Consider the following 57,671-nt stretch of genomic DNA (forward strand, 5'->3'; position numbering starts at 1 on the left):
AGGTGGAGATCCTTCCTGTTGGATGTGGATCCTTTTCATGGCGAATGTAGACGTTTTTTCTGTGGATAATTTCTTTATGGATCAAACCATTACCTATGTGGAGTAATTTTCTGTGGATATCTCATTTACAGGTCATTCAGTAATCGCCCTAAGCTTAGCATCTCTCTAACAGGCTGTCACAACAGGCATTTTTAATAAGTGGAAGAATTTCCTGATCCATCGATAACACCAATACGTGGAACAATTTCCTGTTACAGCGTCACGTTATGTCACATAGTCAGTTAACGGATCCCTGCCATCCACAGGTAGAGCAGTTTGACCTTCTTTGGGCCGCTGATAGAGGTATATGTGGAAACTTTTCCTGATCCTGAAACAGCCTATGTGGAAACATTATCTGATCCCTGAAAGTCATCTTTCCACAATCCTGCCTAAATAATAACTATAAATCAGTTGGTTGCAATTTATGTGACGCTGTCACAACTTTATATGTGGAATGTTTTCCTGTTCTAAAACGATGATATTCATGAAGCCTGCCGTTTGAATACACATATGGAGCGAATTAAGGTGGAGATATTTCCTGATCCTGTTGGTGCCGTTATGTGGAAAGATTTTCTGTGCATACGGCTGTACCGATTATGTGGAGTAATTTCCTGTCAATACGGCCAATGTGTTCTTAATGTGGAAACATTTTCTGATCCCATGTTTCACAATACGTGGAGAGTTTTCCTGTGGGTCGTCTCTGAGCGATAAACCACGGTCCGGAACGAAGTGAGAAGGGGATCACAAAGCTGATTCTGGTATTTTAGTTTGCGGTAGCGCCTCATATGTGGAGTGATTTTCTGATCGAGAAGAGATTCTGGTTATGAATGGCTGATAGTGTTTTGCGAAGATCCTCTTCTGCATATGTGGAATAATTTCCTGTAAAAGTTCAGACGATCCAAGGTGTTAAAAAAAGGATCCCTGGTGCTGCCGAAAATGATATGTGGAGGTTTTTCCTGATCCGACTTTTTCGATCCTTTTCTAACATGCTGATTATAAAACGATAAATAACCCTTGTTTTTGCTTTACGCCGGCATTTTTTATGTGGAATAATTTAGCTACTTTCCACTTATGGATCCTGCTACATGGAACTGAATAAACTCACCGTAGTTCAGGGGAATGATCTTCTTGAAGGCGCTTACAGCGTCACTCTGGATGAAATGCGCTTGCTAAACCTGGCACTGGCACAAATTGATAGCAGGAAACCTCAGCCAGATACGCTTTATCGACTTTTCCCTCAGGATTATCAGCGGATCTACGGGGTAAACCCGACAAGCAGCCACCGCCAGTTGCGCGAAGCAGCTGAAAGCCTGATGAAAAAGCCGGTCACCATTTACAAGCCGGATGTTAAAACCGGCAAGGTCCGTACTGTGCAACTCTCCTGGTTTTCACGTCTCGAATATGTGAGCAGCGATGATCACAGCGCGGTGGTTCTGCGTTTCGGGCAGGATGTCGCCCCGTATCTTTATGAACTTAAAGAATCTTTTACCAAATTGAATTTTGCCAACATTGCAAAACTTGATACGCCTTTTTCCGTACGACTCTATGGCTGGCTCATCAAAGCTAAGAACCTTTACGGGCGCCGCAGCGGCAAAGCCATAGAAGTAACGTTGGATCTCAACTGGATGCGTGAGAAGGCCGGTTTGGCGGGCAAATACGAGGATTATCGTGACTTCCGCCAGAAACTTCTTGAGCCGACGATCAACCGGATTAATGCCAATACCGATATTTCAGTGGTCTGGGAGCCGGTAAAGCAGGGGAGAACTGTCGTCTCCATCAAGTTTGCCTATGTGGATGAATCCGCGCCAGAAGCCAGCAAACCGCTGCGCCCGCGCTTACCGCGCCGTCCGCGTGCTGTCGCCGGATCGGCGCTGGAAGGCGAATGGGCACGCCGTTGCATCGCGATCTTCGAAGAGTATCTTGAAAAGCTAAGCGCTTACGATGCGGATGAAAAGGCCACATTGCCGGATCTGCGCAAGCTGTCAGGCTGGTATAAGCTGATCGGTGAGAAGAATAAACAAAAAGAGATCCTTGCGGAAGTCAGTTCCCGCAGCAAAAAAACCGCTGCCTGAGGGCTATGATCCGAAAATAAAAGTAAACGGCGTATCTTGTGAAAGATACGCCGTTTTTCTTAGGGTAAAGACCCAACTGTTAACGTCTTTACGCCTCTGAATAAGCGTTAATGGGTTAGTAAGTACTTACTGGGTTGTATCAGAAAATCTTTCCACATTAGCCGTTTTGGCGGCTTTTCCAGCGTACTGTTTAAAAGCTATAAGCCATATTTTTTCGTTGTTAGACAAGGCCTAATGGCATCCTTACTCTTTGTCATGTTTTGTAAATCGTTTGCACACTTTTGATGAGGATGTCTTTTGGCTACGTTATTACGCTCTGCATTCGCGCCAGTCGCACAACGCGCGCGACGTACTGCTTCTTTCAAAATTGCATTACTGGCCAGTGCCGTGATGCTGTCTTCTTTTGCATTCGCTGATGATGTTTTAAGAGAAGGCATTACACCGGCCACTGATGCCAGCCAGATCCCTGCTGCTGCGAAACTGCGCACTGATACTGTGATTGCCGGGATCTCCGAACCACAGGGGATCTTTAACCCATATTTCTTCGTCAACGGCTGGGATGAAAACGTCACTAACGTGATTTTCGCGCGCCTGATTGACTGGGACAGCCAGGGAAAACTGGTTCCCGGTCTGGCCCAAAGCTGGACAGTCAGCCCTGACGGCAAAACCTATACCATCACATTACGCCCTGACCTGAAGTTCAGCGACGGCTCACCCCTGACCGCCGAAGACGTCGCATTTACGCTGACAGTGCTCTATGACCCGAAATATGACGGGGATACCGATATTACGCTGGCGCATATTGCAGGTGGTGATGAATACAAGCAAGGCAAAGCAGAAAGCATCAGCGGTCTGAAGGTGATTGACCCGCTGACATTGCAGGTCACCACCACACAACCGGGAGCCACAACGCTGCAAAAAATCGGCGGACCTGTACTGTCGAAAGCTTATTACGGTAAAGGTTACCAACGCGGAAATCTCGATTATCTGCGCACGCTTCATGGTAAACCGCTGGGGAATGGCCCTTATGTATACGATAAGTACATCCCGGGGCAGGAGATCCGTTTTCACGCCAATGCAAACTACTACCGCGGTGTCCCTCCGACACCGCGCTTCATTTATCGGGTGACCAATCCGTCGACTAACTTCCAGTTATTCCAGACGGGCGATACAGATTACGATGCCTTCACTTCCCGCCCGGATGACATTGAGCAGTTGAAAATGCTCGGCTTTGCCAACATTAACCTGTACGGATCCAGTGATTACAGCAAAATTGAATTTAACGTTCATCGTCCGGCGTTGCAGGATGTGAAAGTGCGCCAGGCGCTGATCTACGGGCTGGATCGCCAGAAGCTGATTGACGTGGTGTACCAGGGGTACGGCACCGTGGCGATTGAGCCGATCGCGCCTATTTCCTGGGCGTACAACACTGACGGCGTGAATCCGTACAAATTTGATCCGGCGCAGGCCAATAAATTACTGGATGAAGCCGGGTGGAAAGTGGGCGGTGACGGTATTCGTGTGAAAGACGGTAAACGTCTCGAACTGACGCTGCTGGTCAGCAAAAAAGTGCTCAACGATGCACTGATCCCGATTGCAAAAGAAGATTATCAGAAAATCGGCGTACTGCTGAAACCACAGGTTGTGGACTTCAACGCCCTGATGTCACAACGTAAAGCGGGCAATTACGATCTGGCCTCCTTCAGCACCAGCACGCTTAACGATCCGCACGATGGCGTGTGGGATTATTACAGCACCGAAGCTACTGAATCCGGCTACAACAATCCTGAAGTCGATAAGCTGATCAACGAAGGGAACGCTACGCTGGACATCGAAAAGCGTAAGCCGATTTACCATGAGCTGTATAAAGTGCTGGCTAACGATCCGCCGGTGATCCTGCTCGGTAACCGCAAAATCCTTTCGGCCAGCAGTGCCCGAGTGACCGGTTTTAAACCGGATATCTATAACGGCCTGACCGGCAGCCTGCCGGACGTCAAAATTGTAAAATAATCAGAAATAACGCAGCTGCCGGACGCTTCCGGCAGCTTCAATGAGAAAGTCATGAGAAATTTCATTCTGCGTCGTTTGCTTCAAACCATTCCGATGTTGTTCCTCGCTTCGCTGCTCATCTTTATGCTGTTTGCCAAAACGCCGGGCGACTTTATCGATGGCAATATTACGCTGACCGCACAACGCGCTGCTGAACTGAAAGCTTTATACGGCCTGGATCAACCGCTGCTCAGCCGTTATCTGCACTGGCTGGGTAATCTGTTGCGGGGGGATCTGGGTTTCTCGCTGCAATATCAGATCCCGGTCAGCCAGTTGCTGAATCAGTACATCTGGAATTCCTTCCTGCTCGCGACTATTGCGATGGTGCTGTACTGGGGGATCGCGCTGGCGGTTGGCATTGTCTCCGCGATGAAGCCTTATTCCCTGTTTGATCACGCAGTCAGTGTGGTCATCTTCGCCGCAATGTCCTTCCCGACGTTTTTCCTTTGTTTGCTGTTGATTAAATGGTTTGCCGTTGATTTGCACTGGCTGCCCGTGGGGGGCATGACCAACACCGGCAGTGACGCCACAGGATGGGCATGGGTGATGCAGGTCGCCGCACATCTGGTATTGCCGGTGGTGGCGCTGGTGATGCTACAGGCAGGCAGCCTGACACGTTATTTCCGCGCCAGTATGCTCGACGTCGTGCGTATGGATTTCATTCGTACCGCGCGTGCCAAAGGGTTACGTGAACGTACAGTTATCCTGAAACATGCGTTGCGAAATGCACTGCTGCCCATTATCACGCTGCTGGGTTTTGAGTTGCCTGGGCTGTTTTCCGGGGCGCTGATCACCGAAAAGGTCTTCAACTGGCCAGGTGCCGGGCATATACATATTGATTCGCTGGCAGCGCGTGATTACCCGGTTCTGATGGGATTCACGTTGTTCCTGGCGGTATTGACCATTCTTGGCAATCTGATTGCCGACGTGCTGTATGCGTGGGCTGACCCGCGTATTCGTGTGAGGTCATAATGTTTGGCTCTTTATTTTCGACTAACCGCCGTCTGCGCGAAGCACAAATTCCGGCGCTTGCTCAGGTGACACCGTCACCCTGGCGGCAGGCGTGGCGGGCGCTACGTCAGAACAGACTGGCGATGTTTTGCTTAGTCTTGCTGCTGGTAATGGCCGTCTGGTGCATAGCAGGTCCTTACTTTTCTCCCTGGCGCGATGATGCCACCGATGCGCTGATGATCAACAAAGCGCCAAATGCGGAACATTGGCTGGGCACCGATTTTCTCGGGCGCGATGTGTATACGCGGCTGCTGCTGGCGGGACGTATCTCGCTAATTATCGGCATGCTGACCATGTTGTTATCTGTGACGTTCGGATATCTCATGGGCGCGGTGTCCGGCTATCTGGGCGGCGTAACCGATAAAATCATCATGCGTTTTGCCGATCTGGTGATGACTATTCCGAGCCTGCCGCTGCTGATCGTTATGGGTGCGATGCTTTCGGAACTGGATTTTTCGCCGGATTCCCGTGTGTATATGGTGATCGTAATGCTCAGCTTGCTGGAATGGCCGAAGCTGGCGCGTCTGGTCCGCGGGCAAATCCTCTCCCTGCGTGAGCGTGATTTTATGCTGGCGACGCAGGTGCTCGGCTTGTCTTCGCGTCGTCGGCTGTTTGGCCATTTACTGCCCAATACCGTGCCAATTCTGGTGGTGATGGCAACAATGGCTGTGGCGAATGCCATTCTCAGCGAATCCGCGCTCAGTTATCTCGGGCTCGGGGTTGTGCCACCGACACCGTCATGGGGAAATATGATGGATGCGGCGAACAGTCTCATCGATTTCCAGCGTCGCCCGTGGTTGTGGATGCCGCCCGGCGTGGCGATCTTTATTACGGTGATTGCAATTAACGTACTGGGCGATGGCCTGCGTGATGCGCTTGATCCCAAACTGAAACGGAGCAAAAAATGACGCAACCGTTGATCCGTTTTAATCAGCTTTCTCTGTCGTTCTCCAGTGATCAGGGCCGTGTGCGTGCCGTACAAGATGTCACCTTTGACGTTCAGGCCGGTCAAACCGTGGGTATTGTCGGTGAATCCGGCTGCGGGAAAAGTGTCACGGCGATGTCGCTGATGGGGTTGTTACCGCCACAGGCTGCGCGTATTGATAGCGGTGAAATCCTGTTTCAGGGAAGGGATTTACTCAGGCTGCGGTCCTCTCAGATGGCGGACTTGCGCGGCAACCAGCTGGCGATGATCTTTCAGGAGCCGATGACCGCGCTGAACCCGGTGCTGACTCTGGGGGAACAGCTGGTCGAGCCGCTGATCCGCCATCTCGGTGAATCACCGAAACTGGCGTGGTCACATGCGACGAATATGATCACCGAAGTCGGTCTGGCGCGGGCGGAAAGCCTGATGAGCAGTTATCCGCACCAACTTTCGGGCGGCATGTTGCAGCGCATCATGATTGCGATGGCGCTGAGTTGTAAGCCGCAGTTACTGATTGCTGACGAACCCACCACCGCGCTGGATGTCACCGTACAGGCGCAAATCCTGCGTTTGCTGCGTGAACAGGCTCAGCAGAATCACATGGCGCTGATGCTGATCACCCACGATTTAGGTGTGATCGCACAAATGGCCGATCACGTTGTGGTGATGTACGCCGGTAAAATTGTGGAGCAGGGCGCGACAGCTGAAGTGCTGCGCAATCCGCTGCACCCTTATACACAGGGGCTGATTGCCTCCAGACCCACGCCGGGCGAACGCCGCCGCCGCTTGTATTCTATTCCCGGCCAGGTGCCGGATCTGGCCGCACTGCCCCCTTACTGCGCATTCACCGAACGCTGCGCCCGCGCAACTGACAGATGTCGCCAGGGCATTCCTGCGCTGGAAGGCCGGCACCGGCAGGTGGCGTGTTTTTACGGCGGACTGAGCACCGTAAGTGACATCGAAAACAGGGAATTACAGCCATGAATGCTGAATATCTGATTGAAGTGGATGGCCTGAAAAAGTATTTCCCGATCCGTGACGGCGTATTCGGGCAGGAAACCGGCCAGTTGCGCGCCGTGGATGGCGTCAGTTTTAACATTCGTAAAGGCACGATTTTCGGGCTGGTGGGTGAATCCGGCAGCGGCAAAACCACCGTGGGCCGTACGCTGCTTGGGTTGTATGACAAAACCGCGGGCAGCGTGAAGTTCCGTGGTGAAGATCTGCACGGCCTGAAGCCGAAACAACTTAAAGCACTGCGCCCGAAAATCCAGCTGGTTTTTCAGGATCCGTACAGTTCGCTTAACCCGCGGATCCGCATTGGTGATGCCATCGGTGAAGCGATGCTGGAACATAAACGGTGTTCACGGGCGCAACTGCATGAAAAGGTGCTGGATGTGATGAAGATCTGCGGTCTGTCACCGCTGCATTACAACCGCTTCCCGCATGAGTTCTCCGGTGGACAGCGCCAGCGTATCGGCATTGCCCGCGCGCTTATCCTGCAACCGGACTTTATTATCGCCGATGAACCCATTTCCGCGCTGGACGTGTCGATTCAGGCGCAAATCATCAATCTGTTCGCTGACTTACGTGACGATCATGGCGTGACGTTTCTGTTTATCTCCCACGATCTGGGTGTGGTGGAGCACCTTTGTGATGACGTGGCGGTGATGTATCTCGGCCAGTTAGTGGAAACGGCCAGCCGCGATGCGTTGTTCCAGCAGCCCCTGCATCCCTATACACAGGCGCTGCTGGCAGCAGTGCCGACGCTTGACCCGGACAGTGAGCCGGTGGCGATGGTCAGTGGGGAAATTCCGGATCCGTCAAAACCGCCTGCCGGCTGTCGTTTCCATACCCGCTGCCCGCGTGCAACCGACCACTGTCGTAAAGAAATCCCGTTACTGCGTGAAATAGAAAGAGGCCATCGCGTGGCCTGCCATCTGGTGTAAAAAAGCTTGCCGGATTTCAGTCTTCTAAAATCCGGCGGGCTTCCGTCTGCATTTTTTGCCCGACACTTTTGGTGACGTCGATCACTTTCTGTGTGGCCGGAGAGAGAAATGCGCCTTCCAGCCAGGTGATCCCGACGCGGCGCTCCATCACTAACTGATCGTTATCAATACGGATCAGTCGCGAAAGAAATTCTTCTTCCACCAAAATATTCTCCGACAAAAAACTCAGTAATCCGCTTTTCGCAATCAGCCCCGGCACCGAGGCCAGCGAGCTGATTTCCACTTTCACATCCGGTGGCGGACAGTGGTTTTCATAGAACATTTTATCCAGCCACTGGCGCATCGACACGGTTTTCGCTGGCAAAATCCACCCGTAACGGCTGAGTTCGCGCAGGCTGGCGGGTTTACCGGCCAACGGATGATCACGGGACGCGGCGACGATCACCCGGTCGGCAGTCACGGGCAACTGCACCACCGGACTGTCGTAATTGACCAGCGGGCCGATGATGACATCGATCGCATGACGTTCCAGCAGGGTAAAAAGCACGTCATTCATGCCTATCTGGATTTCCAGTTTCATATTCGGTACCTGAGATTGCAGCATTTTGCAGATCTCAGGTAACAGGAATTGCGTGGCTGAACCGGACACGCCCACGCGAACGATCCCGCCCGCGCCGCTGCTCAGTTCATTCATGATTTCGCCAATCTCAAGATACGAACTTTGCAGCGCGATACCACGTTGATAAAGAATGCGTCCTGCTTCGGTCAGTTCAAGCCCGCGACCTGCCCGTTTGAACAGTTTGATGTTCAGTTCACGCTCAAGACGGGTGATCGATTTTGAAAGAGCAGGCTGAGTTATATTTAAATTTTGTGACGCAAGTCTCAAATTCATCATCTGCGCAGCAGTGACGAAATAATCTAAGTCTCTGTTATTTAACATTGATTCCTGAAATTCATCGATTAGGTAATAAAATATAGTAGAAGGCATGAAACGCAGGGTCAATAATCTCGCGATCTTCACAGTGGCGCGGACGTCATCACGAAGACAACACCAGCAAATCCACCTGTTTTAAGTAAAATAAGACTCTAAGTGCATCTATGAAAATTGTTAATTTCATCATCAGTAAAGACCACACCAAAAGCTTCGGCATCTTCCAGGCAGAGGGGATTGTCGATGTCGGTGCCCGCTCGGGATGCCGGGACATTAACGAATTCATGGCACATTATCAGCTGGAAGACTTGCAACGTTACGTGCAGTTGCCTGCGGATCTTGATCTAAACGCCATCAGTTTCCTGCCGGTTATCGACAGGCCAGGAAAAATTTTTGGCGTGGGCATGAACTACGCAGAAAAACGCAAAGAATTCAATGAAACCAGCGACGCGCCAACATTGTTTGTCCGCTTTGCGGATTCGCAGGTCGGTCATAATGGTGTGATCATCAAACCGGCTTCTTCCGAGCAGTTTGATTATGAAGGTGAGCTGGCGATTATTATCGGACGTACCGGTCGCAATATTTCCGCTGATGATGCGCTGGACTATATTGCCGGTTACAGTTGCTATATGGATGGTTCGGTGCGTGACTGGCAGCATAAGTGGTATACGGCAGGTAAAAACTGGCCGTCGACAGGCGCGTTTGGCCCGTGGATGGTGACGCCGGATGAAGTGGGTGACCCGCAAAATCTGAGCATCAAAACCTGGCTGAATGACCGGCTGGTGCAGGATGACACCACCGCCAATATGGTGCATACCATCCCACAAATTATCGCGTATATCAGTACCTTTACCCGGCTCTCTCCCGGCGATGTGATCATGACCGGTTCCCCGGGTGGCGTTGGAAAAACCCGCGTGCCGCCGTTGTTCCTGCATGAGAATGATAAGATTGAAGTTGAAATTGAAAATATCGGCCGGCTGACCAATCTTATCCAGAATGCACCGCTGTCTGAGATGACAAATTCAAAAACAGCGGCCTGATAAACCTCAGCGCGTTTGATTAACCAAAGGCACCGTTTGTCCGGTGCTTTTGTGTTTGACGACCATCAGATAAGTCAGCGTAAATGACAGCCCCAGCGAAAGCGCTACGCCCATCAGGATGTAAATAAAATACGGACCGATGTAAGCGGGCAGACTGAAAATGCTCGACAGAATATAGCCGTACAGCCGCACGCCGAAGAAAGCGATAAAGGCCGACGCCACGGAGCTGCTGATGGTGGTAGCGATAAACGCTTTTTTGTAGCGCGTCAGCACGCCAAACAATGCCGGTTCGGTGATCCCCAGTAAGCCGGAAATCGCGGCTGACAGCACGACGGATTTTTGTTCGCGGGTTTTGACGTGGAAATAAATGGCAAACGTCGATCCTGCAATTGCCATGTTGGCCATGAACATCATCGGCATCAGCATATCCCAGCCCTGATCGGTGAAGTTCTGCAAGGCAACCGGTGTCATCGCATGGTGCATGCCAGTGAGGATCGCCACAGGACGGATCGCGCCGACAATAAAGCCTGCAAACACCGCTGATACTCCGAACAACCCCTGAATGCCAAATGCCAGCAATTTACCGAGATAAATCCCCGCCGGGCCAATCAGTGTCAGCGACACCAGCGCAGCAATAAACAGTGTGAGCGTCGGGGTAAAGACGGTTTTCAACACGTCCGGCATGATTTTATCCACCCAGCGATGGATATAACTCAGCGCCAGCACGGAGAAAATCACCGGAATGACACTGGCCGAATAATTGAAAATGGACACCGGCAGTATATCCATAAAATACAGCGCAGTTGGTGCACCGGCTGTATGACTGGCGAGCGATTTCGCAGCATCTGTCAGCGTCGGGTACATCAGGCAGGCGGCCACGGCAGCAGCCAGATATTCATTGGTTTTAAAGATCTTCGCCGCAGAAACGGCGAGGAAAAACGGCAGGAAGTAAAACACGCCGCTGGCGATCAAATCGATAATCATCACCGTTTCGCTTTTGGCTGAAATCACTTTTAAAGCAATCAGTCCGGCCAGCAAACCCTTAATCATCCCTGCGCCCGCAATGGCCGGAACGATCGGGCCGAAGACGCCGGAGACGGTATCCATGAACATCGACACCAGGCTTTTCCGCCCTTTTGTGGAAACATTTCCTGTTGTTTTTTCGGCGTTGCCGGTCACAGCATCCAGTTGTGACACGATGGTGTCGTACCAGACATTCACTTTCGGCCCAATGATGATCTGCACCTGATCACTCTGGCTTTGTGCGCCGAGCACGCCGGGCAGATTTTTAATCTCATCCCAGGCCACTTTATTTTCGTCGTGTAAATCAAAGCGCAAACGGGTCATGCAATGCCAGACTTTATTGATATTTCCCGCTCCGCCTACCAGCTTAATAACCGAATGCATTATTTCTGTATTCACCCTGAACCCCGCGACGAAAAATTCATTATTCATTGTCAGATGGAAGGGGAGTGTAATGACGGCCTTTTTATAAAACAAACCAATAAAACAGGATCTTCATCACAAAACTTCACGCAGATGGGGCTTGTCCGTACATAATGAATGAATTGGTCCGTTTTCTATCGATATTCAGGTGTGCTTTTAAACCAAAATAAAAGCCTGAATTTAAGGTTTACAAGCAGGATAAAAATACGTTGAAATAACGGTAATACAAATATCACCGCCGATTTTTTAATTAAAAATAACGGCTTTTATGAAGGATTAATCATGCAGCCTGTGCTGATGACGAATATCGAATGTCAGATAACGCGCCCCGATCGTCATAATTTAGTGGTGGTCCGTATTGAAACGGATCGTGGCGTTTTCGGCCTTGGCTGCGCGACATTCCAGCAGCGCCCGCTGGCGGTCAAACTGATGGTGGATGAGTATCTCAAACCGTTGCTGATAGGGCGTGATGCGAATCATATCGAAGATTTATGGCAGATGATGATGGTGAACGCGTACTGGCGTAACGGGCCGGTGATCAATAACGCTATTGCGGGTATTGATATGGCACTGTGGGATATCAAAGGTAAGCTGGCAAATATGCCGCTTTACCACTTGTTTGGCGGCAAGTCTAAAGATGCCGTAACGGCGTACAGCCATGCGACCGGTGAAACGCTGGAAGAATTATACGGCGAAGTGGATCGTTTACTGGCTGAAGGCTATCGTCACATCCGCTGTCAGTTGGGTTTTTACGGTGGCAATGCGCGTGAACTCCACAGTACCCGCGAACCGACAGCAGGCGCTTATTACGATCAGGATCAGTACATTGATAACACACTGACGATGTTTAAAGCGTTGCGTGAAAAATACGGTAATCAGTTCCATATCTTGCATGACGTTCACGAAAGGCTGTTCCCGCAACAGGCAGTGCAGTTCGCCAAAGCGGTGGAACAATACCGGCCTTACTTTATCGAAGATATTCTGCCACCGGATCAGAACGAATGGCTGGCGCAGATCCGCAGCCAGACAGCTGTGCCGCTGGCGACCGGCGAGTTATTCAATAATCCGGCGGAATGGAAGGATCTGATCATTAACCGCCGGATCGACTTTATCCGCTGCCACGTTTCTCAAATCGGGGGGATCACACCGGCGCTGAAACTGGCGCATTTCTGCCAGAGCTTTGGCGTGCGGCTGGCGTGGCATTGTCCGCCGGATATGACACCGGTTGGCGCAGCGGTGAATACGCATCTCAATATTCATCTGCATAATGCGGCGATCCAGGAGTTTGTTGCCTATCCCGCCAACACACAACAGGTGTTTCCGGGCGCACAGGCACCGGTGAAGGGGTATTTCTATCCGGGAGAAGGGGCGGGGATCGGCGTGGGCTTTAACCCGCAGGCGGCGGCAGAGTTTCCGGTGGTATATCGTCCGCATGAATGGACGCAAAGCCGCCTGCCGGACGGCGTGATCCACACGCCCTGACACGCTTACTTCTGGCGGAAAGCCAAATTGTCCTGATTAAACGGGATAACGTAGGTGCAGGAATAATCGATGTCGATAATGTCGCTGAATGCGTAAACCTTGCCGCCCTGCAAAATGCCTCTGTTGGTAATGTGCATGGCGGCCATGCCTTTTTTACATCCCAGAATATATGCCTGTTCTTTACTCACCGTCACCGCCTGATAGCGGGTGAGGGAATGTGAAATCACATAGCCTTTGCTAAGAACATATTGCTGAATGGAATGCTCAATAGTCTTCTGATTCAGATCGCCAAATTCTCTGGCGGGCATGCGGGAATATTCAATCTGTACGTTGCGCTGACTGACGCGCCGCAAGCGGGTGAACGCCCAGATAAAATCATCGGTATTCAGATCGAATACCTGTTGTTCTTCTTTATCCGGACGCCGCTTATGCAGGTCCAGCATTTTAAAGCTGATTTCGGTGAATTTCTTTTCAGTGATCGAGTTGTATACCAGCGGATTACTGCTCACGCCGGGGTTAATGTAAATTCCTGAGCCCTGCACAATGTGTACCGCCCCGATACTTACCAGTTTTTCTAATGCCTTACGCACCGTAAAGCGCGACACCCCATATTCTTCCGCCAGCTGGCGCTCGGGCGGTAACTTGTCCGGTAACGAACCACTGTTCTGATAAATCTTGCTCAATAAATCCTGAGCGATAAATTCACTTTTTTTCATGGAGCTTTATCTGTGCGGAAAACAGGTATTTGAGCATGAGGTGGCCCCGGGGGGCAAATTACAGCTTATAAGGTGTATTTATTTTTAACAGTTTACAGGCTGTATTTTACTTTTACAGATACCTCATCTCTTGGGTAAGCGCTCCAGTTTATCCTCCCTGAAGGATATTTTAGATTCATCTGCTACAGCGGATAAAAATTGATTTATCCCTTATGGCGGATATAATGAAAAAATCCGCTTGGGAGGATAAAATGAACATTACCTCAACAAAAATGCTGGCAAATGCACTGCGTAATGAGCGTAAAAAGCGCAAACTCAGCCAGAGTAAAACGGCTGAGACAATCGGCCTGAAGCAGTCAACGGTTTCAGAGTTTGAAAATTATCCGGATGGTACCCGTCTGGAGACTCTGTTCAAGTTATTGGCGGCGCTGGATTTAGAGCTACAGATCACGCCAAGGGATATCAATCCCCAGGAAAAGAGTTCCTGGGATCAGGAGTGGTAATACATGGATAAGTTAACGCTCGCATTAAATGGCATTACTGTCGGTACGCTGGAAAAAGGCGGCAGTGGTGAAATGTCATTTATTTATCATCAAAGCTGGCTCACTCGCCCCGGAGCCCGTGCCATCTCGTTATCATTACCTCTTCAGGCAGATAAATTCCGTGGCGCGGTGGTATACAACTTTTTCGACAATCTTCTGCCCGATAACGAACAAATACGCAGCCGTATTCAGGCGCGTTTCCAGATCCCGACTAAACAACCTTTCGATTTGCTGTCGCGAATAGGCGGTGATTGCGTCGGTGCGATCCAGCTCTATCCTGAAGGTGCTCCGGTTACGCCTGTCACTGAAATTCATGCCCAACCGCTTGGCGAAAAGGATATCGAGCAGCTTTTGCAGGGATATAAGGATGCCCCCTTGGGCATGGAGGCTGACATTGAAGATTTTCGCATTTCTCTGGCCGGTGCGCAGGAGAAAACGGCACTGCTCTGGTATCGCGACCAGTGGCATCGCCCGCAGGGAAGTACGCCCACCAGCCATATTCTTAAACTCCCCATCGGTTACATTGCCAACAATGGCATCGATTTAAGTGAGAGTGTGGAGAATGAATGGCTGTGTCTGAAAATAGCGGAGCAATTCGGATTTCCGGTCGCACAGTGCGACATTGCCTGCTTCGGTACGCAAAAAGTCCTGGTTGTCGAACGTTTCGATCGTCGCTGGTCGAAGGATGGCTCCTGGCTGATGAGGCTGCCACAGGAGGATTTTTGTCAGGCGTTAGGCGTCGCCCCGGCATTGAAATATGAGGCTGACGGCGGCCCCGGGATTGCGCGCTCAATGAAGCTCTTGTTAGGTTCTCAACGCGCAGGAGGGGATCGGGACATGTTTTTTAAGAGCCAGATCCTCTTCTGGATGCTGGCTGCTATCGACGGTCATGCTAAGAATTTCAGTGTTTATATCGAGCCGGGTAGCGCATACCGTATGACACCGTTTTATGACGTGATGTCAGCATTTCCTCTGATGCATCCAACAGGTATTCCGGCGAAGAAAGCCAAAATGGCGATGGCGGTACTCGGCAATAACCGGCATTTTCACTGGGACAGGATCCTGCCCCGTCATTTTGTCTCAACGGCGCAACGGGTCAGTTACTCGCGAGAAAACGTGTCGAATATGATGATGGAAATGAAGGATAAAACTGAACAAGTGATTACAGAAGTGGAATCCATGTTGCCCGCTGATTTTCCAGCAAAAATCAGTCATGCAATTTTTGACGGTCTTCGGCGTCAGGCTGCGCGATTGCCTTAATCCCCTAACAAAAAAGCCCGCCGGTCTGTGCGGGCCCGGCGGTTTTATTTTGTAAATTCAATTAGTTCCTCCCTGAATATGTAAAATGAAACACTCACTTTTTATTTCATCGATAGCAGTTTTTTGTAATTAGGATAAATATACGGAATTTTTTCGGTACTCCCATCAGGATAAATCGCCGAAAAATCCCTATCCTCTGTTTGGTCAGGCGGAATGAGTGTAACAACTTTAGTTAAATGAACATTTGGTTCAATAAATATTTTCTGCGTATCATGGAGCTTATATCGCCTTCTCCATTTTTCATATCCTGTTTCACCGCCAAAAAACTCCAGGCTAATATCATTCTCATCCAGATGAGTTACCAGCGGAAAAAAATCCGTTTTTATATGAAGATCACCCCTGGATTCCTTCGCTTTACCGGTACCGTAGCCATCGCTAAATCCATAATCATCAAAATCAAAGATATAATTAGTAGCGAAAACCTCTTTTCCCTTTACCAGGGGATTGCCATCAGCGATCTTAAAACTGACTTTAATGGAATTAAGCTGCCACTGGCATTTTCCGCCGCCATCAATGGCGATATGGGTCCGCCAGATATTGCTGCTTCCTTGCTGACCGAATGGCTTCTCGAAATCGTTATAACCGGGAATATTATGAGGCTCATTGCTCGAGTTATAGCGCACTGTTTTGCATTTATCTGAACGGTACAGAACTTCCATTGGTAAAAGCACGGTATCTGCCGGAAGCGTGAAGACCACGTCTACCCACTTTGCATTCTGAGGTGGAGGCAGAATGCGGTCGGGAGTGTTATCACAGCCATAAAGCAGCACGATAAAGGGTAAAAACGCATAATTCTTATTTAGAAAATTCAAGTTCTTCCTCCCTGAAGATAACTTAGTAATGACTTCGTTATTTCATGGATAACAGTTTTTCGTAATCGGGTTTTATCTTGCGTACATGCTCAATGCTTCCATTGGGATAAGTGATCATCATCCCGATTCCACGCTCTTCATCACCCTGTAGTAATACTTCTTTCTGAGAGTGTAATATCGGTTCAATGACTATTTTCTGAGTATCTTGAAGTTTGTAACGTCGGCTCCATCTGTCATAATTCGTATCACCACCAAACATCTCAATAGATGTTTGATTGAACATTTGATTTATAATAACCATAGGAAAAAAATCTGTTTTCAATTCAAGATTGCCACTGGCCATGATTGCCCTACCGGTACCATACCCATCGCTAAATCCATAATCATCAAAATCGAAGATATAATTGGTCGCAAACCCCTTTTTCCCCTGCACCAGAGGATTATTATCAGCGATCTTAAAACTGACTTTAATGGAATTAAGCTGCCACAAGCATGGCCCGCCGCCATCAATGGCAATCCGCTGCTGCCTGATATCGCTGTTTGTAATCGGGCTAAATGCCTGCATGAAACCGTTATATCCGCGAATTTCATAGGCTTCATTACTCGAGTTATAGCTTTTAGTCTTGCACCGTTCTGAACGATAAAGCATTTGCAATGGCAACAGTGTAATGCCCTCAGGAACCCGGACGGCTATGGTCACGCGCCGTGCATTTTCCGGCGGTGACAGCGTCTGATCTGTTTTGCCATAGCATGCGGAAAGCAAAAATACTGTCGGCAGCAACAGGCCTTTTTTATTTAGAGAATTCAATTACTTCCTCCCTGAATATGTAAAATGAAACATTTACTTTCTATTTCATCGATAGCAGTTTTTCGTAATCGGGTTCCATAGGTTGTGTTTTTTCAACGCTTCCATCGGGATAGGTTAACGTAATCATTCCAGGTGGTGGATTTGGACTCTCAAGAATTATAATTTTATTCATATGTATAATAGGTTCGATAAGTATTTTCTCAGTATCCTGGAGTTTGTAACGCCGGCTCCATTTTTCGTAATCGGTATCTCCACCAAAGAATCTCAATGAGGTTTTCTCGAACATGTGATTTATAAAAATCCTCGGAAAGAAATCCGTTTTTATATGAAGATCACCCCTGGATTCCTTCGCTTTACCGGTACCATAACCATCGCTAAATCCATAATCATCAAAATCGAAGATATAATTAGTAGCGAAAACCTCTTTTCCCTTTACCAGGGGATTGCCATCAGCGATCTTAAAACTGACTTTAATGGAATTAAGCTGCCACTGGCATTTTCCGCCGCCATCAATGGCAATCCGCTGCTGCCTGATATCGCTGTTTGCAATCGGGCTAAATGCCTGCATGAAACCGTTATATCCGCGAATTTCATAGGCTTCATTACTCGAGTTATAGCTTTTAGTCTTGCACCGTTCTGAACGATAAAGCATTTGCAATGGCAACAGTGTAATGCCCTCAGGAACCCGGACGGCTATGGTCACGCGCCGTGCATTTTCCGGCGGTGACAGCGTCTGATCTGTTTTGCCATAGCATGCGGAAAGCAAAAATACTGTCGGCAGCAACAGGCCTTTTTTATTTAGAGAATTCAATTACTTCCTCCCTGAATATGTAAAATGAAACATTTACTTTCTATTTCATCGATAGCAGTTTTTCGTAATCGGGTTCCATAGGTTGTGTTTTTTCAACGCTTCCATCGGGATAGGTTAACGTAATCATTCCAGGTGGTGGATTTGGACTCTCAAGAATTATAATTTTATTCATATGTATAATAGGTTCGATAAGTATTTTCTCAGTATCCTGGAGTTTGTAACGCCGGCTCCATTTTTCGTAATCGGTATCTCCACCAAAGAATCTCAATGAGGTTTTCTCGAACATGTGATTTATAAAAATCCTCGGAAAGAAATCCGTTTTTATATGAAGATCACCCCTGGATTCCTTCGCTTTACCGGTACCATAACCATCGCTAAATCCATAATCATCAAAATCGAAGATATAATTAGTAGCGAAAACCTCTTTTCCCTTTACCAGGGGATTGCCATCAGCGATCTTAAAACTGACTTTAATGGAATTAAGCTGCCACAAGCATGGCCCGCCGCCATCAATGGCGATATGTGTCCGCCAGATATTGCTGGTTCCTTGCTGACCGAATGGCTTCTCGAAATCGTTATAACCGGGAATATCATGAGGCTCATTACTCGAGTTATAACGCACTGTTTTACACTTATCTGAACGGTAAAGAACTTCCATTGGTAAAAGCACGGTATCTGCCGGAAGCGTGAAGACCACGTCGACCCACTTTGCGTTCTGAGGTGGAGACAGAGTGCGGTCGGGAGTGTTATCACAGCCATAAAGCAGCACGATAAAGAGTAAAAGCGCATAATTCTTATTTAGAGAATTCAACTTCTTCCTCCGTAACTGCAGCAAAACGGATCAGGGCATTTTTGCCCACCTCTTCTGACCGGGTGCGGGTTAGCGCCACCGGCAACATATCCTGAAGCGCTATAAATTCCCGGTTTCGCTGGATTTCATCCTGGTTGGCACTGCCTTTGGCCGTTGCTTCAATCTCCTGCCTGAACTCAGCCCGCTTCTCCTTCCGGTTCATCTCAAGATCGGGATTTGCCAGCTCAAGCACCTGATTATGGATATAAGGCAGGTAACGGTGTGCCATAGAATGGCTGGAAGGGTTGCTGAAAAGCCCGTCCAGTTCGGGATTAGTATTTCTGGGGAAGGTTTTTCTTAGGTTAACAGTATCCAGACACCCGATAAACTTCGCCTGGTGCTCGCCCGTTGCATTAAGGCATTCTTCATTCAGTGATGGCACCAGAAAGAGTTTAACCGACTGCTTAATACAGGTGTTCACCACGCCGGGTACCGGATTATCGCTGCCTCCGCCGCCTATCCACGGCACATTCTGATGACGGGATTGCATCACGCACTGCTGAGCCTGGAAAAATATCACCGTATTGCCGTGATGCCAGTAAGGATCTTTTTTATCGGAAATTCCTGTGGACTGAAAAGCCAGGTCGCGAACAGCCACTCCCAACCCGGCTACCGTTGTTAACGACCAGTCAAAGCCGAGTTTGTCGCCCAGTGGTCCCCATTTCTCATAGAAGATATTGTCTACATCGGCATCGGGAGGAATTTGGGTGACTGAGTCATTATCATTGATGTGGCGGTAATGCGTCACTGAATTCAGGCTTAGAACCGCCGAACGGGTGAAGGTGCGCGGCATACCGTAAGTGTAAAGCATCGGATGGCTGTTCTTCATCTCGGCAGCATAGGTTAAGGCCAGCGCACCGCCCAGACTGTGACCACAGACAAATAGCATTTTCTTTCCGTTCGTCAGGGATTCACTCACAATATCCAATTTGTCTTTAAACTTCTGTTTTGCCAACATGTAAGCCTCCAGAAAACCGCCGTGAATATTACCCACGCCACCAAGCTCGGGAAGACATTTTTTGGGTGCAAAGGAGATATCTGTCAAAGCGTTAAGCAGGCTGTCAGTACCGCACCATGCAACGATAATGTGAGTATCACACTCAACTGTAAATAGCCTGGTGTCACCCTCTGGATTTACCCCCTCACCCGTATTCAGATACACAGGTGCAAGATAACGTTCCCGGAAGGGTACATCCACGGCCAGTGTGTGGTAATAAGACGGGAACTCGGCAAATTGCGGGATTGCAGACAGATCCTGACATTTATTCCGGAAGAAATAATCGATGGTATTGTTTTTCGCTTCAGCCGAATAGGCGAGGTCAGCCATAATGCCGAGATTAAGGCTGTTGGCAAGATCATATGCGGGGGTGTCATGCAGTGCCAGCACCCACGCCCGGAACGGGCAGATTTCAATGACGTGCCGCTGCTTCAGCGCCTGACACGCAATCTCTGTGCCTTTCAGCGAACGCCCTTGCTGAAAATGAAACTCCGGTGGCTCCGTCTCCTCCCAGCCTTCAATGTGAGGCAACTGATCGCAAAGTTCTCCGATGGTCACGTAATGATGGGTATATCCTGCGGCCTCGGCTTTTTCCTGTACGTCAGATCGCCAGCTTTTATCTCGCGTTTCCCGACGAAAGGCATTTTTGCTCACCGGCTGGCTGTTCGGATTACGCCGAAGCCCCAGCGGGCGCTGCTCCATTTCGTCGGCCAGTTGTTGCGCGTCTGCTTTTACGTCGACCGTTATCCAGTACAGATCGTCGAATCTGACCAGTCCCTGACTGTCGGTGACGCTGGCAGGGGGATTGGGTGGTGGCGTGGGATCGTAGTGGTAATTGCTATATTTTTTCCACATCGCGACGTCTTGCGCGGATGCCAGCGGATGGTATTCCAGTGTGACCTTCAGCCCGGCAACGGGGAGATTATTCTCATCGACAAATTGCAATTCCAGCCAGTATCTGGGGGTTTCACCACGGCAGTAAACAACCTTACCTTTGGGTGCAACACTGGTGATAACGCTGTTGTCTCCGATGATTTCCATGCCAATTCCTTTTGGTTAATAAGGGTAATGGTTGCATCATACTCGTCACTCTCCTTAACCCAAATTTTTTGTTTAGTATGTTTTAACATTGCTATCGTGGCGACAGAGGCATCAATAAGAATATCAGTGGGTTGCGTTGAATAAAAAAAGCCCGCCGGTCTGCACCAGCGGGCTTTGTCATGGACTGCGAAATCTTACTTCTCGTCAGGCAGTGCGTAGGCGATCACGTAGTCGCCGCGTTCTGCGGACTGACGTGCGCCACCGGCGCTGATGATGATGTACTGTTTACCGGTTTTCGGTGAAACGTAGGTCATCGGGCCGGACTGGCTGCCGACCGGCAGACGGGATTTCCAGATCTCTTTACCGTTTGCGGTATCAAACGCGCGCAGATAGAAATCCTGCGTACCGGCGAAGAACAGCAGGCCGGATTGCGTTGACAGGCTCGCGCCCAGTGTTGGCATACCGACTTCCATTGGCATACGCATTTTGATGCCCAGCGGGCCGGTGTCTTTTACGGTACCGACCGGCACCTGCCAGACGATTTTGCCGGTTTTCAGGTTCACCGCAGACATCGTACCGAACGGTGGTTTCTGGCAAGGAATGCCCAGCGGTGACAGGAAACGCTCGCGGACTGCGCCGTAAGGCGTACCGTCCATCGGCACCATCCCCATCTCGATGCCGCTCGCGCCGGTCGGAACCTGTGCACGCGGAACCATGTAGTTCGCCAGACCCAGACGCATATCATTCACAAACATGATGGCATTGTTCGGGTCAACCGAAACGCTGCCCCAGTTCATGCCGCCCAGAGAACCCGGGAATTGCAGGGAACGATCCAGACCCGGAGGTGTATAAACGCCTTCGTGACGCATACCTTTAAACTCGATACGGCACAGCAACTGATCCATCGGCGTTGCACCCCACATATCAGATTCTTTCAGTGTCTGATTGCCAATATTTGGCATACCAACAGAGAAAGGCTGCGTTTTGGCGTAGCGTTCGCCCGGGACGTTACCCTGCGGCACTTCACGGTTTTCCACTTTCGCAACCGGCTGACCGGTTTCGCGATTCAGCATGAAGATCATGCCTTGTTTGGAGGTCTGCACCAGCACCGGCGTGCTGCCACCTTTACCGTCCGGCAGGTCATACAGCAGCGGCTGCGACGGCAGATCGAAGTCCCACAGATCATGATGAGTGGTCTGGAAGGTCCAGCGGACTTTACCGGTGGCCACGTCTACCGCGACGACGGAGGAACTGTATTTGTCATCCTGCTCAGTACGCGTGCCGCCGAAGAAGTCTGGCGTCGCGTTGCCGGTTGGCATGTAAATCAGACCCAGTTTGGGATCGTATGACATCGCCGACCAGACGTTTGGCGTACCCCGGGTATAAGTCTGACCCGCCGGTGGCAGTTTGGTAATGTTCGGATTACCCGGATCCCAGGCCCATACCAGTGCGCCGGTATGTACGTCGAAAGCACGGACCACGCCCGGAGGTTCGCCGGTGGAGAAATTATCCGCGACGCGACCGCCGACAACCACCACATTACCCGCGACCAGCGGGGTAGAAGTTTGCTGGTAGTAGCCCGGTTTGACTTCACCCATGCCGACTTTCAGGTCAACCACACCGTTGTCACCGAAATCAGCACAGGGTTTGCCGTTATCGGCGTTAATGGCAATCAGACGCGCATCAATGGTTGGCAGGAACAGACGACGCTCGCAGGTTCCGCTGACAGTGCCACCGGTCGCCGCTGGCGCTTGCGGCGCATTCGTAGCAGGCGTAGCCGCTTCAGAAGCCGCAACCGGACTTGCCGGTTCAGCCGCAGGAACCGCAGCGGGTTGGGCTGCCGGGGCTTGTGGCGCCGCGCTGTTTTCAAAATAACCCAGGCCACGACAACGCTGCCAGTTAGGCGCGGTGGAGTTGGAATCGTAGGACCAGAGCTTTTTACCGTCATCAACAGACAAGGCGATCACTTTGCTGTAGGCCGTACAGACAAACAGTTTGTCGCCGATTTGCAACGGGGTGTTCTGGTCTTCAGCGCCGGAGCCATTGCTCTGTGGGATATCACCGGTATGAGCAATCCATGCAACCTGAAGTTTATCCACGTTGGTTTTGTTAATCTGATCCAGGGCTGCGAAACGGTCACCCGCAGTCGTGTTACCCCAGCTTTCCCAGTTCTTTTGCTCTGCACCTTTTTCTACCGGTTTCACCGGCACCTGATCGTCGGCGGTACTGATGATAGGTGTTGGCACAAAGGTATTAGCGAAAGCGGCAATCAGCGCGACAGCCAAAACCGCCGCCACTGAAAAGGCTGGCGCTTTACGCGTCACCAGACCCGTGCGTGCTTTAAGCAGCGGATAGATCAGCGCGACCAGAAATGCCAGAACGCCAAACGTGAACAGACGGGAGAACAATGGCCAGAATGTGAAACCTGCGTCCCGGACAGCCCAGATAACAGAAAGCACAAAGGCCAGGGCGTAAAGCCATGCGCCCGATGGCTTACCTTTGAAAATCAAAACGGCGGAAACGATGAGCGCCAGACCCATCAGCAGAAAGTAAATACTTCCTCCCAATGTGGCCAGATACGCGCCACCGATACCGAGTATCAGACCGATGACGAGCATCAGCGCACTCAGCAGCCAGAGGAGCCAGGTCCACTTGCTATTTGTTGTTGGCATGATTTATCTCACTGCATAGTTGTAGATAACTGTTGATAGAAAACAGGTAACACTTAATGACCACTCGTTATTAAATGAACCAAATAGAACAATTTCGCGCAAATAATAATACTTCTCATCGAGGTTGTGAATGTGTAACGAAGAGTTTGAAATTAGGTAAAATTTTATTGAAAGGATGATTATTTATGCGAATGGGTTTTGTAATTGATTTTAAAGAATAAAATAAAAACACTTATTCATTATTTTGATTGATAAGTGATTTTATATGCATTATTCATCTAGTTGGCCGCACACATTATCAGCGAATTGCTTATCGCTATGGGGGGATACCACTTTGGACTGACGGGTATGATTTTAGCGAACCTGTCGGGTCGTTTTACAAATAGCCCTCGATTAAGGTCTTCATTTCCTGAGTGATGTGTTCCACCAGGCGACTTTTTGGGATCTGCGGCGGGAAAACGGCGAGATAGGCAATACTGATATCGGGCGTAAACGGTTTGAGAACGATATCGCTTTTGTGGCTGCGTGCGGTGATGAAATCGACCACACCTATGCCCAGGTTATTCCCCGCCATCACACAACAATTGTTCAGCGACGTTTCAATCGGGTTATTCATATATAAATCGAGGCGGCTCATCACCTGATCCAGCTGTTCACGCAGCGGCGTTTTTCGCCCCGGGATAATAGGGCGGTAACGCGTCAGGTCCATCGCGGTGACCACGTCCTGTTGGGCCAGCGGATGACGCGGCGACATCACGGCGACCGCATTCGCCCGTGCCAGCATCTCTGCTTCCAGTCCTTTCACGTCAGGCTTACCAAAAATGAACCCGACGTCGTACTGATTACTGGTCACCACATCAGTGATGTGCGTAGTACTTTCGATATCCAGAAACAGCGAGATGTCGTCAATACTCTCAATCAGTGGCGGCAGAATGTGTTCGGCGCAAAGCGCAGAAAGCGCCGCAACCGTACCGATGCGTAAAACACTGCCTTTTGAATGACGGATTTCATCAGCAATACGTGAAATATGTTCAAGCCCGAGGTACAAACGCTCGACTTCACGATACAACTTGATGGCATCGTCCCGTGGGATCAAGCCGCGTCCGTCCCGGTCAAACAGCTTCAGATCAACCGCATATTCGAAGTCGCGGATCAGGCGGCTCACCGCTGGCTGGGTGATGTTCATCATATTTGCGGCAGCGGTAATGCCGCCGGTAAGGATCACCTTGTGAAAAGCTTCAACCTGTCTGGGATTAATTTTCATAATACATCCTCAAGATCCATAACATTTGTTTATGGATGTAACACAAAATACAATTTTCAATTCAGAAGTCCACCCCCTAGACTCGGATTTAGGATCTGACACACATTGCCTGAAAATCTAAAATAATTAAGGGTTAAATGCATGAGAACGTCCGTTTTGGCAGGAGTGCTTTTCCCGGCACTGGCCACGCTTTTTGTTTCACAGACCGTACACGCGGCTGATCTTACTCTCGGTCTGGCTGCTTCTACCACTTCCATGGATCCACAATTTTACGTCGGCGGTGCCAACAGCGCGATGGCGCGTAATATTTTTGATGGTTTGGTGAATCAGGACGAAAAACAACAGATTACCCCTGCGCTTGCGGTGTCATGGAAAGTGATTAATGACACCACCTGGGAATTTGCCCTGCGTCCCGGCGTGAAATTCCACGATGGCAGTGAGTTCACGGCTAAAGATGTGATTGCCAGCGTGAAACGCGTGGCGCTGGCGTCAAAGAACAGCCCGAGCGCCTATACGCCGTACGTTAACGATATCGCTGAGGTCACCGAGATCAATCCTTTAACGGTGAGAATTACCACTAAAGCGCCGACACCGTTATTACTGAACAACTTAAGCCGTGTCGCCATCTTACCGGCGCGTCTGGAAACGGTCGGGTCACAAACCCTCAACGAAGGGAAAGACGTCACCGGTACCGGTCCGTTCAAATTTGTCAGCTGGACGCCGGACGATAACGTGGTGCTGGTGCGCAATGACCAGTACTGGGGCGGAAAAGCTCAGTGGGATAAAGTGACGTTACGCGTATTCAAAAACCCGAGCGCCCGCGTGGCTGCGTTGCGTTCCGGTGATGTTGACATGATCGAAAGTGTACCGACGGCAGACGGACGAAATCTGGGCAAACAAGCCAGCCTGCAGCTGGAATCCGTGGCCGGTAACCGTATTTTGTATTTACACCCGGATCAGGATCGTGATGTGTCGCCGTTTGCTAAAGGGCCGGACGGCAGCAATCCGCTGAAAAAGCGGGAAGTGCGCGAGGCGATGTCGCTGGCGATAAACCGTCAGGCGATAGTTGACCGTATCATGGACGGGCAGGGCGTACCCGCATCGCAGCTGGTGCCCAAAGGCTACTTAGGTTACACCCCGGCGATTGCCGCACCGGTCTATGACCCGGCGAAAGCGAAGCAATTGCTGACGCAGGCCGGTTATCCGGATGGCTTCACCCTGACCTTCCATGCGTCGAACGACCGTTATCCGAACGATTCTAAAATCGCGCAGGCGCTCGGCCAGATGTTCAGCCGTATCGGTATTAAAACTGACGTTGTCACTATGCCGGGCAGCGTATATTTCTCCCGCGCATCCAAACGCGATTTCAGCCTGATCATGGGCGGTGCAGCGATTGAAACCGGTGAAGCCTCCGGTGTGCTGGGACCGTTGCTCGAAACCTTCGGGCCGAACGGCGGACAGGGTAACCGCGGACGTTACTCGAACCCTGAGTTTGATAAAACACTGGTGCAGGCGCGGGAAACCCTCGACGACGGCCAGCGTGAAAAGTTACTGCAACATGCCACAGAGATTGCGATGAAGGACGAAGGCGTCATTCCGCTGCTGTTCCTCTCCTACACCTGGGCGATGAAAACACCTTATACCTACGTCGGCCGCTCCGACGGCTATACGTTGCCGTACTTTGTGCATGAGAAACACTAAATAAGCGCAAAGTACATACCAGACCAAGGCGGGAATAGAGCACCAACACCAGGGTTGTTCTAAGAAAAGAGAGAGAAGCTATGACTTCTTTTAGCGGTGTGTATCCCTATCTGGTTTCGCCGGTCACTGACGGCGGCCAGATAGATAAACCGGTGCTGACTGCGCTGGTTGAACATCTGATTACCAGTGGCGTGCAGGGTCTGACGCCACTTGGCAGTACAGGTGAGTTTGCCTATCTCAATGCAGAACAGCGCACTGAGATAGTGAAAACCGTTGTGGAAGCCGCCCGGGGGCGCGTTCCGGTCATTGCCGGTGTCGCCGCTACCACCATTCAGGACGCCGTAGCGCAAACCGCTCGCTACGTCGCTCTGGGTGTGGACGGTATTCTGGCGATCCTTGAGGCGTATTTCCCGGTGCCCGAACAGGGCGTCGAAAATTACTTTCGTGCCATCGCGACCGCAGCCGGAAAGCTGCCGGTCGTGCTGTACACCAATCCGCAGTTCCAGCGTTCTGATCTCAGCCTGCCGTTGATTGAGCGGCTGAGTCATGTGGAAAATATCAACTATATTAAAGATGCCTCGGCCAACACTGGTCGTTTGCTGTCGATTATTGAACGCACACAGGGGCGGATGCAGGTTTTTGCCGCCTCGGCACATATCCCGGCCTGCGTGATGCTGATTGGCGGCGTGGGCTGGATGGCAGGCCCGGCCTGTATTGTACCGAAACAAAGTCTGGCACTGTATGAAGCTGCGAAGCAGGGTGACTGGACAAAAGCGATGGCATTGCAGCGTCCGCTGTGGCGCATCAATGAAATCTTCGCCAAATACTCCCTCGCGGGGTGTATCAAAGCGGCGCTGCAATTACAGGGATTTGAGGTAGGCGATCCGTTGCCGCCACAGGTGCCGTTAAACGAGGCTGCGCGTCAGGAAATCGCGGATGTTTTGCGCTCTGTGGGGGCACTGTGAAAACCTTACCGGTGATCATTGACTGCGATCCGGGTATTGACGATGCTATCGCGCTGCTCAGTGCATTCGTCGCACCCCAGCTGGATATCCTCGGCATTTGCACAGTGTGTGGCAATCAGCCACTGGTGAATACTACCCGCAATGCGCTGCAAATTACCGAACTGGGTTACCGGGTGGATATCCCGGTGTTTGCCGGTTGTCATCAGCCGCTGCTGCGTGCGCCGATCCATGGCCAGTTTCACGGTGAAAATGGTCTGGGTAACACCGCCTTTCCCGCGCCGCAAAAACAGGCCGAATCCCTTCATGCTGTTAACTTTCTGATCAACCGTTGCGAACAGGCCATTGAAAATAATCAGCCACTGACACTGTGCGTGCTCGGGCCGCTGACCAACCTGGCAACAGCGCTGCGTATGAAACCTGAGATCACTGCCGGTATTAGCCGCGTGGTGCTGATGGGTGGGGCCTATCGCGAAGCCGGTAACCGTACCATGACCTCCGAATTCAATATGTTCGCCGATCCCCATGCTGCGCATATTGTGTTTTCCGCCGGGCTCAGCATCACCGTTTTACCGCTCGACGCCACGCACCAGGTGATTCTCACACCGGAACATGTGGCGAAGTTTATCAAAGTCTCCGGACGTCTCTCCGCTCCGTTGGGCGAACTGATGGCGTTCTGGGATCGCAACGACGTGCGCCGTTACGGGTCACGGGGCGGGCCGCTGCATGACCCGCTGGTGATTGCTTACGTTCTGGCGCCGGAACTGTTCGGTACCGAAAAAGCACGGGTGTTTGTCGAACACGAGAGCGAGTTGTGTATGGGGCAAACCGTCGCCGACTGGTACGGCAAGTCGGGGCTGACCCCCAATGTCGATATCGTCACGCGCGTGGACGCGACCAAAATCTTCGCGCTGTTTTACGAACTGCTTTCACGTTATGCCGGGAAATAAAATTATGAGCCAGCGCATCATTATAGATACCGATCCTGGCGTGGATGACGCCATCGCGTTGTGGCTGGCATTGGCCTCGCCGGAGCTGGACGTGCTCGGCGTGACCGTTGTCGCAGGTAATGTGGCGCTGAAAGACACCGTGCGTAACGCCTGTAAAATTGTCGCCTTGTCCGGCAAAACCGCTACGCCCGTTTTCGCCGGTGCGCCCGGTCCGCTGGTACGCGAACAGGTTTACGGCAAGTACGCGCATATCGGCGCGTTTAACGATGAACTGGTGCCGGACACCGGCCTGCAACCGCGGGCTGAACACGCAGTGGATTTTCTGGTGCGTACCTTAAGACAGGCTGCCGAAGATAATGACCCGATTTCGTTGTGCGTGATTGGCCCGATGACTAATATCGCGCTGGCGCTCGGCATGCATCCGGATGTCGCACGCGGCATCAAACAGATCGTCACCATGAGTTGTGCCTTTACCGCCCTCGGCCATCGCGTGCCATGGGCCGAATTTAACGTCTATGCCGATCCGCATGCGGCTGAAAAAGTATTTAACAGCGGCGTACCGCTGATCATCATGCCACTCGATATGACCTTTCAGGCGCTGATCGGTGCAGAGGATATCGGGGCATTAAAACAGGATGGCGGCCTGCCGGGAGAATCCGTTGCCGCGTTACTGAATGCGTTTGACCGTAGTGATCTCAGTCGTTTTGGTCGCCAAGGCGGGCCGGTGCATGACGCCACCACTGTCGCGTGGTTATTGCAACCCGGCTTGTTTGAAGGCCAGCCCGCCCGCGTGGGTGTGGCGGTTTCCGGTCATACTGCCGGCTATACTTACGCGGATTTCTGGAACAAACTGGCGACGCCTGCGAATGCGGTGGTCATGCAGACGGTCGATGAGTCCGGTTTCTTTAGCCTGATACGCCGAGTATTTTCCCGTTACGGCGATTCATCCGGCGAAATGTGCGCATGAACCGTTACCTGCTCGGGCGTTTCGGACAAACGTTGCTGACGCTGTTCGTGATGTCATTGCTGGTTTTCTGGGGTGTGTATCTGGTGGGTAACCCGGTCGATTTGTTGATCAGTACCACGGCCACGCCCGCTGAACGCCTCAGTGTGATCCAGTCTTTTGGCCTCGATAAACCGGTGTGGGAGCAATATGGCCTGTTTGTGGTCAATGCCCTGCATGGCGACATGGGTAACTCATTCATTTACAACCAGCCGGCACTGCACCTGATTTTTCAGCGTATGCCCGCAACACTCGAACTGGCGCTGGTGGCCTTTGTTCTGGCGCTGGTGATTGGCATTCCGCTCGGCGTCTACGCCGGTTTGCATCCTGACGGAGGGTTATCGAAATCAGTCATGGCTGTCTCGATTTTAGGTTTCAGCCTGCCGACGTTCTGGATTGGTCTGATGATGATCATGTTGTTCAGCGTCAAACTTGGCGTACTTCCCGCCTCCGGGCGCGGTGCGACGGTGGATGTTTTCGGCGTTCCTGTCAGCCTCTTTACCGCCGACGGTCTGGCACATCTGATTCTGCCCGCCTTCAATCTGGCACTGTTTAAAATTTCGCTGGTTATTCGTCTGACCCGCGCGGGGGTGCTTGAGTGCCTGCAACAGGACTTCATCCGTTTTGCCCGCGCCAAAGGCTTATCGGAAAGCCGCATTGTGTTGGTTCATGTGTTGAAAAATACGCTGATCCCGCTGATTACCGTCATCGGACTGGAGCTGGGGTCGCTGATTGCTTTTGCCGTGGTCACCGAAACCATTTATGCCTGGCCGGGCATGGGTAAACTGATTATTGATTCTATTGCCGTGCTCGACAGGCCTGTGATCCTGGCGTATCTGATGATCACCGTGGTGATGTTCAGCCTGATCAACCTGCTGGTGGATGTGCTGTATGTGCTGGTGGATCCGCGTGTGCGGCTGGGGGGCGGCAACTGATGGTGTCTGATTCCGTACATTCTCGCTCAGCCGTTCAGGGCAAAACGTCCCCGGCATTTTACAACACCGTGCGTGCGTTGCTGCGCAATAAATTCTCCTTATGTGGCCTGATCATTTTAGGTATCGCCATTCTGCTGGCGGTGCTGGCACCCTGGTTCTCGCCACAAAATCCGTATGATCTGTCGCAGCTTGATATCATGGATGGCCGCCTGAGCCCGGGTTCATCCAGCCTGAATGGCATGATCTACTGGCTCGGCACCGACGATCAGGGGCGCGATTTGCTGAGCGCCATTTTGTACGGCACGCGAACCAGCCTGTTGGTGGGGGTCTCCAGTGCGGTAATTGCGCTGACCATTGGCGCAACATTGGGACTTATCAGCGCTTACGCTGGCGGCAAAACGGATGCACTGATCATGCGTATTGTTGATATCCAGCTGAGCTTTCCGCCGATCCTGATTGCGTTGATTTTGCTGGCAGTGCTTGGGCAGGGCGTCGATAAAATTATTCTTGCGCTGGTGGTCACGCAATGGGCCTATTACGCACGTACCCTTCGCGGTTCGGCACTGCTGGAACGTCGCCGCAGTTACGTGGATGCCGCGCGCAGTATGGCGCTTTCCCGTCCGCGCATTCTGTTTCGCCATATTTTACCTAACTGCCTGCCGCCGCTGATTGTCGTGGCAACCATGCGGATTGCTTACGCCATCATGCTTGAGGCCACATTGTCGTTTCTTGGCATTGGTTTGCCCGTTACCGAGCCTTCGCTCGGTCTGCTGATTGCCAACGGTTTTGATTACCTGATGTCCGGCGATTACTGGATAAGTTTTTTCCCCGGCATCACGTTGCTGGTGCTGATTGTCGCCATCAACTTAATCGGTGACGCCTTACGCGATATCCTCAACCCACGGAATAAGGATTGATGATGCAGACCCCGGTTTTACAGGTCGATAATCTTAATACCGCATTTTCCGTGGGTGGCGAATGGCTGAATGTGGTGCGTGACCTTTCGTTCTCCATTGGCCCGAAAGAAACACTGGCGCTGGTGGGAGAATCCGGTTCTGGTAAAAGCGTGACGGCGATGTCAGTTATGCGCTTACTGGACGAAAAACAGACCCGTTATTCCGGCAGTATTCAGTTTGATGGTCGGGAATTGCTCAGCCTTAACCGTGCGCAGATGCAAAGCATCCGCGGCAACCACATTGGTATGATTTTTCAGGAGCCGATGACCAGCCTGAATCCGGTACTGAAAATCGGTGTGCAAATTACCGAAGTGCTGAAGCGACATCGCGGTATGGACGATGCTGCCGCGCGTGCCGAAGCTGTCCGTTTGCTTGAGAAAGTGCGCATCCCGGCAGCCGCCTCGCGGATGAATGAATATCCGCTGAGTTTTTCCGGTGGCATGCGTCAGCGCGTGGTCATCGCCATCGCGCTGGCCTGCAATCCGCGTTTGCTGATTGCGGATGAACCCACGACCGCACTGGATGTGACCATTCAGGCGCAAATTCTGGCGCTGATCAAATCCTTGCAGGAGGAAGAGGGCATGTCCGTGCTGTTCATCACCCACGATATGGGCGTGGTGGCGGAAGTGGCGGATCGCACGCTGGTGATGCACCGTGGCGAAGCCGCAGAACAGGCAACCACGCGGGAAATCTTCCATCACTCCAAACATCCTTACACGCGTGCGCTGCTGTCGGCGGTGCCACGGCTGGGGGCGATGCATGGCATAGCGTTGCCGAAACGCTTCCCGCTGACTGACATGCAGACCGGCGAACCGCTGCCGGTGGCGGTGTCTGTCGATACGCTGCGCTGCGGTCAGCCAGTGCTGGAGGTTAAAAACCTCGTGACACGTTTTGATGTGAAATCCGGTCTGTTGCGCCGCGTATCTGCCCGCATACATGCGGTGGAAGATATCTCATTCAGTCTGCAACCGGGCGAAACTCTCTCACTGGTCGGTGAATCCGGCTGCGGCAAATCCACCACCGGACGCACAATTTTACGTCTCACCGAAGCGACTTCCGGTGATGTGCTGATCTGCGGACAGGATATCCGCCGGGCAGACAACGCGCGGCTGGCTGAAATCCGTACCCAGGCGCAGATGATTTTTCAGGATCCGTACGAAAGCCTTAACCCGAGAATGCGCATTGGCCAGGCGATTGCCGAACCGATGATAAGCCTCGGTTTGCACGATGCCGCCAGCGCTAAACACCGCGTGGCGCAACTGCTGGAGCAGGTCGGATTACAAAGCAATATGGCGATGCGTTTTCCTCATCAGTTTTCGGGCGGACAGCGCCAGCGTATCTGCATTGCACGCGCGCTGGCGCTCGAGCCGAAAATGATTATCGCCGATGAAGCGGTGTCCGCGCTGGATGTGTCAGTTAAAGCGCAGGTCATTAACCTGATGCTCGATCTGCAACAGGCGCTCGGGCTGGCGTATCTGTTTATCTCGCATGACATGGCGGTGGTCGAGCGGATCAGCCATCGCGTGGCGGTAATGTATCTGGGTGAAATCGTTGAAATCGGTTCGCGGGCGGACATTTTCGAAAATCCGCAGCATCTTTATACCCGCAAACTACTGGCCGCCGTACCGGTGCCCGACCCGGATGTTCACCACACACGCACCGTGGTACCGGAAGAAATTGCCAGCCCTCTGCGCGCTGCTACTTATCAGCCGCCGGTGCGCCATTACCGCGAAGTCAGCAACGGACATTTCGTGCAGCTTTAACGGTGCCTTTCACCTGGATTTGCCTTTCTCTTCCCTCCTGACCCTCCCGACATTCCATTAGTGGGATTTAAAAATGGGAATCGATGCCACTTTAAGCAATTGCAGGCAAAAAATGCGTTTTTTTTCTGGGATTATGGACTGCGCTTATAAAAAATCTAAAAATAAATTCCTGTGAGAATATATGTTGCCACTTAATGATTTATGCTGGTTACCTGATCGCATCTCTTTAAGACCATTAAGTACACTTGAATCATCTCATAATTTAAAAACAGGTGCGCGTAAGGTTCTTGAACGTTATTACTCATTGAACAGCGTGGGGATGTTTACGGGTAACCATACACAAATGTTGCAGGAAACCCTTTCCGCGCTGGTGGGTGCAAATAAAAATATAACGCACATGCAGGGATATTTGATATATGCCAAAACCCAGACGCACAATACTTTTTTTGAAACCTCCTGGCTCGATGAGATCGCCATCGGTTGCGGAATAGGCCATTGGGAAACATTAACGGTGAGTCTTAATCATTGCGCGTCGGCACTGTCTGCGATCCATTTATTAAAAAGCCGGATCATAAAAAGCCAGCAACCGATGATACTCCTGACGGGGGAAAAAGCGTTTCATAGTGATATTAATAAGCTTGATAATAGTGTCATGGCGGAAGTCCCTGCGGCAATGCTACTGAACGCGGGGCACTCACGGTGGCAAATCAATCACACCGCCGTGCGGCATTTATCTTCATTTTATAACAATCATCGTGAGTCTACGGCTGCCCGGAGGCGGGAACTATTTTCATCGCTTGAGCAGGATTATTATGATTTTTATACCTATGTATTGGATAAGTTTCATCTCTCCATCGGCGATATAGATGCTATCGTTCCTGGCAATATAGATATGCCCATGCTTAAACGTATAGCTGATAAATTGAAGTTCAGAGGCGAGCTTTTTACAGAACATATATCAGGTTATGGCCATGCATATTGTTCTGATATTTTATTTAACGTGTCTTCATTATTAGAGCGTTTCGACGGAAAAAGAATTCTCTGCGTTGCAATGGGAATGGGGATAACGATGTCTTGTATCCTGATTGAAAAAAACGAAATTAATGAGGTAAAGCATGTCAGCACTACTTTCGGCAGTTAATGATGCATTAAACGATGTTATGTCTGCAAAAATCTCCATTACGTCAGACACTGATTTCAATGAAGATCTGGATCTGGATTCGGTATTATTTGTTCAGTTCTTACTCACGCTGGAGGAAAAAATCCCCGGCCTGATGTTTGAACCTGATCAAATCAATCAGGATGCATTTACCACGGTCGGAAAACTTATCCAGTGGATTGAGCAACACCTGCAGCTGGAGAGCTCCGATGTCTGAAGAGGAGTTTACCCGGCTTTATTTTTTGTTCAGAGACCTTAAGCCAGCAGATGCCCTCCGGCAGATGCGTCAGAAGTGGGCAGATCCTGCGAGTGGCGTATTTTGTCGCGGGTATCAGTTGGTGGGTCAACACAGCGAAGCGGATAGGGATGAGCACACGGAGTCTGACCGTATTTTGGCTTCACTGGGTATCTCTTTGCAATACAACGCTGGAGAAGCGACAGGTACAGACCCGATCCCGCTGGTTGCCTCTTTTGCGGCCCGGTTAGGGCTTCTGAGCCAGATCCTGACAATCAGCTGGGAGCACTTATCCGCGCGCAAGAGTTTTGGTGTAAAAACCACCCGACATCAGTTGGTGAAGGCCGATTTCGCCGATCTCAGCAACCAGACAGAATTGTTGCTGATCCAATGGCAAAGGCGCGTTGCAGCACAGGATTTTGCCGGGGCGCAGGCAGATCACTGGCAGATCACGGTGTTAACCAACAGAGCAGAAAAACTGATGGGCGGGCACGGCTACTTATCAGGCTCAACTCACAGCTTTTCTTATCTGTCGGTAATGATTTATAGCCTGTATGGAAAAACAGCATCCGGGGCTGTAACTCTGTTGCCTGACAATCAGGAGCATGCAATATGAACTCCCCATCTGAAATGACGATGCCGCGACGCCAAAGCCTGGGCAAAGATATCACCGACCTGATGAAGTTAGCCTGGCCGATGATTATTGTGGCGATTGCCGTATCCTTTTCCCAAAATATTCAGACCGCCATTTTGGGTCACGGAAGCGAAACCGGATCAATTTATTTGCTCTCCATGCTTCAGCCTTTCAGTTTTTTATTCCTGGCTATTCTGGAATGTCTGGCTATCACTAATCAGGTTTTCAGTGCCCGTTCGTTGAATCTGTGGTCCCGGCAAAAGGTGCTGAAGGCAACGTCACTGCTGGCGACGCTGGGTATCCTGATTGTGGCGCTGCTCAGTGGCGCGACGGCCCTGTGTTCCTCACTATTGCAGGCAATGCTGCCGGTCGCCGGCAATGAATTCTATGCCTCTGCATTACCGCTCTATTTCCTCTCCATGCTGCCTTTTATACAACTCGAGATGTGTAACAGTGCACTTCGGGGACAAGGGAAAAGCGCATTGAGCATGGTATTAGTTATCGCCTATATCGTTCTGAATGCGCTTCTCTGTTACGCCTGCTATCAGTTCTACGGGTTAGGTTTTTACTCCATTATTGTGGCAAATTCTCTGGCTTCAGCCCTGCTTATCCCCGTCGCGCTTTGGCTGGTATGGCGCATAGGCCGTAACGTGAAAGATGACCGGCCGGGGGCTTTCATTGCGCGCCTCAGCGGGCTTCTGTTTCAGGTGGGAATGCCAATATTTGCCTCGCTGGTGGTACTATTTTTCAGTTCGCTACTGATATTCCCGTTAATAGGTACGTTGGGTGAGCAATATGTTGCCGGCTTTCTGATCGTCACCAAAATCAGAATGTTTATCGTTATTCCCGCTGTGGCCTGCGGATCTGCTCTGGCGATATTAATTAACCAGCGTCTGGCGATCAGTACAGGGGAAGAATTAAAACGTTTACTGCATCGGGGACTCACTTTTATTGGCATCTTTTATCTTCTGCTGACATCAGGGGTCTATTTTACCGAGGCCAGTCTGATTAAAATATTATCGGGCGACAAAACAATACAAGATGTCAGCAGTCAGATGTTATTAATATTATTACCGACTTTCTTCCTGACATCTTTTGTTGCCTCTCTTCAGGCGTTACTCGAACAACTTGATCAGGCCAGACGGGTACTGGTATTAACCGTTATCATTGAATTACTGACAGTCATCACCCTGTTGGTGGGGTGGGGCAATTTTTCCCAGCTTAAAAGCATCATGAATATTATTATTATATTCAATGTCATCTACTTTATCGCATTCGGCAGGGAGTACTGGCGTCTGGCAAATAAAATAGGGAGCGACAATGTTTTATAGCTTCTTTTACCCCGTTCTTTTGTTCTTTTCACTGGTGCACCAAAATTATCTTCGGGTGCTGGTTCTGATGAGATTACGCCCCTCTTTATTGATGAAAGCGAAAATCAGACCTGCGACACATTATAGCAGGGCATGCAGACTAATAAGTTTATTCGATTTATATTCATTGCATGTTATGTCTTCTTACCTTTCTGCTTTATACGCGTTGCGTCTGTTCGAAAAGACCCGGCCCTTACCCTATAAACAGGGTGAAATCATGCTGCTCAGCCGCTGCCTGCAGGAGGAGCTTTTCTGGCGCAAATCATTTGTTAAGGTTTTTATTTACCCGCAAGCGGACCCGCAGGCAGAGAAAGTTTTACTGCTTCATGGATGGGATGGCAGAAGTATTATGTTGCGGCAAATGGCGCAGCGGTTACAGGAAAAAGGTTACAGTGTTTATGCACCGGATCTTCCGGCACATGGAATTTCTCCCGGCAAAAAAGTGTCCTTCTATGATCTTTCACGGGCAGTGATGGATATGGAAAAACACTATGGCCATTTTTCTGTCGTCATTGGCCATTCGACGGGGGGATTAATTGGTTGCATGGCGGCATTACAGGGGCTGTTTTTTAAGCGCATGATTTTAATCAGCAGTCCGTGCAGTTATGGAAAGATGATGGACAGATATGTCTGCAATAATAAGCTTCCAAAGCGTATTGCCGGTTCCATGAAAAAGCTTTATCAACTCCGCTATGGCGTTCATCCTGATGCTATTGGTCCGGAACTCATCGGAGCAATAACGCAGCCTGTGATGATATTACATGATAAAAATGATCTCAGTATCGGACTGGATGAAGCCCTAATTCTGAGCCGCTCCCTGGAGAAAAGTAAATTAATTGTGACAGAAGGCCAGGGTCACAATGGCGCATTGCGTGACCCTGCTGTCTTTAAACACATTTCAGATTTTGTGAGTCAGACTGTGCATGAAGATTATTCATCGTTTTCTGAACCAAAGTTGATATTGCGCGTAGCGAATAATATAAAAAGGCATAAGTGATCTTGTGATAATTATAAACTGTGCAGATTATTAATTAACATGCTTCTCGAAAAATTATTTCTTTGAATTCCAAAAATAAAATCATAATCTGAGGTTTCTTTTTTACTTTCAGGCCGTGTTGTCCTGAGGACATTTTGTTTAAATTTAAGGGGAGACTCATTATAGGTTTTGCTGAAACTTCTGGAAAAATGCGGTAATGATGAAAATCCGCAAGCATAACTGATATCCGTCAGGGACCATTCGGGTGCTAAATGAATAAACTCCCTTGCTAAGGCGAGCCGGACTTTCCACATCCATTTTATCGGTGTGACATCATAGAAATGTTTGAATACCCGGCAAATATCAAATCGTGTTTTACCACATATCTTTTCCAAATCCTCAAGCGTTATTTCGTCAGAAATATTCTCAAGCATAAAATTAATGATCCTGACAACACATAATGCTTTTTCGGTATGTGCATGTTTTCCATACACAGTTAAATGACGATGATTCAGATCCTCGATTATTTTCTGAGTGAAAAGTGTTTTTTCAGCGTTCGACAGTTTGCGTTGCCACATACCCACCCCTTCTGTGCAAGCCATTAATGATGAACTTTTTAAAAGCGTAACTCCGTACATGAAAGGCTTAAGCAATTGCTATGCCATATTTTTATTTGTTTTAACTGTTTGTTTTTTAATAAAATTATTATCAATTTCCGTTAGCGGAACGCGAAATTCCCATTTTCGGAACGTGGTCATTAATGTGAATGAGCCAATATCCCATTAATGGGAATCCTTGCTATAAGCGGGATTGTGCAGGGTAAAAAGAGGGGACAGGTCTTGCCGTCCCGGTTGCTGTTCCATTAATGAGATAGAAATGGAACAAAGGGAAAGGGGGGATTTATTTGATATTAAAAATTCTTTGTAAATCATTAAGTTAATTTGATTTCTGCTATTGGCATGCTTTGTGCTTAAAGCTAAGGAGTTATCAGAAAAGGTATTATCATGGATATTTCAATCCCGCAGACCGGGAATAAATTTGTACTGAAGCGATACCGCAAATCTATTGTTATGGGTGCGTTATTTTTGGCCGCGCTGGTGGCAATCTACAGTTACCGTTTTTCTCCCTATCAGATCTCCCGTGGAAGTATTGCTGTCGGGCAGGTTCAGTATGGAAATTTCTCGGTTGAAGTGCGGGGTAACGGGGTATTGTTGCCGCGTGATATTAACTGGGTTGCTGCGAATGTGGATGCGCGCGTGGAAGAAGTCATCTACAAACCCGGTATGAAGGTAAGTAAAGGGCAATTGCTGGTCAGAATGAGTAACCCGACGCTGGAGCAGAAACTACAAGAAAACCGGCTCGAACTGGATGCCCGGCGGGCTGAGACCGACGCGACTAATGCAGAATTACAAAATAAGATACTGAGTCAGGAAGCACTGGTTCTTGATGCCAGAAGCCGGTTACTCAGCTCTACGATGCGACTTGCCGCGCAAAAGAAATATATTGCGGCAGTGCCGGTGCTGGAATATGAAACAACCCGTATTAATACGGAACAATATCGTCAGCAACTGGTTCTTGAGGAAAAACGGCTGAGCACCCTCAGACTCAGTGTGGATGCGGATATCAAAGCCAGCGCGATGCGCCTTAACAAGCTGGAATCGTTGGTGCAACTGAGCCAGCAGGATGTTGATTCACTTAATGTCACCTCGCCGATAGAGGGAATTTTGCAGGATGTGAAAGTACAGGTGGGGCAGAGGATCACCACAGGGACCAGTATTGCCCGTCTGGCGAAAGAAAAGGAGCTTTACGCTGAACTCAAAGTGCCGGAATTACAATCCCGCGATCTGGCTGTGGGACAACAGGTGACGATCAATACCGGACGCAGCCAGTTCACAGGCGTGCTGTCACGGGTTGACCCGGCAGTGACGAATGGCACGGTTAAGGTGGATGTGACATTCAACCAGCCACTGCCGCAGGAAGCCCGTCCTGATCTGAGCGTTGATGGCCTGATTGCAGTGACGAAAATTAATGATTCTCTGTACGTCGAGCGGCCACCGTTCGCGCAAAATAATTTACCGTCGATGCTCTATAAGCTCGATGAAAACGAACATTCAGCCACCAAAATGAAGGTCAACTTCGGGCAAGGATCTGCAGATTATATTCAGGTGACCAGTGGCCTGCGTGCGGGAGACAAAATTATTCTCAGTGACAGCACGGCCTGGCAAGGGGCTGATCAAATTGAGATGACTAAATGATGCCGGCTCACCTGCAAAAGACGCCAGCTAATCGTATAAAGCTATGGAGATGAAAATGACGGAATCACTGGTAGAACTCACTGATGTGAACAAGATATTTTTAACAGATGAAATCGAAACTCACGCCCTGAGCAAGATTACGCTCAGTATTTCTAAAGGTGAATATGTGGCGATTTCCGGACCTTCAGGGTGCGGGAAATCGACGCTGTTATCGATTTTGGGGCTGTTAGATGTGGCCTCAACCGGTACCTATCAGCTGGCCGGGCACAACGTAGAAAATATTTCTAAAAAGCAACGTGCGTTGGTGAGAAATCGCGATATCGGTTTCATCTTTCAGTCTTTCAATCTCATCAGTGATCTGACCATTGAGGAAAACGTCTCACTGCCCCTGACTTACCGCAAAGATATTTCTAAAACCGAACGGCAGCAGAGGGTGGCTGAAGCATTAGACAAGGTCAATATGTCTCACCGGGGACGCCATTATCCTTCCCAGCTCTCAGGCGGACAGCAACAACGCGTGGCCGTCGCGCGGGCAATTGTGGGCAATCCCTCCATTATTCTGGCGGATGAACCGACCGGTAACCTGGACTCCCACAATGCCGAGGCGGTGCTGAATATTCTCGATAAGCTGCATCAGGAAGGCGCCACCATCTGCATTGTTACCCATGATCCCCGTTCAGCTGAGCGGGCGCAGCGCAGCATTGTGCTCTCTGACGGACAGGTAGTCGGAGACGGACATGTGTCACGGGAACTGACCCTGATAAAGGAAGCGTAACATGCTTTTTGACATCCGATATGCCTTACGCCTGTTACTGAAAAGCCCGTCATTTACCTTCATCACGGTGCTGATAATGTCCTGTGGCCTGGCGCTGACGCTTTATATGTTTTCAGTGATTAATACCATCATGTTTACGCCGCTTCCTTACCCGGACGGGAAAAATATGGTTTTGCTTAATCCGACAGTTAATGGTGTCAGTCTGAGTGATTCAGGGGTTAACTTTCTGGATTATAAGGAAATTAAAGCGCGTAATACCACCCTCGATGAAGTGGGCTATTTCTATGCTGAGCGCGCAGATATCAGTGACGGCACGAAAGCGGTTTCCTACATGGCAATCCGCAATACACCGGAGATGTTTTCTTATGCAGGTGTCCAGCCCTATCGCGGCAGGGTGCTTAACAGTGAAGATGTCCAGCCCGGCGCGACGCCGGTTGCCGTCATCAGCTACAGCATGTGGCAAAATTACTTTGCTGGCGATGAACAGCTTATTGGCAGGGATGTGCTGATTAATGGCATACACACGCGAATTGTAGGCATCATGCCCGCCAGTTTTGCCTTTCCCTTCTTTCATGATCTCTGGCTCCCCTCCAGACTGGATCCATCACAGTATCTGATGCGGACCGGTGCGCCTGAGGTTTCTGTTTATGCGCGTCTCAAACCCGGTATCGCCCTGGATGAGGCAGACCGTGACCTCAGTCGGGTGATGCAATCGCTGGCCTCTGAGTACCCTGAAAGCAATAAAGGGCTTTCTGCTCAGGTGCTGACATTCCAGGAAAACTTCATGGGTGAGGAGACCATGCCGATATTTATCGTCATGCTTTTCGCGGTGGGTTTTGTGCTGGTGCTGGCATGTTGTAATGTCGGAAACTTATTGCTGGCGAGGACAACAGAACGTTCAAAAGAAATTGCCATCCGCGTCGCGCTGGGTTCACCTTCCGGCCGTTTAGTGATGCAAATGATGTGGGAAAGCTTATTTATTTGCGCCTTCTCGGGTGTGATCGCCGTTCTGCTTGCCGCCTGGGGGCTGGAGATCACCAATGCATTACTCCCCACTTTTGTGCCCAACAAAATTCCCTTCTGGTGGCATTTGTCACTCGATAACATCATGATCTTCAATGCATTGGCTCTGGTTATTATTACCGCTGTCGTGACCAGCGCTCTGCCGGCCTGGAAAATCACGCATGGTAATTTTAACGATGTTCTGCGTGACGGTACACGGGGGGCGCAAAGTCGCGGGGCGGGCAGGATTTCCCGGATTCTGGTGACCTTTGAAGTCGGGTTATCCTGCTCCATTTTGTGTATCAGTGCGCTGCTGGCCCTGTTGGTCTATCAGGCTACCCGGGCGGATTACGGCGTGGATACGCAGGGCTATCTCACCGGGCAGATAAACCTGAATGCCAGTCAATATCCTGATGATGCGAGCCGGATCCAGTTCTATCAGCGTCTGCAATCTTCTCTCAGCACCATTCCTGGCGTAGAAAAAACCGCTATTACCACCAGTGCGGTCGGGCAATTTACAGTACCACATCAGGTGGATATCGATTCCTCCACCAATAACAGTAAAGATCGCTGGTCTTATCCTCTGGTTAATGACGTGCAAGTCATGCCGGGTAGCCTCGTGGCAATGGGGATCACGCCGGTGGCAGGCAGAGAGTTTGCCAGCAGTGATACACAGGACTCGCAGCCCGTTGTGGTCGTCAGTCAGTCCTTTGCAGGGCAGTTCTGGCCGGGTGAGCGGGATGTTGTCGGTAAACGTCTGCGCTTTCGTGACACAAACGACCAGCGCTGGTTCACCGTTATCGGTGTGGTGCCTAACGTCATTCATGGCAGGCCTTTCAGTGCATTTCGCCAGCGGGTCACGGTTTACCGTTCCCTTGAACAAATACCTGCGGCCTCATTAACGCTGGTGCTCAGGGCGCAGAATCCTGATACGTTAGGGCCTGCGCTGGTTAATGCGGTACGACAAATTGACAGTACACTGTCGGTTAATCAGGTACAGACGTTAAATCAACGGCTTGCCAGGAATACCGCCGGGCTGCATTTCATTGCCAATCTGTTCATGTTGTTTGGGCTGGTCGCGGTAATACTGGCTGCCACCGGCATTTATGCCGTGATGCGCAATGTGATAAATCAACGTATTCAGGAAATCGGGGTGCGTATGGCGATGGGGGCAACGGAAGGGGTTCTGTTGCGCATGCTGATGCTCCAGGGCAGCAAACAATTACTTATTGGCCTGATTATCGGGCTGCCTTTGGCTTTCTTTGTCGCGCCAAAGCTGACGCGCATATTGGGTAACGGTCATACGTCCTTTGCGCTACTCTTTTGGGCGGTGGCGGTAATGATTTCTTTAATTGTGGCGTTAGCCGTCTGGCTGCCTTCCAGACGTGCCATCCGGATGTCGCCTGCGGACGCCATTCGCTATGAATAACCTGTCGCCGCGCCTGCGGGGTGCGGCGGCACAAGCCGGATGCTTTAATGAACGAAAAAAAACGTATTCTTGTGATTGATGATGATGCGGGCATTCTGACCAGCCTCGACATGTTGCTGCGTATGGAAGGGTATGACGTGACTCTGGAAACACAGGCTGACCGGTTATTGCCACATTTGTCTGACAAAGCCTTTGATCTTGTGTTGATGGACATGAACTTTCAGAAAGACACCACCTCAGGTCTTGAGGGTTTGCAACTGCTGGATGAGTTAAAGAAATTTGATGACTGTCTTCCCGCTGTGGCGATGACGGGGTGGGGAAGTGTGGACATTATCGTAAGCGCAATGCGTGCCGGTGCGGCGGATTTTATTCAAAAACCGTGGGATAACGAACGCCTGTTAAGCATTGTTCAGCAACAGATTGCACTGAGCCAGGCGAGACGCTCCGGGAATTGCCTGCGGGAAGAAAATAAGCTGCTGAAACGGGCACTTGAAGATGACATGGACAGCGAATGGGTGGTTCGTTCACCGGCCATGCAACACTTAATCAACGTTGTTGAAACTGTGGCTGCCACCGATACCAGCATTCTTATACTGGGTGAAAATGGCACCGGCAAAAGTCTGCTGGCCCGCTTCATCCATCAATTGTCCTCCCGTTCTGAGCACAGTATTGTTGAAGTTAACATGGGGTGTATCAATGAGCAGCTGTTTGAAAGCGAGATGTTCGGTCATGTAAAAGGCGCCTTTACCGACGCGCGGGAAAACCGGATTGGCCGTTTTGAACTGGCGGATAAAGGCACACTATTCCTGGATGAAATTGGTAATTTGCCGCTGTCACAACAGGTGAAATTATTGCGTGTCCTGGAAGAGCGGCAGTTTGAACGTGTGGGCTCCTCGCGGACACAAACCACCGGGTGCCGGATAATTGCTGCAACCAACACGGATCTTAAAAACGCCGTGGCCGACGGGCGTTTCCGCCAGGATTTACTCTATCGCCTGAATGTCATCCAGATACAGTTACCGCCGCTGCGCGAAAGGCAGGAGGATATTGAGCCGTTGGCTGAACGTTTCCTGCAACGCTTTGCCCGCAAATATAATAAGCCTAAACCGGTATTATCAGCGCTGGCGAGACAGGGATTGCATGACTATTCGTGGCCGGGAAATATCCGCGAACTGAGCCATTTGCTTGAGCGGGGTGTTTTGCTGTGCCGCAATAATACTATTGACCTGGCTGATCTGTGTCTGCCGCTGCCTGTCAGGGCCGGGGCCGCCGGACATGAGCAAAGTCATAACCCTGTTAACCCGCCTGAAACGGGCACATTGGCGGAAATGGAAGAAACGTTACTCTTACAGCGTCTGCGTCAATATGACGGGAATGCTGTCAAAGCAGCGGAATCGCTGGGGCTGAGTCGCAGTGCTTTTTACCGCAGACTGGATAAACTAAAAATCTGTCATGAGTAAACTTTTTCGGTCATTTGAATCGCGTCATTTATTACTGTGCAGTTTGTCCCCGCTGGGGGGGGTTATTGCCTATCTTCTGTTGTGGCTCTTCCCGCATCAGTCGGTTTATCTCAAATCGCTTACCCTGGTTATCCTGTGTGCCACGCTGGTGTATTTTTCTTATCACTTCTTCCAGCAACTTCTCTATAAAATCAACGTTATTTCCAACTTGCTGGAAGCCGTTGAGCAGGAAGATTTTAGCCTTCGCGGCGTGACCAGCGGGCAGGGCGTATTTGAAGGCGTCATTGAACAGATCAATGACATTTCAGGTCAGTTATCCCGCCACCGTCAGCAGCAGAAAGAGATGGATTTTCTGCTGCAAAAAGTCATCTCTAATATCAACGTGGCCATTTTTGCGCTGGATGATAACCACCGGCTGATCTGGTGTAATGAGGCAGCATCACGCATGCTCGGGACCTCGCTTGAACAGCTGATCGGGGAAAAATCCAGCCACTGGCAACTGGATGCCCTGTTGCAAAATGCTAACCGGGAGCATCCGGTTGAATCCCACCATGAAGGGCGTCCGGGACGTTATAACGTCTCCAGTGATACCTATATGATTGACGGGATCCGGAATATCCTGCTGTTTGTCAGTGACGTAGACGACATGCTGCGCAAGGAAGAACAAAAAGCCTGGCAAAACCTGCTGCGCGTTATCAGTCACGAAATTAATAACTCCCTCAGCCCGATTGCTTCTATCAGTCAGATGCTGCAACAACATTACCGCCGCCATTCAGAAAATCTGCCCGAAGGCTTTGCGGAAGGTATTGATCTGATAAACCGCCGGGCGAAAGAGCTTATTGCTTTTATCAGCAGTTACCGACAACTGAGCAAACTCGCGCCGCCCGTTAAGGCACCGCTGGATTTCGCGGCCCTGATTTCGGAATTGCCTCTGTTGTTCGCGCATCGCAATATTTGCCTGAAAGGCCCCGCGCCGCTGATGGTGGCTATGGACAGGGTGCAGATCCATCAGCTACTCATCAACCTTATCAAGAATGCGGATGAAGCGATGAGTGATTCCACCACGCCGGTCTGCATTGAATGGTCGCAGGAAAAAGGGCGTTTGTGTGTGACGATCCTTGATCAGGGCGTAGGACTGACCAACCCCAAAAATCTGTTTGTCCCCTTCTATACCACTAAACCTAATGGCAGCGGCATCGGACTGATTTTGTGCCGGCAAATCGCTGAAAGTCATGGCGGTTATCTGTCTCTGGAGAATCGACATGATCGAACCGGTTGCCGGGTTACCCTCAATTTACCGCTGTGATCCTCTTCCTGAACTCCGGGCAGGTGAAGGGCTGTGTTTGCTCCATCATTTTGAGTATTCGCGGCCTGAGCAATCCCTGCGTGAGCGGGCACAATGCTGGCTGCGTCAGGTGCTGGCGAACTGTTTATCGGTGACAGATGAGCAACTCATTATCGCAAGGACGCCTCAGGGTAAACCCTGGCTGCCCGGGGCACCATGGTTGCATTTCAACCTATCGCATAGCGGGGCATCGGCTGCGATAGTGCTTTGTTCCGGAACAGAGGTTGGCGTGGATCTGGAAAGGATAAGCGGTAAAGTTGAGGTAAAAAAAGCGATTGCCCGCCGGTTTTTCCACCCGGATGAGCAGCGTTGGCTGGCAGAAGATGAAGAACATTACCTGGTCCGTTTTACCCGGCTCTGGAGTATTAAGGAAGCCTGGCTGAAGGCGCGTGGAACCGGGCTGACACAGTCGCTCGCCAGTTTTTGTGCCCTCCCTCAGAATAATGCAACAGCTGACGTATTGGATGAACATACGGGGGAGAGGGGGGTGTTACACCACGCTGTCATTGAGAATGACGGCTTTTATTGTCTGGCGTATGGTGCCTGTCAGACGCGAAAAGACCTGCCCGTCATATGGCAGGTCTGTCTTCACCGGACCGGGAATTAAGCGCAGCCGGAAGTTGAAATCTCGCTGGCGAAAGCACTGGCGGCACCGGTATCCACCTGCGCAGAGGTGCTGACGGAAATACGCGCGCCCGCTGCCAGAGTGCCCTGGATTTTGGGGATATGGCACAGGGAGGATTCGGCACCCATGCTCATGCGCACGTTCGCTGATTCTGCCGTAAACTCGCGGGGCTTCTTGTTAAACGTCCCGCCCATCGCCAGATCCAGATTTAATTCAGCCGTTTTACCTTCAGCCTGAATATCTGCGCCCATACTGCCTGAAACGGCCAGTTTAGACGGGTCAACCGCGCACGCCGGTGCTGTAATTTTAACGCCGGCCTTGCCCGCCAGGCTGTTCAGCGGAGCACTGGTATACAGCGTGATATCCAGCGTGTGCGAGACAAAGCGATCATTTTCAGCAGCATCGTTGATCAGCAGTAATGCGTGACTGGCATTCGTCACTTTTAATTTGTTCAGCGTATCCTCAGAACCGGTGACAACCATCGAAGGCGTTGCGGCACATTTGATGGTGAGATTGATGCCCTGTCGGACCTCGACGCTGTTAAAGGCTTCGAGAGGAAACGTTTTTTCTGCGGCGAAGGCTGAGGTGCTGGTGATACCGCCAAGCAGGGCGAGCGCTAACGTGATCTTTTTCATCATAATTCCTTGATTTCGTCATAATGTAGCAAGCGTCAGAAACGTTTCTTCCACACTTGATTGAGGCATACAAAATCCTTCCGGCACACAATTTCACCGATACCTTTCTGCCTGCTTCTCATCATTGTGCTTACTTTTGCTTGCCGGTGATTGACTGAGATTGTCAGAAACAGAACCGGCTGAGTGCAGGCAGATCACCGGATGCAGTCATTCAGCTCAGCGCTGTGTATTGACCCGAGAATAAAGGAAATATCTCCACGGGGGACGACGTTAAGCTCAAAAAGCGGGGTGAGGGCCGCAGGAGATGTTGAGGGTGAGAGCGAAATTTGGAAATTTTCACACAGCGTCACAACAGCCGTCGTCAGTTGATCAAGTGCAAGAGTCATGCCCACACAGTTTCGCTTCCCGACGCTAAACGGTAAGAAAATCTCCGGTGCAATTTTATCTTCGCTCAGAAAGCGCTCCGGCCTGAAGCAAAGCGGTTCTGCCCAACAGGCTGGATTGCGGTGTACCAGCCACGGAGAAAATAGCACGCGCGTGCCCGCCGTAATAACATGACCATCTACAACAAGGTTTTCGGCCACACGGCGTTCAAAAAATGCGGTGACCGGCGTGAGCCTGAGCGATTCCCGGACAATGGCTGACGCCATATTTCGTTTGCCGTGCGCCGTTTCCTCACGCACGGCTTGCTGATAGTGCGGGTGTTGCGAAAGATGTGTCAGGCTCCATAACAAAGCAATACCTGTGTTATCTACGCTGGCGGCAAGATTTCCAAGCAGGAGATTGATGACCCTTTCCCGTGCTTCGGGATTGGCTTCGGGACTGAGTGCCTGACAAAGACGTTCCAGCATGGTGGTATTGCCGGGCTTTGCATCATTGAGCAACGGGCCGAGCAGTGATTCCGCTTCCTGTCGGAAGGCGACCAGTGCCGGATGGCGGCACAGTTCCTCATAATCTGAGGTCGGCGCAGCGATAATCAGTTGCAGATAGATGCGACGGAAATGGTCAATCAGCGTATTCAGTTGTGACAGACTGATCCCCTGACCAAAAAATCCTTCAGCTACACACATCAGCGCCCAGTGCAGGCAGATTTCACGCAATGAGATCTGCGCAGGGTTCTGTAAAACGTTGAGCAGCCAGCGGGCAGAGAGTTCGGTGCCTTGTTTGAGTAAGGCAGTCTTCGGATTTACCAGGGGTGTCGTGAGTTTTCTCGCCAGGCGCCATTCCTCACCTTCTTTTGATGTCGTCAGGGACTGACCCAGTAAGATGCGTCCGATGGTTGAGGCAGAAGAGAGATGATCAAACTCCTTCACGAACTGACTTTCCTGCTCAATCAGTAAACGTATATGCCGGGCACCGGCAAGCAACAGCACGGCATCTTCTTTTTCACCTATCCAAACCTTATCTCCCTTCTGACGGCACGCCAGTTCAGCGATTTTAAGAAAACCCAGTTGCGCATACTGAATGGACGGCGGGGTAAAAAAGGGGATGGCTTGCGCGTTATTGGACATACTGATGCTCCGCAAGAGTATCTGAGGTGATCATGGCGCTGCCCACCCAGCCGCCGAGCCCGACAGAAAGCAATAATGCCGGCCGGCCGGTCTCTGCCGGGGAGTAGTCATTGAGCAATAAAAGAGGATCTGTGGTGTAACAATGACCACATTCCCCGATGAGATCGGTCGCAATGCGCTGTTGTGCGTGTTCTGAATGTCGCCGCCAGGTTTGCCAGCTGAGGCGGTTAATGTTGTGAGGCAGCAACCAGGCTTCCCGGCGCACTGCGGGTGAATATTTCCCGAGCGCCTGACCGGCCAGCGCATCATGAGCCTGGTAGAAACCCCTGATATCATCCCGGCTGCCGTCAAGGCCCTGCCAGAATTGAGGATGATGAAAACAATGAATGCCCGTGACTCTCCGCTCACCGCCCCCCGGCCTGAGCAGTGCGCAAATGAAGGCATCTCCGATCAATGTGCAGCCGGGCACATAGCGTTCAGCCAGATCGAAATCTGCCAAAGTATCGCCGGCCAGCAGTGCCACACACCGGTATTTACCCTGTTCGAGCATACGTTGTGCCATCAGCAGCCCCCAGAATAACGTGGCGCAATTTTGCTGATTAAGGGTGATGAGATGAGCGTCAGGAGCAATAAAGTCGAAACGTTGCCGTATCAGTGTTAAATCAACATGTTGCCGCTGTGAACGGGCAGGCAATCCCTGAACTAAAATAATGGCATCGATTTTTTCCGCCTGATTCAGCTGTCCGGCACCTTGCTGTAAAAGTGAGGCAAAACTCGTGGCTGCACTTTCCTCCGCTGTCAGGACTGATGCTGCCTGAAAGCCGAAAAGATGCCGGAATGTCCGGGCTTCACCGGGATGTGCGCCGCGTCGGCTGAGAATGTCCTCAAGCGATAAACGCGCAGGCGGAATAAAGGTTTTCAGCGCAAAAATATTCATGTCATTTTCTCTGCGGCGGCCAGGCCGCACAGGCTAATCTGTCCGTCGTGTTCACTCATTAACAGATAGTCACGCCCGGGCTGAAAGATTTCACCCAGCGCGACGAAGGGTGCTGCGCAAAGTAAATGCGGGTTGACGGCGAAGGACGTGCAGCCAGCAGGCAAAGCCGCCAGACACCGGGCCGGGCCGATAAGCGTTAACTGTTCAAGGCTCAGCCCGAAGTGAGCAACAGATTTCAGGATGTCTGTATTAAGATCCGCTGACGGTGTCAGGCGCTGATATCCCAGATAACGTAAACCCCGTTGTTGTGTGTTGACCAGGCAGATGCAGGCATTATTTTCCGGTTTCAGGCGCGCCATCAGCGGTGAAAAATACATCAGGTTTTTTTGTTCGGCGATGAGCAACAGTCCGTCTTCATCTTTCCCGCGCAGGCAGTCGCTGAGGCCATCAAGTGCAAACAAACCGGCATCCGGCCCGCGATCGCTGATAGCCAGCGCCAGACAGTGAGCCAGGCCAAGCTGATGAATGGCAAAATTCACCACGGAACTGCCCATGTGCAGGTCAGGTGTCCAGTGCGCCATCAGCACCGTTTTCACCCGCTGCGGCTGTACCACCGGTGCAAGGTCTGGCAGCAGTGCAGCGACCATATCACTGAAGGCTGCCCGTTCGTTGCTGCTGATCCAGGCATTAACCTGTTCATCCTCTGCGCTGAGCGTCTCACCGCTGGCGGCGAAAAAGTGCTGAACATACGAACGCCAGTGAGGAATATCTTCCTCCCATTCGGGCTGAGGAACCTCAGTATGGTGGAACGACCGGCTGACAATATCGGCGGGATCAAGGTACAGCATGGTATTGATCCCCCCGGGTTTCAGGCAGACGGAAGCTGTTAAGCAAGTGAATATTGCTGGTTCCTTCCATGTATTCAAAAGCGAAACTGTCCCGGTAGCGTTTGCGCAGGAAGGTGTCTTCCAGCCAGTCTTGCGTTGCCAGCCAGTCGGGCAGGTGACGTGCAGTCTCCTCAACCAGACGGGTGGCACTTAATTTGAGGCGGCTGGTTTGGGCATACTGCTGCTGACCCGAATGATATCCCTGTGCCAGTGTGAGCATCTGCTGAAAGAGGGCATGATATTTACGCCACTGACCGGCGAGCCAGTTTTTTGCCGCGACCGGCAACGGCCGCGTTTCCAGCGCCTTCAGCAGCCCGTAAGTGGTGCCCAGCGCCATGGCGGCGACCATCGGACGGTGTCTCTCAAAGACCTTACTCAGTGCGTTAAGTCCCTGCTGCAATCCCCGGCGACCGAGTCCTAAAATATCGTCTTCTTTGATATGCAAATTCGTCATCGTCAGACGTGTCAGCGAAGCGCCGGCTAATCCGAATGTATCGAGCAGTTCACGCTGCAAGGCCCCGGTTTTCCCCTGAGGAAATACCATCACTAACCGGTGGGTCTGTTCATAACGTGCAAATACCAAACCTGCACTGGCACGCATTGCGCCGCCGACCAGCATCTTTTGTCCGTTAAGCCACCATCCCTGGCTATTTTGCGTGAGTTCGCAGGAAACCGCTGTGGCGTCAGAGCCGACTCCGGGCTCGGTCACCGCAAAAAATGTCCAGGCAGGACTGTGTTCAAAACAGGAGAAAAAACGCGCCTGTTGTTGTTCAGTGCCGAGCGTCAAAATGGCGCGTGTGCTGAGGGAAGCGCCGGGCAGCATCATCATGGCGCTGGCATCTGTCCGGCTTAAATATTCGATGATTTGTAAGTGATGTGAATAATCAACGTCAGAGAATGCTGCGGTTTCCCAGGGATTAAAACGGGAAGGAATACCGATACAGGCAATGCTCATCAGTTCGGGATGATCAAAACCAGTCACCGCGTGGTCCGGATTATATTCTGACAATTTGCCAGCGGCAGTGAGCACGGCATTAAGTTCATTCAGCTGCGGGTAGAGTTTTGTAATATCAGCCATGAGGAGTTAATACATCACATAAAGAAACACGTGAGCGTTAACTTAATCCTGCTTAATATCGGGAAATTGCTCCAAATTGCAAAACACCGGAATTTCATTACCGTCAGATAAGCCTAACAGTAATGAAGAGAACGTTGCGCCCATGCCCACACTCACCATCATCACATTCGTCTCGGGTGATAACTTTTTCTGACGGATCAATGTGGCTAAATTCAGATAAGGATCAGCGCCAAAACAATGACCATAACGCGGCACATTTTCGAGGAATATTTTTTGACGCGTAATATTAAGTTCATCAGCAAGCCTCTGCCACGACGATAAATTGACATTATGCGGCGCAATCCAGGCGAGCGAACTGGCGGTATGACCAAAATGTCCAAGGGCATTGCGCATCGCAGTGACGATAAAAGAAATATAAACGCTGGCAAAGCGGGATTCTTCTTCTGTTGCGTTTCCGCGATGCTGACTAAATTCGCCTGCCTGCATGCTGTATCTGGCGGTCACTCTGCAACGTTCACCCGAGCGGCTGAGCAAAACGGCGCAGGCGGCCTCGCCCATGATAGTGGTGTCGTCAATAAGTTCTACTTTGGGATGAAATGCTTTCTCGCCAACCAGCAGCAGCGCATATTCTCCCGCGTTAAGCCGCCTGCAGACATAGTCGACGGCGGATAATGACGTTGAACAATGTCCCATCGTCAGAGACATGTAATGGGTATCGTCAGAAAATCCGGCTTCATCAAGCAACGCTTTACCATGCAGGTCAAAAGGACGGATACAGGGCAGCGTATGGGCATGGACGACATGTTTTATCCGGGAAATACAGTGCGCATGATTTTCGGTGAATTGTTTTAACAACGGGCGCAACAGATCATTAAGGGAACCTGGCTGGCGCGGAAAGTTTGCCAATCCGTAAAAGCGGGAAAACATTCTGACATCAAGCGGGCTCAGATTCAGGGCCGGGGCCACCTCAGCCAGCGATTTACGCTGCTCAGGGATGTATACGGTAATGGATTCAATATGACCCAACATGATGACTCCTTTTTTCATCACCAGCGCCTGCCGCGCGAAGAAAAGAGGCCAGGGCGTGGTGTGTCCTGACATGGGTCAGCACGCCCAGATGGCCGGTATCTTCTATTAATTCCAGCCGGCTGTTGGGTAACTGATGATGAATCTTCCGCGCATCGGCATGATTGATTTTATTGTCCTGCTGACCATGCACTATTAAGGCCGGTATCTCACCCAGGCCAAAAAGTGCGTCTGTTTCGGGCATGCCGGCGGCCGGAAAACGGGACCGGTACTCCGCGCACAGCGGGGCCAGATACTGAACAGGAAGACGGTTTTGCCGTAAAAAGTGCCGAAGCAGGCTGGTAAAAGAGGCCGGTACCGACATCAGCACCAGCTTCCTGAAACGAAACCCAAGAGATGCCGACAAGGCGGTGATAAGTCCGCCAGCGGAATGCGCCACGACGGTATCGAAAGTGCCAAATGTCGTTTGCAGGGTGAGCAGTAACTGAGTTTGCACAGGTAAATCAGCCGGTGCCGGAGTTTGCGGATCATGTCCGAGCAAAAATGGCAAATACACCTCATACCCCTGCGCCTGCAGGATATCCTTAGCCTGGGCCAGCATCAGCGGATGGCCTCCCCATCCGTGCAATAAAAGTGCTTTTTTTGCCCCGTACCCCGGATTTCCACTGATCAGGATCCTGCTGCGATGTGACCCGCAATCCAGGGTCTGTGTTCTCATCAGTGCAAGCTGTTGAGCCTCTGAGGCACGCATAGGAAAAACAGCGGGCGAGGACAGCTTTTCTATCAGCGAATCCAGCCTATTATTCATGACGTTCTCAACGTCCGCGCCGAAAAAATCAGATAATGCAATTCTGTCTCCTGAGGCGTCGGACACTGACTGAGTCTTTGCATCGGATCGAAAACATAAAGCAAACGACATTCCTCCGTCATCAGAACCCGGGCAAGGGCACTGGCGGCATCGGGATCAAAACAACCGCTGCAAATTCCCCAGGCTTCGGAAAACCCCGGACAGTGACAAAGTAAACTTTGGAGCAATGGGGTTGCTCCGCGTGCGGCCGGATAAAGCGAATCATAGACCAGCAGGCTCTTCGCAGAAGGGTGGGAATGGTGATGGCAAAGTGTGAGAAGAATTTTTGCATGCAGGCGGTTTCCGCAATCTTCTTCCGGCCAGTGATGATACCAGCAATCTTCTGTCCCAGATGTTGCCCCGGTCTCCGGTAACCCAGCGGCAATAAAATGCCGGCTGTCAGGCGTCACCGCTTCACAGCAACTGCGAACTTTTATCGCGCCCTGGCCGAGCAGGGTAATGGTTAAAGGCATGTGCTCATCCTTTGCCTGCGTGAAAATCCCTGATTTAAACGATGGATCTGCCGTGTACCCTCGGTATATTCAAAGGCTTTCACGTCACGGAATGCTTGCCACAGTTTGTTCAGCAGGGGCATATTCCCGGCTGGCGTATCATGAATAAGCCAGCTGATTATCTCATCGGCGAGTATTACGCAGCTGGTTTTCACCATGCCGGGATGACTGTCAGGTGGTTGTTTATCGTCGGTTTGCTGGCAACTTCGCAGGGCATGGTGATATACCGCCAGCCAGCGACGTTCCGTTTGCGATAACCACGCAGACTGCGACACGGTAAGCTGAAGATGGGATTGCCATTCATGTAACGCACGTCGTGCCACACCCAGCGCCAGCGCGCCGACGCAGGGACGCAGGGCATCAAATGTGGCGATGGCTGATTTTGCAAATCGTTCGGTAGGCTTCAGATGCCGGCCCAACATATTTTCTTCAGGAATGAATACGTCATTAAACTCTATATGGGCAAGATTGGTGCCTTTTAAGCCGTTTAATTCCAGCGCGTAGCGCGAGATTTCTGCAACCTGAGGATTAAATATAAAGGCATTAATACCCAGCGGCCCAGGTGCTGTGCGGGCAAATACGACACCGGTATCAGCAATCATGCCATTGCCGATGAACATTTTTCTTCCCGAGATCAGATAGCCGTTCCTGACCGGCGACGCCCTGGTTTCCATGGCGCCTGCATCGCTTCCCTGCTCCGGTTCAGTCATCGCAAAACATGACCAGCCTAAAGTTTCCTGAAAGCGGCTAAAAAAAGCATCCTGTTGTTGCTCTGTGCCGAGCCCGGAAACCGCAAATGCCGCCATACCGGGGCCGGGCGCAGAAAACATAAGGATCGGGGAAATAAAACCCACTTTTTCATACAGCCGGTAGCGTGCTGCCAGGCTGATATCCTGATAATTCTGTATATTTTGTTGTAATACATATTTAGCGGGCAGGCCAAGGCGGTTAAATGCTGCGGACTGTGACCATTCGCGCATAACGATACGTGTTTGGGTCGGGGAGACTATCTGACGAAGCTGGTCGGCAATATCCTGCGCATCTGAGCCTGGGGTTAAAAAGTCCATGTCTGACGCCTGATCGGAAAATGATTTCATAAGGCCCCCGACATGATTTCGATTATTCCGGCATCCGGATGATAAAGATGGCTGGCGCGATGATCACTTTTGAACGCGTTAAATGGGCGCGTTAATACAATCCAGCCTGCGGACTTCATCTCCTGGTATTGTTCGTCAAAATTATTTACAACAAAACAAATATGATAGGGAAGGGAGGATTTTCCTGATTTTTCCAGCATGCTTTGCAGGTGAATATTACTTTTTAATGGTTCAACCAGTTCAACCTGATTATTTCCATCTGCCGTGGCCAGCAATGTAATTAACACTTGCTGAGCATTAATCTGTTCTTTATATCTGATGATCACGGGGAAGAAAATTTTAATAGCCGCCGCAGTTGCATCTGTATCTGACACGACATAACCGGTATGATCAAAACGCATTATGACCCCGTTCACATTTCATAAAATCAGCTATTCTTCAATACGATGAAGATAACTCCATGCCGGAGATTGTCTCACCCTTCACATTGAGTTTTTTATATGTGCTTGCAGGTGAGCCGTTAAAAAATATCAGATAAGAGATGTTGTCGGACGAGTTCCTGCCGGTCTATTTTTCCATGCAACGTGATCGGGAAGGACTGGCAAAAAACCAGTTGCCTGGGGATCATGTATCCCGGTAACTGCTCAGACAAAAAACGGCGTAAGCTTTGCCGGTGGTGCAGATTGTCCTCATGCAACTGTACAAACAGTTGCAGGTCGGTCACCTTACCTTGTTCTTCAACCGGCACTACGCAGCATTGGGTAACATTGGTATTTGCGCAGACAGCAGATTCTATTTCTGCCCGTTCGATACGGTTGCCATGCAGCTTAAGTTGTCCGTCATCCCTTCCGCAAATAAACAGTGACTGGTTTTCATCGACAAAACCGCGGTCTCCTGTTGCGTAATACCGGCCAAATTCATCCTCACCGAAAGCCTGATTGCGCGGGTGATCTTCAGGCAGATAGCCTTGTGAAACCTGAGGACCATAAAGCCTGACTTCGCCCGTTACCGTCGCGGAAACGGCATGACCTGTCTCATCGACGATGCGCATGCGGTTAAGCCCCTGCGGCCTGCCCAAAGGCAACAAGCCGGCATTATGCTGCGGCGGATGGGACAAAAGATGCGTATGCGTTACACATGTCGTCTCTGTCGGGCCATAGGCGTGCAGTACCTCAAGCCCCGGGAAACGCGTCTGCAATTGTGTGACTAAACCCAGCGCAACCCGCTCACCGCCGATATAAAAACGCCTCAGACTGGCAAATGTTACGTGGTTAAATAAAGGATCCTTCAGCATGATTTCGGCAAAACTGGGGGTTGAAAACCAGCTGGTGACAGGCGCTTCAGGCTCTCTGGTCATGAGCTTTATGTTTTGCCGGGGTAAAACATTATTGCAATGATCCAGCATCAGCACTGTCTGCCCGCTACTGAGGACGGGGATCAGATCGAGAATGGCCATATCAAAAGAAAAACAGGCATGATTGACATGGCAACCCCTGTCTTTTCCGGCGGTGACCTGGGGCGCGAACCAGGCACTGAACGCCGCAAAATTGTCATAACTGACCTTGACGCCCTTAGGCTCACCGGTGCTGCCTGATGTCGACAGGATATAAAAAAGTGGCTGGGTTAAGATCGGTTCCTCGGGCAGAGAAGCGGCAGACATATCGTGCAGTGATGCGCTGACGCACTGCGGCCAGGGCTCCAGCCCTGCAAGCGGTTGTGCCAGGGTGGTGATGATCACTTCCGTACCTGTCATCCTGGCAATTTTCTCAATTCTTGACGGCGGATTCGCCTGGTCAACAAAGGTGAAGCAACATCCCTTACTGATGCAGGCCAGAATGGAGGCCACCGCATCGAGCTGTTTATGACCGAAAATCAGAACATTGCAGCCTGCATGCGGGGTAAGAAAATGCGCGATAGCTGCCGTGCGGGCGCCCAGTTCAGCAAAGCTGTACCTTCCCTGCTGATTAATCAGCGCAGTGGCGTTACTGCGGTTTCTCAGCCGGTCAAATAACGGTCTGATTTGCGATAAAAACATATTTTTCCCCTTTATTGAGCGCCAGATCGCGTGCCGCATTACGATCCAGTTTCCCGTTATGATTCAAAACAGTCTGAGGAATGGCATACCAGTAACGCGGGATGGACCAAGGCGGAAAGTGTGACTGCATGGCATGGCCCAGTTCAGAGAGCGTGCCTGAACCATTGAGGATGACGCAGGCCTGAATGGCCTCCGCATGACCTTTACGCAGATGAGGCGTAACCACGGCATCTGAAACGAGATTATGGTCGCGCAGGAAGTGCTCTATTTCATAAAGATCAACACGGTGCCCCTGGATTTTGACTTCCCCGTCTTCCCGTCCCAGAAAATAGTAATAATCCGCCTTCATCTGGCCGATATCACCGGTCAGATAAGCGTTTTGCTCCGCATGCCGGATAAACTGGGTCCGTTGTTTCTCCGGTGCATTGAGATAACCGGGGCCGACACAGGCTCCGCTAATGAGCAGCTCGCCCTGGCCGGTGCCACCGTGCCGCACGTACAGGCTGAGCATCGCACCAGGCCTGGCAGCACCAATCGGCAATGGCAATGCATCGCTCATCATCTCCGGTGTGATCAGCACGGAGGTCACTGCCACAGAACATTCCGTCGGGCCATAGGTGTTTATCACCGCAGCCTGAGGGAAGCGTGCCCATAGCTGAGCGACGATGTCTTTGGTCAGTGTTTCACCGCAAAAAATAAACCGCCTGAGCCGGGGAAGTTGCTCTGCATTGAACATGGGATCTAACAGATAAAGGCGGATCATCGAGGGCGTGGACACCCAGCAGACAACCCCGGCC

The 57,671-nt window shown here is 50.8% G+C and carries 51 protein-coding genes (1 of these 51 only partly in view); 28 read left to right on the top strand and 23 right to left on the bottom strand.

Features of this window, described 5'->3' with window-relative positions:
- The first annotated feature begins 1,124 nt into the window (after window positions 1–1,124).
- The 6 genes from ETV65_RS13700 to ETV65_RS13725 all read left to right on the top strand — a co-directional run bounded on the left by ETV65_RS13700 (window position 1,125) and on the right by ETV65_RS13725 (window position 8,042).
- The gene (locus ETV65_RS13700) at window positions 1,125–2,111 is read left to right on the top strand and encodes a replication initiation protein (RefSeq protein ID WP_129953376.1); all 987 of its coding nucleotides are present in this window, start codon (window positions 1,125–1,127) and stop codon (window positions 2,109–2,111) included.
- A 390-nt stretch (window positions 2,112–2,501) separates the two neighbouring features.
- Window positions 2,502–4,121 carry an ABC transporter substrate-binding protein gene (locus ETV65_RS13705; protein ID WP_238485857.1) on the top strand — a complete coding sequence of 540 codons (1,620 nt, stop codon included), beginning with the start codon at window positions 2,502–2,504 and terminating at the stop codon, window positions 4,119–4,121.
- A gap of 51 nt (window positions 4,122–4,172) precedes the next feature.
- Window positions 4,173–5,132 carry an ABC transporter permease gene (locus tag ETV65_RS13710; RefSeq protein WP_129953378.1) on the top strand — a complete coding sequence of 320 codons (960 nt, stop codon included), beginning with the start codon at window positions 4,173–4,175 and terminating at the stop codon, window positions 5,130–5,132.
- Entirely contained in the window at window positions 5,132–6,079 is a 948-nt protein-coding gene (gene opp4C / locus ETV65_RS13715) for an oligopeptide ABC transporter permease (protein ID WP_165383736.1), read from the top strand. Before ETV65_RS13710 ends, opp4C begins: the two co-directional genes overlap by 1 nt.
- Entirely contained in the window at window positions 6,076–7,080 is a 1,005-nt protein-coding gene (locus tag ETV65_RS13720; RefSeq protein WP_129953380.1) for an ABC transporter ATP-binding protein, read from the top strand. Before opp4C ends, ETV65_RS13720 begins: the two co-directional genes overlap by 4 nt.
- Window positions 7,077–8,042, top strand: a complete 966-nt coding sequence (locus ETV65_RS13725; RefSeq protein WP_129953381.1) for an oligopeptide/dipeptide ABC transporter ATP-binding protein — start codon at window positions 7,077–7,079, stop codon at window positions 8,040–8,042. The genes ETV65_RS13720 and ETV65_RS13725 overlap by 4 nt, the downstream gene beginning before the upstream one ends.
- A 16-nt stretch (window positions 8,043–8,058) precedes the next feature.
- On the opposite strand, the gene ETV65_RS13730 is transcribed toward ETV65_RS13725, so the two are convergent.
- A complete protein-coding gene (locus tag ETV65_RS13730) occupies window positions 8,059–8,982 on the bottom strand; it encodes a LysR family transcriptional regulator (RefSeq protein WP_129953382.1) in 924 nt (307 codons plus the stop codon).
- 158 nt (window positions 8,983–9,140) lie between these two features.
- On the opposite strand from ETV65_RS13730, the gene ETV65_RS13735 reads away from it, so the two are divergent.
- Window positions 9,141–10,013: a fumarylacetoacetate hydrolase family protein gene (locus ETV65_RS13735; RefSeq protein ID WP_129953383.1), complete on the top strand. Its 873-nt coding sequence runs from the start codon at window positions 9,141–9,143 to the stop codon at window positions 10,011–10,013.
- A 6-nt stretch (window positions 10,014–10,019) separates the two neighbouring features.
- On the opposite strand, the gene ETV65_RS13740 is transcribed toward ETV65_RS13735, so the two are convergent.
- Window positions 10,020–11,420 carry a PTS transporter subunit EIIC gene (locus ETV65_RS13740; protein WP_129953384.1) on the bottom strand — a complete coding sequence of 467 codons (1,401 nt, stop codon included), beginning with the start codon at window positions 11,418–11,420 and terminating at the stop codon, window positions 10,020–10,022.
- Between the two features lie 321 nt (window positions 11,421–11,741).
- Between ETV65_RS13740 and ETV65_RS13745 the strand changes: the two genes are divergently transcribed.
- Window positions 11,742–12,941 carry an enolase C-terminal domain-like protein gene (locus ETV65_RS13745; protein WP_129953385.1) on the top strand — a complete coding sequence of 400 codons (1,200 nt, stop codon included), beginning with the start codon at window positions 11,742–11,744 and terminating at the stop codon, window positions 12,939–12,941.
- A gap of 5 nt (window positions 12,942–12,946) precedes the next feature.
- On the opposite strand, the gene ETV65_RS13750 is transcribed toward ETV65_RS13745, so the two are convergent.
- Window positions 12,947–13,657: a GntR family transcriptional regulator gene (locus ETV65_RS13750; protein WP_129953386.1), complete on the bottom strand. Its 711-nt coding sequence runs from the start codon at window positions 13,655–13,657 to the stop codon at window positions 12,947–12,949.
- A gap of 251 nt (window positions 13,658–13,908) precedes the next feature.
- Between ETV65_RS13750 and ETV65_RS13755 the strand changes: the two genes are divergently transcribed.
- Window positions 13,909–14,160, top strand: coding sequence for a helix-turn-helix domain-containing protein (locus tag ETV65_RS13755; RefSeq protein WP_129953732.1), 252 nt, complete (start codon window positions 13,909–13,911; stop codon window positions 14,158–14,160).
- A 3-nt stretch (window positions 14,161–14,163) separates the two neighbouring features.
- Window positions 14,164–15,459: a type II toxin-antitoxin system HipA family toxin gene (locus ETV65_RS13760; RefSeq protein ID WP_129953387.1), complete on the top strand. Its 1,296-nt coding sequence runs from the start codon at window positions 14,164–14,166 to the stop codon at window positions 15,457–15,459.
- A gap of 101 nt (window positions 15,460–15,560) precedes the next feature.
- Here the strand turns inward: ETV65_RS13760 and ETV65_RS25185 are convergent, their stop codons facing one another.
- From ETV65_RS25185 to ETV65_RS13795, 7 genes are all read right to left on the bottom strand, one after another.
- Complete coding sequence (locus ETV65_RS25185; protein ID WP_240782844.1) at window positions 15,561–16,331, bottom strand: hypothetical protein; 771 nt, start codon at window positions 16,329–16,331, stop codon at window positions 15,561–15,563.
- 37 nt (window positions 16,332–16,368) lie between these two features.
- Window positions 16,369–17,139 carry a hypothetical protein gene (locus ETV65_RS25190; protein WP_240782845.1) on the bottom strand — a complete coding sequence of 257 codons (771 nt, stop codon included), beginning with the start codon at window positions 17,137–17,139 and terminating at the stop codon, window positions 16,369–16,371.
- 40 nt (window positions 17,140–17,179) lie between these two features.
- Entirely contained in the window at window positions 17,180–17,950 is a 771-nt protein-coding gene (locus ETV65_RS25195; RefSeq protein WP_240782846.1) for a hypothetical protein, read from the bottom strand.
- A gap of 40 nt (window positions 17,951–17,990) precedes the next feature.
- Window positions 17,991–18,761 carry a hypothetical protein gene (locus tag ETV65_RS13780; RefSeq protein ID WP_129953388.1) on the bottom strand — a complete coding sequence of 257 codons (771 nt, stop codon included), beginning with the start codon at window positions 18,759–18,761 and terminating at the stop codon, window positions 17,991–17,993.
- Complete coding sequence (locus tag ETV65_RS13785) at window positions 18,745–20,838, bottom strand: lipase family protein (RefSeq protein WP_129953389.1); 2,094 nt, start codon at window positions 20,836–20,838, stop codon at window positions 18,745–18,747. The genes ETV65_RS13780 and ETV65_RS13785 overlap by 17 nt, the downstream gene beginning before the upstream one ends.
- A 194-nt stretch (window positions 20,839–21,032) precedes the next feature.
- Window positions 21,033–23,510 (bottom strand): membrane-bound PQQ-dependent dehydrogenase, glucose/quinate/shikimate family, encoded by a 2,478-nt coding sequence (locus ETV65_RS13790; protein ID WP_129953390.1) that lies wholly within the window; start codon window positions 23,508–23,510, stop codon window positions 21,033–21,035.
- A gap of 376 nt (window positions 23,511–23,886) precedes the next feature.
- Complete coding sequence (locus ETV65_RS13795) at window positions 23,887–24,774, bottom strand: LysR family transcriptional regulator (RefSeq protein ID WP_129953391.1); 888 nt, start codon at window positions 24,772–24,774, stop codon at window positions 23,887–23,889.
- Window positions 24,775–24,915: 141 nt separating this feature from the next.
- On the opposite strand from ETV65_RS13795, the gene ETV65_RS13800 reads away from it, so the two are divergent.
- From ETV65_RS13800 to ETV65_RS13855, 12 genes are all read left to right on the top strand, one after another.
- A complete protein-coding gene (locus tag ETV65_RS13800; RefSeq protein ID WP_129953392.1) occupies window positions 24,916–26,475 on the top strand; it encodes an ABC transporter substrate-binding protein in 1,560 nt (519 codons plus the stop codon).
- An 80-nt stretch (window positions 26,476–26,555) separates the two neighbouring features.
- The gene (locus ETV65_RS13805; RefSeq protein WP_129953393.1) at window positions 26,556–27,440 is read left to right on the top strand and encodes a dihydrodipicolinate synthase family protein; all 885 of its coding nucleotides are present in this window, start codon (window positions 26,556–26,558) and stop codon (window positions 27,438–27,440) included.
- The gene (locus ETV65_RS13810) at window positions 27,437–28,387 is read left to right on the top strand and encodes a nucleoside hydrolase (protein ID WP_129953394.1); all 951 of its coding nucleotides are present in this window, start codon (window positions 27,437–27,439) and stop codon (window positions 28,385–28,387) included. Before ETV65_RS13805 ends, ETV65_RS13810 begins: the two co-directional genes overlap by 4 nt.
- 4 nt (window positions 28,388–28,391) lie before the next feature.
- Entirely contained in the window at window positions 28,392–29,354 is a 963-nt protein-coding gene (locus ETV65_RS13815; protein WP_129953395.1) for a nucleoside hydrolase, read from the top strand.
- On the top strand, window positions 29,351–30,325 hold the full coding sequence (locus ETV65_RS13820; protein WP_129953396.1) for an ABC transporter permease: 975 nt from the start codon (window positions 29,351–29,353) through the stop codon (window positions 30,323–30,325). The genes ETV65_RS13815 and ETV65_RS13820 overlap by 4 nt, the downstream gene beginning before the upstream one ends.
- Window positions 30,325–31,242, top strand: coding sequence for an ABC transporter permease (locus tag ETV65_RS13825; RefSeq protein ID WP_129953397.1), 918 nt, complete (start codon window positions 30,325–30,327; stop codon window positions 31,240–31,242). The genes ETV65_RS13820 and ETV65_RS13825 overlap by 1 nt, the downstream gene beginning before the upstream one ends.
- 2 nt (window positions 31,243–31,244) lie before the next feature.
- Window positions 31,245–33,044 carry an ABC transporter ATP-binding protein gene (locus ETV65_RS13830; protein ID WP_129953736.1) on the top strand — a complete coding sequence of 600 codons (1,800 nt, stop codon included), beginning with the start codon at window positions 31,245–31,247 and terminating at the stop codon, window positions 33,042–33,044.
- A 181-nt stretch (window positions 33,045–33,225) separates the two neighbouring features.
- Window positions 33,226–34,185 carry a 3-oxoacyl-[acyl-carrier-protein] synthase III C-terminal domain-containing protein gene (locus ETV65_RS13835; protein ID WP_129953398.1) on the top strand — a complete coding sequence of 320 codons (960 nt, stop codon included), beginning with the start codon at window positions 33,226–33,228 and terminating at the stop codon, window positions 34,183–34,185.
- A complete protein-coding gene (locus tag ETV65_RS13840; RefSeq protein ID WP_129953399.1) occupies window positions 34,160–34,420 on the top strand; it encodes a phosphopantetheine-binding protein in 261 nt (86 codons plus the stop codon). Before ETV65_RS13835 ends, ETV65_RS13840 begins: the two co-directional genes overlap by 26 nt.
- Window positions 34,413–35,054 carry a hypothetical protein gene (locus ETV65_RS13845; RefSeq protein WP_129953400.1) on the top strand — a complete coding sequence of 214 codons (642 nt, stop codon included), beginning with the start codon at window positions 34,413–34,415 and terminating at the stop codon, window positions 35,052–35,054. The genes ETV65_RS13840 and ETV65_RS13845 overlap by 8 nt, the downstream gene beginning before the upstream one ends.
- Window positions 35,051–36,403 (top strand): MATE family efflux transporter, encoded by a 1,353-nt coding sequence (locus ETV65_RS13850; RefSeq protein ID WP_129953401.1) that lies wholly within the window; start codon window positions 35,051–35,053, stop codon window positions 36,401–36,403. The genes ETV65_RS13845 and ETV65_RS13850 overlap by 4 nt, the downstream gene beginning before the upstream one ends.
- Entirely contained in the window at window positions 36,393–37,439 is a 1,047-nt protein-coding gene (locus ETV65_RS13855) for an alpha/beta hydrolase (protein WP_129953402.1), read from the top strand. The genes ETV65_RS13850 and ETV65_RS13855 overlap by 11 nt, the downstream gene beginning before the upstream one ends.
- 11 nt (window positions 37,440–37,450) lie before the next feature.
- Here the strand turns inward: ETV65_RS13855 and ETV65_RS13860 are convergent, their stop codons facing one another.
- On the bottom strand, window positions 37,451–37,996 hold the full coding sequence (locus tag ETV65_RS13860; protein ID WP_129953403.1) for an AraC family transcriptional regulator: 546 nt from the start codon (window positions 37,994–37,996) through the stop codon (window positions 37,451–37,453).
- Window positions 37,997–38,422: 426 nt separating this feature from the next.
- Between ETV65_RS13860 and ETV65_RS13865 the strand changes: the two genes are divergently transcribed.
- From ETV65_RS13865 to ETV65_RS13890, 6 genes are read left to right on the top strand one after another with little or no spacing between them, the layout of a single operon-like run.
- The gene (locus ETV65_RS13865) at window positions 38,423–39,673 is read left to right on the top strand and encodes an efflux RND transporter periplasmic adaptor subunit (RefSeq protein WP_129953404.1); all 1,251 of its coding nucleotides are present in this window, start codon (window positions 38,423–38,425) and stop codon (window positions 39,671–39,673) included.
- 55 nt (window positions 39,674–39,728) lie between these two features.
- On the top strand, window positions 39,729–40,448 hold the full coding sequence (locus tag ETV65_RS13870; RefSeq protein ID WP_129953405.1) for an ABC transporter ATP-binding protein: 720 nt from the start codon (window positions 39,729–39,731) through the stop codon (window positions 40,446–40,448).
- Window position 40,449: 1 nt separating this feature from the next.
- Window positions 40,450–42,879, top strand: coding sequence for an ABC transporter permease (locus tag ETV65_RS13875; protein WP_129953406.1), 2,430 nt, complete (start codon window positions 40,450–40,452; stop codon window positions 42,877–42,879).
- Window positions 42,880–42,926: 47 nt separating this feature from the next.
- Window positions 42,927–44,339: a sigma-54 dependent transcriptional regulator gene (locus ETV65_RS13880; RefSeq protein WP_129953407.1), complete on the top strand. Its 1,413-nt coding sequence runs from the start codon at window positions 42,927–42,929 to the stop codon at window positions 44,337–44,339.
- Entirely contained in the window at window positions 44,332–45,645 is a 1,314-nt protein-coding gene (locus ETV65_RS13885) for an ATP-binding protein (RefSeq protein ID WP_129953408.1), read from the top strand. The genes ETV65_RS13880 and ETV65_RS13885 overlap by 8 nt, the downstream gene beginning before the upstream one ends.
- Window positions 45,602–46,291: a 4'-phosphopantetheinyl transferase superfamily protein gene (locus tag ETV65_RS13890; protein ID WP_129953409.1), complete on the top strand. Its 690-nt coding sequence runs from the start codon at window positions 45,602–45,604 to the stop codon at window positions 46,289–46,291. The genes ETV65_RS13885 and ETV65_RS13890 overlap by 44 nt, the downstream gene beginning before the upstream one ends.
- Here the strand turns inward: ETV65_RS13890 and ETV65_RS13895 are convergent.
- The 12 genes from ETV65_RS13895 to ETV65_RS13950 all read right to left on the bottom strand — a co-directional run.
- Complete coding sequence (locus ETV65_RS13895) at window positions 46,288–46,944, bottom strand: DUF2807 domain-containing protein (protein ID WP_129953410.1); 657 nt, start codon at window positions 46,942–46,944, stop codon at window positions 46,288–46,290. The genes ETV65_RS13890 and ETV65_RS13895 overlap by 4 nt on opposite strands.
- A gap of 194 nt (window positions 46,945–47,138) precedes the next feature.
- Entirely contained in the window at window positions 47,139–48,455 is a 1,317-nt protein-coding gene (locus tag ETV65_RS13900; RefSeq protein WP_129953411.1) for a cytochrome P450, read from the bottom strand.
- Window positions 48,445–49,392: a 3-oxoacyl-ACP synthase gene (locus tag ETV65_RS13905; RefSeq protein ID WP_129953412.1), complete on the bottom strand. Its 948-nt coding sequence runs from the start codon at window positions 49,390–49,392 to the stop codon at window positions 48,445–48,447. Before ETV65_RS13905 ends, ETV65_RS13900 begins: the two co-directional genes overlap by 11 nt.
- Entirely contained in the window at window positions 49,389–50,240 is an 852-nt protein-coding gene (locus tag ETV65_RS13910; RefSeq protein ID WP_129953413.1) for a hypothetical protein, read from the bottom strand. Before ETV65_RS13910 ends, ETV65_RS13905 begins: the two co-directional genes overlap by 4 nt.
- Complete coding sequence (locus ETV65_RS13915; RefSeq protein ID WP_129953414.1) at window positions 50,227–51,357, bottom strand: acyl-CoA dehydrogenase family protein; 1,131 nt, start codon at window positions 51,355–51,357, stop codon at window positions 50,227–50,229. The genes ETV65_RS13910 and ETV65_RS13915 overlap by 14 nt, the downstream gene beginning before the upstream one ends.
- A 42-nt stretch (window positions 51,358–51,399) precedes the next feature.
- Window positions 51,400–52,386 carry a 3-oxoacyl-[acyl-carrier-protein] synthase III C-terminal domain-containing protein gene (locus ETV65_RS13920; protein ID WP_129953415.1) on the bottom strand — a complete coding sequence of 329 codons (987 nt, stop codon included), beginning with the start codon at window positions 52,384–52,386 and terminating at the stop codon, window positions 51,400–51,402.
- Window positions 52,370–53,302: an alpha/beta fold hydrolase gene (locus ETV65_RS13925; protein ID WP_240782847.1), complete on the bottom strand. Its 933-nt coding sequence runs from the start codon at window positions 53,300–53,302 to the stop codon at window positions 52,370–52,372. Before ETV65_RS13925 ends, ETV65_RS13920 begins: the two co-directional genes overlap by 17 nt.
- A complete protein-coding gene (locus tag ETV65_RS13930) occupies window positions 53,188–53,703 on the bottom strand; it encodes a hypothetical protein (protein WP_129953417.1) in 516 nt (171 codons plus the stop codon). The genes ETV65_RS13925 and ETV65_RS13930 overlap by 115 nt, the downstream gene beginning before the upstream one ends.
- Window positions 53,694–54,809 carry an acyl-CoA dehydrogenase gene (locus ETV65_RS13935; RefSeq protein ID WP_240782848.1) on the bottom strand — a complete coding sequence of 372 codons (1,116 nt, stop codon included), beginning with the start codon at window positions 54,807–54,809 and terminating at the stop codon, window positions 53,694–53,696. The genes ETV65_RS13930 and ETV65_RS13935 overlap by 10 nt, the downstream gene beginning before the upstream one ends.
- 26 nt (window positions 54,810–54,835) lie before the next feature.
- The gene (locus tag ETV65_RS13940) at window positions 54,836–55,240 is read right to left on the bottom strand and encodes a VOC family protein (RefSeq protein ID WP_129953419.1); all 405 of its coding nucleotides are present in this window, start codon (window positions 55,238–55,240) and stop codon (window positions 54,836–54,838) included.
- Between the two features lie 119 nt (window positions 55,241–55,359).
- Window positions 55,360–56,874: an AMP-binding protein gene (locus ETV65_RS13945; protein ID WP_129953420.1), complete on the bottom strand. Its 1,515-nt coding sequence runs from the start codon at window positions 56,872–56,874 to the stop codon at window positions 55,360–55,362.
- Window positions 56,843–57,671, bottom strand: partial view of an AMP-binding protein gene (locus ETV65_RS13950; protein ID WP_129953421.1) — the 3' portion only. 725 nt of this gene lie beyond the right edge of the window; only the last 829 of its 1,554 coding nucleotides appear in the window; the start codon falls outside the window, past its right edge — the gene reads right to left on this strand; it ends in the stop codon at window positions 56,843–56,845. The genes ETV65_RS13945 and ETV65_RS13950 overlap by 32 nt, the downstream gene beginning before the upstream one ends.

This window comes from Rahnella sp. RFA10(1/100) (assembly GCF_004195115.1).
Lineage (GTDB): Bacteria > Pseudomonadota > Gammaproteobacteria > Enterobacterales > Enterobacteriaceae > Rahnella > Rahnella perminowiae.

Bases quoted from the DNA above. Each gene is read 5' to 3' on its own strand.
- ETV65_RS13700 (WP_129953376.1), top strand. From the start codon at position 1,125: ATGGAACTGAATAAACTCACCGTAGTTCAGGGGAATGATCTTCTTGAA.
- ETV65_RS13705 (WP_238485857.1), top strand. From the start codon at position 2,502: ATGCTGTCTTCTTTTGCATTCGCTGATGATGTTTTAAGAGAAGGCATT.
- ETV65_RS13710 (WP_129953378.1), top strand. From the start codon at position 4,173: ATGAGAAATTTCATTCTGCGTCGTTTGCTTCAAACCATTCCGATGTTG.
- opp4C (WP_165383736.1), top strand. From the start codon at position 5,132: ATGTTTGGCTCTTTATTTTCGACTAACCGCCGTCTGCGCGAAGCACAA.
- ETV65_RS13720 (WP_129953380.1), top strand. From the start codon at position 6,076: ATGACGCAACCGTTGATCCGTTTTAATCAGCTTTCTCTGTCGTTCTCC.
- ETV65_RS13725 (WP_129953381.1), top strand. From the start codon at position 7,077: ATGAATGCTGAATATCTGATTGAAGTGGATGGCCTGAAAAAGTATTTC.
- ETV65_RS13730 (WP_129953382.1), bottom strand. From the start codon at position 8,982: ATGTTAAATAACAGAGACTTAGATTATTTCGTCACTGCTGCGCAGATG.
- ETV65_RS13735 (WP_129953383.1), top strand. From the start codon at position 9,141: ATGAAAATTGTTAATTTCATCATCAGTAAAGACCACACCAAAAGCTTC.
- ETV65_RS13740 (WP_129953384.1), bottom strand. From the start codon at position 11,420: ATGCATTCGGTTATTAAGCTGGTAGGCGGAGCGGGAAATATCAATAAA.
- ETV65_RS13745 (WP_129953385.1), top strand. From the start codon at position 11,742: ATGCAGCCTGTGCTGATGACGAATATCGAATGTCAGATAACGCGCCCC.
- ETV65_RS13750 (WP_129953386.1), bottom strand. From the start codon at position 13,657: ATGAAAAAAAGTGAATTTATCGCTCAGGATTTATTGAGCAAGATTTAT.
- ETV65_RS13755 (WP_129953732.1), top strand. From the start codon at position 13,909: ATGAACATTACCTCAACAAAAATGCTGGCAAATGCACTGCGTAATGAG.
- ETV65_RS13760 (WP_129953387.1), top strand. From the start codon at position 14,164: ATGGATAAGTTAACGCTCGCATTAAATGGCATTACTGTCGGTACGCTG.
- ETV65_RS13785 (WP_129953389.1), bottom strand. From the start codon at position 20,838: ATGGAAATCATCGGAGACAACAGCGTTATCACCAGTGTTGCACCCAAA.
- ETV65_RS13790 (WP_129953390.1), bottom strand. From the start codon at position 23,510: ATGCCAACAACAAATAGCAAGTGGACCTGGCTCCTCTGGCTGCTGAGT.
- ETV65_RS13795 (WP_129953391.1), bottom strand. From the start codon at position 24,774: ATGAAAATTAATCCCAGACAGGTTGAAGCTTTTCACAAGGTGATCCTT.
- ETV65_RS13800 (WP_129953392.1), top strand. From the start codon at position 24,916: ATGAGAACGTCCGTTTTGGCAGGAGTGCTTTTCCCGGCACTGGCCACG.
- ETV65_RS13805 (WP_129953393.1), top strand. From the start codon at position 26,556: ATGACTTCTTTTAGCGGTGTGTATCCCTATCTGGTTTCGCCGGTCACT.
- ETV65_RS13815 (WP_129953395.1), top strand. From the start codon at position 28,392: ATGAGCCAGCGCATCATTATAGATACCGATCCTGGCGTGGATGACGCC.
- ETV65_RS13820 (WP_129953396.1), top strand. From the start codon at position 29,351: ATGAACCGTTACCTGCTCGGGCGTTTCGGACAAACGTTGCTGACGCTG.
- ETV65_RS13825 (WP_129953397.1), top strand. From the start codon at position 30,325: ATGGTGTCTGATTCCGTACATTCTCGCTCAGCCGTTCAGGGCAAAACG.
- ETV65_RS13830 (WP_129953736.1), top strand. From the start codon at position 31,245: ATGCAGACCCCGGTTTTACAGGTCGATAATCTTAATACCGCATTTTCC.
- ETV65_RS13835 (WP_129953398.1), top strand. From the start codon at position 33,226: ATGTTGCCACTTAATGATTTATGCTGGTTACCTGATCGCATCTCTTTA.
- ETV65_RS13840 (WP_129953399.1), top strand. From the start codon at position 34,160: ATGTCAGCACTACTTTCGGCAGTTAATGATGCATTAAACGATGTTATG.
- ETV65_RS13845 (WP_129953400.1), top strand. From the start codon at position 34,413: ATGTCTGAAGAGGAGTTTACCCGGCTTTATTTTTTGTTCAGAGACCTT.
- ETV65_RS13850 (WP_129953401.1), top strand. From the start codon at position 35,051: ATGAACTCCCCATCTGAAATGACGATGCCGCGACGCCAAAGCCTGGGC.
- ETV65_RS13855 (WP_129953402.1), top strand. From the start codon at position 36,393: ATGTTTTATAGCTTCTTTTACCCCGTTCTTTTGTTCTTTTCACTGGTG.
- ETV65_RS13860 (WP_129953403.1), bottom strand. From the start codon at position 37,996: ATGTGGCAACGCAAACTGTCGAACGCTGAAAAAACACTTTTCACTCAG.
- ETV65_RS13865 (WP_129953404.1), top strand. From the start codon at position 38,423: ATGGATATTTCAATCCCGCAGACCGGGAATAAATTTGTACTGAAGCGA.
- ETV65_RS13870 (WP_129953405.1), top strand. From the start codon at position 39,729: ATGACGGAATCACTGGTAGAACTCACTGATGTGAACAAGATATTTTTA.
- ETV65_RS13875 (WP_129953406.1), top strand. From the start codon at position 40,450: ATGCTTTTTGACATCCGATATGCCTTACGCCTGTTACTGAAAAGCCCG.
- ETV65_RS13880 (WP_129953407.1), top strand. From the start codon at position 42,927: ATGAACGAAAAAAAACGTATTCTTGTGATTGATGATGATGCGGGCATT.
- ETV65_RS13885 (WP_129953408.1), top strand. From the start codon at position 44,332: ATGAGTAAACTTTTTCGGTCATTTGAATCGCGTCATTTATTACTGTGC.
- ETV65_RS13890 (WP_129953409.1), top strand. From the start codon at position 45,602: ATGATCGAACCGGTTGCCGGGTTACCCTCAATTTACCGCTGTGATCCT.
- ETV65_RS13895 (WP_129953410.1), bottom strand. From the start codon at position 46,944: ATGAAAAAGATCACGTTAGCGCTCGCCCTGCTTGGCGGTATCACCAGC.
- ETV65_RS13900 (WP_129953411.1), bottom strand. From the start codon at position 48,455: ATGTCCAATAACGCGCAAGCCATCCCCTTTTTTACCCCGCCGTCCATT.
- ETV65_RS13905 (WP_129953412.1), bottom strand. From the start codon at position 49,392: ATGAATATTTTTGCGCTGAAAACCTTTATTCCGCCTGCGCGTTTATCG.
- ETV65_RS13910 (WP_129953413.1), bottom strand. From the start codon at position 50,240: ATGCTGTACCTTGATCCCGCCGATATTGTCAGCCGGTCGTTCCACCAT.
- ETV65_RS13915 (WP_129953414.1), bottom strand. From the start codon at position 51,357: ATGGCTGATATTACAAAACTCTACCCGCAGCTGAATGAACTTAATGCC.
- ETV65_RS13920 (WP_129953415.1), bottom strand. From the start codon at position 52,386: ATGTTGGGTCATATTGAATCCATTACCGTATACATCCCTGAGCAGCGT.
- ETV65_RS13925 (WP_240782847.1), bottom strand. From the start codon at position 53,302: ATGTCGTTTGCTTTATGTTTTCGATCCGATGCAAAGACTCAGTCAGTG.
- ETV65_RS13930 (WP_129953417.1), bottom strand. From the start codon at position 53,703: ATGCCTTTAACCATTACCCTGCTCGGCCAGGGCGCGATAAAAGTTCGC.
- ETV65_RS13935 (WP_240782848.1), bottom strand. From the start codon at position 54,809: ATGGACTTTTTAACCCCAGGCTCAGATGCGCAGGATATTGCCGACCAG.
- ETV65_RS13940 (WP_129953419.1), bottom strand. From the start codon at position 55,240: ATGCGTTTTGATCATACCGGTTATGTCGTGTCAGATACAGATGCAACT.
- ETV65_RS13945 (WP_129953420.1), bottom strand. From the start codon at position 56,874: ATGTTTTTATCGCAAATCAGACCGTTATTTGACCGGCTGAGAAACCGC.